Origin of the sequence: Flavobacterium sp. Root901 (assembly GCF_001429765.1) — a bacterium.
Classification (GTDB): domain Bacteria; phylum Bacteroidota; class Bacteroidia; order Flavobacteriales; family Flavobacteriaceae; genus Flavobacterium.
In genome coordinates this window covers 634,385-692,055 of the sequence record NZ_LMJB01000006.1, presented here as the reverse complement: position 1 = coordinate 692,055, position 57,671 = coordinate 634,385, and the positions used below count along the sequence as shown (strand labels likewise).

Below are 57,671 nucleotides of genomic sequence, written 5' to 3'. Positions count from 1 at the left end.
TACTCCGGAAATTAAAGCTAAATTTCTTTAAAATTTAAATTTATTTACAAATTGTCATTAACAAACTAGACCTAATAAACTGAAACATACATTACTAAAAAAACAAAATCCCAAATTCCGTTTTAAAATTGGAATTTGGGATTTTTTATTGAAATTTCAGATTTAATTATCTGATTAACTTTCTGTATTTCAAACGTTTTGGAGTTAAATCACCACCTAAACGTTTCTTTTTATTTTCTTCATAATCAGAGAAACTTCCTTCGAAGAAATAAACTTCAGAATCTCCTTCAAATGCTAAGATGTGCGTACAAATTCTGTCTAAGAACCATCTGTCGTGCGAAATAATTACGGCGCAACCAGCAAAATTCTCTAAACCTTCTTCAAGCGCGCGAAGTGTATTTACGTCAAGATCATTCGTAGGCTCATCCAGTAAAAGTACGTTTCCTTCTTCTTTCAAAGTCATGGCTAAGTGCAGACGGTTACGTTCTCCACCAGAAAGCATTGATACTTTTTTGTTCTGCTCGCCACCTCCAAAGTTGAAACGAGATAAATAAGCTCTGGAGTTAACCTGCTTTCCTCCCATCATAATTAATTCCTGACCGTCAGCAAAGTTTTCCCAAATCGATTTATTTGGATCTATATTAGAGTGAGACTGATCTACATAAGCGATTTTTACAGTTTCTCCAACTGTAAATTCTCCACTGTCTGTTGCCTGTTCTCCCATGATCATTTTGAAAATAGTAGATTTACCAGCACCATTTGGCCCAATAATTCCAACAATACCAGCTTGCGGCAAAGTAAAGTTCAAATTATCATATAATAATTTATCACCAAAAGCTTTCGCAACATTTTTAGCTTCAATAACATTCGTACCTAAACGCGGACCATTCGGAATATAGATTTCCAAATTTTCGTCTAATTGTTTTTGGTCTTCATTTAATAATTTATCGTAATTCTGTAAACGCGCTTTTTGTTTGGTCTGACGACCTTTTGCTCCCTGACGAACCCATTCTAACTCACGTTCTAAAGTTTTTCTGCGTTTAGAAGCTACTTTTTCTTCCTGAGCCATACGGTTTGATTTTTGATCTAACCAAGAAGAGTAGTTTCCTTTCCACGGAATACCTTCTCCTCTATCCAGCTCAAGAATCCAGCCTGCCACATTATCAAGGAAATAACGGTCGTGCGTTACCGCAATAACAGTTCCTGCATATTGTGCTAAATGCTGCTCTAACCAAAGTACCGACTCGGCATCTAAGTGGTTGGTAGGCTCATCCAAAAGCAATACATCCGGCTGCTGTAATAACAAACGGCATAAAGCTACACGACGGCGCTCACCTCCCGAAAGGTTTTTTATTGGTGTATCACCTTCAGGTGTACGCAATGCATCCATTGCGATTTCTAGTTTTGTATCGATTTCCCAGGCACCAAGTGCGTCAATTTTATCCTGAAGAGCTGCCTGACGATCCATCAGTTTATCCATTTTATCCTGATCTTCGTAATATTCAGGAAGACCGAATAAATCATTAATCTGGTTATATTCTTCAAGAACTGCCATAGTTTCTGCCGCACCTTCACGAACAATTTCAATAACTGTTTTAGAATCATCAAGAATTGGTTCCTGCTCTAAATAACCTACAGTGTAACCTGGCTGAAAAACCACATCTCCCTGATAATTTTTATCAACTCCTGCAATAATTTTTAAAAGTGAAGATTTTCCAGAACCGTTAAGACCTAAAATACCAATTTTAGCTCCGTAAAAGAAACTTAAATAAATGTTTTTAAGTACCGGTTTGTCTGCTCCCTGATAGGTTTTACTCAATTTTTGCATTGAGAAAATTACTTTCTTATCGTCTGACATTCTATTTATTTTTTATTTGAATTAATTATTTTTTACTGATCTTAATATTGCAATTGTTTTTTGCAATGTACTATTGAATCGAATTAAACTCTACCTTTTAATGCATTAAAAACCCAGGCATTAGCAAAAAAACCAACACCTACAGCCACAAATCCCCAGCCAGAAACATCACTGTATCTAAAAGCGCCAAGACCTATCAGCAACAATCCCATAAGTACCATTATAAAAGTAGCCCATCCTAAAACGGTATTTTTATTCATTCCCATAATTTTGTAATTATTATTTTTAAGTAGTAAAATTTTTAGAAAGGCAAATATCGTGAATTTTCACGGCTTAATTAAATATTTTATACAGCATTTCTTTAAGTAAATCTGATTGAGGTAAAGCATTGGCCCCTACTCCTTTACTTTTAATATCAATATCACGCAGAGCACCTACAATCTGGCTGACTTTTCGCATTGGATAATTTTTTACGGCTAAATCGTATTCTTTTAAAAAATAAGGATTTACGCCAATTGCAGCTGCAACATTTTTTGGATTTTTATCTTTAAGTCCATGGTATTTTAAAAGCTGCACAAAAAATCCGAAGACTAAACCTGTAGTCATTACCAAAGGATATTCTTTAGGATTGTGTGCAAAGTTTTCTGCTATTTTATAAGCTTTCAGCTGGTTGCGTTCTCCAATTGCTTTTCGAAGTTCGAATACATTATAATCTTTACTAAAACCAATATTTTCTTCGATATGCTGCGGCGTTATCATAGTTCCCTGAGGGAGAATAATCTGCAGCTTTTCTAATTCATTATTGATTTTGCTTAAATCGGTTCCTAAAAACTCAACAAGCATAGCATTTGCTTTTGGGTCGATTGTGTATTTTTTACCTGCCAAAACTCGCTTAATCCAATCACCAACCTGGTTTTCATATAGTTTTTTACTTTCGTAAACAACACCTTTTTGAGCCAAAAGCTTGGTCACTTTTTTACGTTTGTCGAGCGTTTTATATTTGTAGCAAAAAACTAAAACGGTCGATTGCATCGGATTATCGACATACGATTCGATTTTATCTATCGTTCTGGATAAATCCTGCGCTTCTTTTACAATAACAACCTGACGATCAGCCATCATTGGATAACGTTTGGCCGTAGAAACTATATCATCTACAGAAACATCCCTGCCATACAAAACCGTTTGATTAAATCCTTTTTCTTCTTCTGCCAGCACATTTTGTTCGATATATTCAGACAGTTTATCTATATAATAAGGTTCTTCGCCCATTAAAAAATAAATAGGTTTTATATCTCCTGCCTTAATATCATTAACAATTTTTACAACTTCGTCCATTCAAATTTAGTTTTCAGTGTAGAGTATCAGTTCTCAGTTTTACAAAATAAATAATTAACTAATTTTCAAATTGAGTAATTTTCAAATTATATTTGCTTTATGCTTAAACTAAATTTCCCGGTCTATACTTTCCGATTCAAAAATAGCGAAAATAAAGTGTCTATTTTTGATGAAATAAGGAAAAAATTTATCATTCTCACTCCCGAAGAATGGGTTCGCCAGCATGTGGTCCATCATTTAATTTATGAAAAAAAATACCCAAAATCGCTTATCAATGTTGAAAAAGTTCTAACTGTCAACGGATTACGAAAAAGGTACGATGTTGTGGTTTTTAATTCAGACGGCTCCATACATATATTGGTAGAATGCAAGGCTCCTGAAGTTAAAATTTCTCAGGCAGTTTTTGACCAAATTGCCCGTTATAACATGACCATGAAGGCACGGTTTTTGAATGTCACAAACGGGCTGAACCATTTTTATTGTCAGATGGATTTTGAAAATGAAAGATATCAGTTTTTGCAAAACTTACCCGATTATAATAATATTAAATAAAAGCACTTTTGGATAAAATAGCAGTTGTCATTTTAAATTGGAACGGAGTTAAATTGTTAGAGCAATTTCTGCCGTCTGTTTTACAATATTCAGCAGAAGCCGTAATTTATGTGGCCGATAATGCATCAACCGATTCTTCTGTAAATTTTGTCAAAGAAAATTTTCCATCTGTAAAAATTATTCAAAATAACGGGAATCATGGTTTTGCAAAAGGGTATAACGATGCGCTTCAAAATGTAGATGCTGAAATTTATGCTTTAGTAAATTCGGATATAGAGGTAACTCCAAATTGGCTCAGACCAATTATCGAAACTTTTGATAAAGAAAAACAAACTGCCGTTATTCAGCCTAAAATCCTTGATTTTAAAAATAAAGAATATTTTGAATATGCAGGTGCTGCCGGCGGATTTATAGATAAATATGGTTATCCGTTTTGCAGAGGCCGAATTTTTGATACCATTGAAAAAGATTATGGTCAATACAATGACAACTGCGAGTTGTTTTGGGCTTCCGGTGCCTGTTTTTTTATTCGAAAAGAAGTTTATCATCAGCTAAATGGTTTTGATGAAACGTTCTTTGCGCATCAGGAAGAAATTGATTTATGCTGGCGTGCTAAAAATGAAGGACATATTATAAAATACAATTCAGAATCAGTTGTTTATCATGTTGGAGGCGCAACATTACAGCAGGGAAATCCTAAAAAAACATATTTAAATTTTAGAAATTCGCTGTTAATGCTTGTTAAAAACCTTCCAAAAAAAGGACTGTTTTTTGTTATTTTCTTCCGAATGATTTTAGACGGAATTGCTGGTATCCGTTTTCTTACACAAGGAAAGTTTGGGCATACTTTTGCCATTTTAAAGGCACATTTTTCATTTTATTGCCTATCTTTAAAATATCTTAAAAAAAGAAAAGATTTTCAAACACAGCAATACTATACCTTAAAAAGTATCGTTTTCCTGTATTATATAAAGAAATTACTGGTTTTTAAAGAAATCTTTAACAGTAATCAAAATATTAAAAACTAAATTTGTAATCAACGTTTAATTAAATAGAATACTTATGAGAAAAATAGTTATCGCACTATCAGTATTAATGGCCTTAACTTCGTGTGTATCGAAAAAGCAATACGCTGCACTAGAAGCAAAGCAAAAAGAGACTCAGGATTTATTAAACTCTTGCACAGTTAAATTAAATTCTTGTCTGGAAGAAAAAGCAGGATTAGCAGCAACAGCTGAAAGCTATAAACAACACAATCAGGATTTAATTAACAGCTCAAAAGACTTAACAGTTTTAACTACTAAAGGTGCTGAAAACCTTGAAAAATCTCTTGAAAGTTTAAAAGAAAAAGATTTAAAAATCTCAAGACTTCAGGATGCTCTTACTAAAAAAGACAGTGTAACTTTAGCATTGGTTACAAGTTTAAAAGGTGCAGTTGGAATCAACGATCCGGATATCGAAATCAATGTTGAAAAAGGAGTTGTATTTATCTCTATTGCTGATAAATTACTTTTCAAAAGCGGAAGCTATGAAGTGAGTGACAAAGCAAAATCTGTTTTAGCTAAAGTTGCAAAAGTAGTAAACGACAAACCTGACTTTGAGTGTATGGTTGAAGGTCACACAGATGACGTTCCTTACAAAAGCAACGGTGTTTTGTTAGACAACTGGGATTTAAGTGTTAAACGTTCTACTTCAATCGTTCGTGTATTAACTAATGACTTAAATGTAAACCCTGCAAAATTAATTGCTGCCGGAAGAAGCTCTTATGTGCCTTTAGTTGCAAATGATACTCCGGAAAACAAAGCTCGTAACAGAAGAACCCGTATTGTTGTTATGCCGAAAATTGATCAGTTCTACGATATGATCGAAAAAGAAATGAAAAAACAAGCAAAATAATTAAAGTAATATACTTTATAAAACAGAAAAAGCAGGTCGTTGACCTGCTTTTTTTGTATTCTTAATTTTTAAATGACCAATTAAATCAAGAATAACATTATTTTTATTAACTAACTAAATTTTAACTATACTAAAGTTAGGCATAATTTTTTGAACTTTTATAAGATTTACGTTTTTATTTATAAAATATCAACATCGCCTTTTCCTTCTCTTATTACAACCGGTTCATGTTCAGATAAATCTATGATTGTTGAACCTATATTATCTCCATAACCTCCATCAATTACTACATCAACCAGATTCTGCCATTTTTCAAAAATCAATTCCGGATCTGTTGTATATTCAATTACATCATCTTCATCACGAATAGAAGTCGAAACAACAGGATTTCCTAACTGACGTACTATTTCTAATATGATATTATTATCAGGAACACGAATACCAACAGTAGTTTTCTTTTTAAACTCTTTTGGGAGATTATTATTTCCCGGTAAAATAAACGTATAAGGTCCGGGAAGTGCTCTTTTTAATATTTTAAAGGTAGAAGTATCTATTTGACGGACATAATCTGAAAGATTACTCAAATCATGACAGATAAAAGAGAAATTTGCTTTCTCTAACTTTACTCCTTTTATTTTTGCAATTTTTTCTAAAGCGCGTGAATTGGTAATATCACAGCCTAGACCGTAAACCGTATCGGTTGGATAAATTACCAAACCGCCATTTTGAAGCACTTTTACAACTTTTGCAATTGCGGCTTCACTAGGTTTATCCGGATATATTTTTATGAACTCAGCCATTTGATTTTTGTTTAAAGTTTAATTTGTTTCCGGTTTCACATTCAAATTGTAATTTGAATGTGAAACCGGAAACTTGAAACCAATATTTATCCTACCACATCTAATTTAGCAAATCTTAACAGAAGTTTTTTAATTCCACCAACTTCAAATTTAATTTCTGCTTTTTTATCAGCTCCCACTCCTTCTAAATTAATAACTTCTCCTTTTCCAAAACGTTCGTGCATTACAACATTTCCAACCGTTAATTTACTGTCAAACAAATTAGTATTTGAACTTGAAGGCGCATTTCCTGAAACTGGTTTTAATTTTCGAATATTGAGATCCGGTTTAGGATTATTATCTGTAATATGTTTGGGAGGCGTTCCTCCTACTGGTTTTGCTAATCGTAATTTCGATTTATCAATGTCTCCAAAAATATCACCGTCAATTGGCGATTTATAACGGTAATTACTTTCTGCCGGAGTTAGATATTCAAGATATTGACCATCAATTTCTTCGATAAAACGAGAAGGTTCGCTGTCTGTAAGTTTCCCCCAGCGGTAACGGGATTGTGCATAAGTTAAATAAGCCTGATGTTCTGCACGAGTTAAAGCTACGTAAAATAAACGACGTTCTTCTTCTAATTCACTTCTGGTACTCATACTCATGGCACTCGGAAACAAATCTTCTTCCATTCCCACAACAAAAACATGCGGGAATTCTAGTCCTTTTGCTAAGTGAATCGTCATCAGCGCTACACGATCTTCATCGGTCGTATCTTTATCTAAATCAGTTGCAAGTGCCACATCTTCCATAAATTCAGATAACGCACCTCTTGCTCCGTCAATTTCTTTTTGTCCTTCAGTAAAATCTTTTATACCGTTTAAGAGCTCTTCAATATTCTGGATTTTTGCCATTCCCTCAGGAGTTGCATCTTTTTTTAATTCCTGAACTAAACCGGTTTTCTTTGCCACATGATCCGTTACGTAAAAAGCATCCTGATTTTGATCAATCACCTGAAAGCTCTGAATCATGGTCACAAAATCTTTTAGCTTATTTTTTGTACCGGTATTCAGTTTCAGATCAATTTTATCAATATTTACCATTACTTCCCAAATCGAACGTTTGTAATGATTTGCTGCAATGGTTAATTTTTCAACAGTTGTATCCCCAATTCCACGAGCAGGATAATTGATAACACGAATCAACGCTTCTTCATCTTTCGGATTAATTACCAAACGCAAATAACACAAAACATCTTTAATTTCTTTACGCTGATAAAAAGATAATCCGCCATAAATTCTATACGGAATATCGCGTTTTCTCAATGCATCTTCCATTGCACGAGACTGTGCATTAGTACGATATAAAATTGCAAAAGCTCCATTATGAAGCTGATTCTGCATTTTTTGTTCAAAAATCGTACTGGCAACAAAACGCCCTTCTTCGGCATCGGTCAAACTTCTGTGAACTTTGATTTTGGGACCAAATTCATTCGCAGTCCAAACCACTTTATCCAGTTTGGTTTTATTATGCTCCATTATGGTATTTGCCGCTTCAACAATATTTCGGGTTGAACGGTAATTTTGCTCCAATCGATACATTACTACCCCTTCATAATCTTTCTGGAAATTCAAAATATTATTAATGTTCGCTCCACGAAATGCGTAAATACTCTGTGCATCATCACCAACAACACAAATATTCTGAAATCTGTCAGATAAAGCCCTTACTATCAAATACTGAGAGTGATTCGTATCCTGGTACTCATCAACCAGAATGTAGCGAAAACGATCTTGATATTTAGCTAAAACTTCTGGAAAACGAGTAAGTAATTCGTTGGTTTTCAACAATAAATCATCAAAATCCATTGCTCCTGCCTTAAAACAACGTTCTACATACTGCTGATAGATTTCTCCTAATCTCGGTCTTTTTGCCATTGCATCGGCTTCAATTAATTCCGGATTATTGAAATAAGCTTTTACAGTAATTAAACTGTTTTTATAACTGGATATGCGGCCTAAAATCTGCTTTGGTTTATAAATATCACGATCCAGCTGCATTTCTTTAATAATCGAAGAAATTAATCTCGCTGAATCCTGAGAATCATAAATTGTGAAATTGGAAGGATATCCTAAATGATCTGATTCCGAACGAAGTATACGCGCAAAGATCGAGTGAAAAGTTCCCATCCAAAGATTTTTTGCCTCAGACGCTCCCACAATATCAGAGATCCTGTGTTTCATTTCACGCGCTGCTTTATTGGTAAAAGTAAGCGACAAAATATTGAATGCATCAACACCCTGCGCCATCAAATAAGCAATTCTAATCGTTAAAACACGGGTTTTTCCCGAACCTGCACCAGCAATAATAATCATTGGCCCGTCTTTTTGCAAAACGGGTTGTCTTTGTGCTTCGTTGAGCTGGTCAATATATTTCTGCATGTAATTTTCTCCTTTTATGCAAAAATAAGAATTTATAAAGTAAGTTCCTAAGATGCTTTTTAAAGGTTCTGAGAGGCTAAGATGCTAAGGTTCTGAGATACTATTTTTTGAAGCCAGACAAAAGGCATTTTATTAAACATGGTTTCCCGCTTTCGGCTATATCTCTCCGTTTCACTGCGAGGATACCGCCTCAATCGGGGCTGGATATAAACAATGGGCTTCTTTTAAATATTTTGAAAGAATTTTAATTTTGATATCATACTTTATTCTCAATTTTTCTTTAAAATCGGAAAAAGAAATAAGTCTGCCAGCTTTTATATCATCATCACCTTTGTGAAGTAATTCAAGAATAACATCATCCTGCAAATCATTTAAAAGATCTTCAGAATTTTCCATAATTTCATTCATTATTGTAGTCTTTATAATTTTAAAATCTCTAATAAATACAAATTAAATTAAAATTTGAATAGCCATTGGTTTTAACCAACGGTTATTCAATAACTTAGAATCTCAGAACCTTAGCATCTTAGCCTCTCAGAACCTTATTTAAAAAACACATCATAAGCGAAGCGAATCAATGTTCCTACAACCACTATTAAAAAGAAAATCCGAATAAAACCATTTCCTTTATTAATTGCCAGTTTTGCGCCAAGCCAGCCGCCAAGACCATTACTTACAGCCATTGGAATTGCAATTGTCCAGATGATTTTCCCTTTTATGATAAACAGACAAATCGAACCGAAATTTGTGGCCAGATTTACCATTTTAGCATTCGCGGAAGCGTGCAGAAAATCGAAACCTAAAAGCGCTATAAAAGCAACCACAAAAAAGCTTCCGGTTCCGGGACCAATAAATCCATCATAAAAGCCAACAATTATACTGATTATAACTGCATATATTATTTGTGTAGTTTCGGAATGATCTTTAGCAACATGCTGTCCAAAGTTTTTCTTGGCGTAAGTATATATAAACAGCAAAGACAAAATCACCAGCAAAAGCGGTTTCATAAAATCATTGCTTACAAGGGTTAAAATAGTAGAACCCAGAAATGCCGAAGGGACTGCTAAACACATCATTATTAAAAGTAATTTCCACTGGATAACAACTTTTTTAAGATATTGAAAAGCTGCAAAAGCTGTTCCGCTGAAAGCCGGTATTTTTAAACTTCCAATAACCGTAGAAACCGGAAGATTTGGTAATAAAATTAAACCCATAGGAGTTTGAATTAATCCGCCGCCGCCAACAATTGCATCAATAAATCCTGCTGCAAAAGCCGCCAAACAAAGAAAAAATATAATATATGAATCCATTAAGAGAAATATTTCTGGTAGTTATAAAAACAAGTCGCAAAAGTAAAGTTTCTAATTTGCTTATTCGTATAAATTTAAAGTGGATTTCTCATCAAAAAGTATATTTTTGCTAAAAAATTAGCCCCAATGGATTTTACAAGAATTATAGAATTAGCCAGTTATACTTTACCTGCAATTGTTACTGGATTTGTAGCGTATAGTTTTTTTGAACTGCACATTAAAAATAACGATAAAAAACGTGCTTTTTTATTGAACAAACAAGCTCATAAAGAATCTCTTCCGATTCGTCTGCAGGCATACGAAAGAATGACTTTGTTTCTAGAACGTATTAATTTGACCAAATTACTAATTAGAGTTACTCCTATTTCGCATGAAAAACACGATTATGAGAACTTTGTAATAGATCAGATCGAACAAGAATTTGAACACAATTTAACGCAGCAAATTTACATGTCTGAAGAATGCTGGTCGATTATTACAACTGCCAAAAACTCTACAATTCAAATGATTCGTAAAGCGGCAATGAGCGACAGAGTTGACAGTGCTGATAAACTTCGCGAAGTTATCCTGAATGATTTATTAGAGAAACAATCCCCAAGCAATGTTGCTTTAAGTTATATTAAAAACGAAGTTGCTGAACTTTGGTAAAATTTAATTTTAGATTGCAGATTTTAGATTATGAGCTTATGAGCAGACAATCTAAAATCTGAAATCTAAAATCTTAAATAATCCTGTTATCGCTCATTACTTCAGATTTATTTTGGGCATACTCGTACCCTTGCTTCCACCATTCTTTCATTATTTCTTTATTAAAAATCAAGGCATTATCCGTTAATTTAGTCGGAGTGTAATATAAGTTAAGTTTAACATCTTTACTGTTTGCCATAAGTTTTCCTATAGCAATATCATGTTTTTCTACCTGATCCAAAGCAATTCTAAATAGATCAATCATTAAAGAAAACGGATTTTTACCAATAACCATTTTGCTTGTATTAACTTCTGTTTCGAGAATAATTACGTCTATTTCTGTTGCGCCGCGGTTGATGGCTTCGCGAATTGGAACCAGACTCGAAAATCCTCCATCGCCATATTCGTAATTGTTTTTTGAAACCAGACTCATAAACGGAACATAATTACTGGAAATCCACGACCATTCACAAAATTCTTCGTAACTGCAGTCTTTAACCGATTTATATTCTGATTCGTTTTTCGTGAAATTGGTCACTGTAATAATAACGTCATTATTCATTTTTTTTAGTTTATTGAAATCAGACAGCGAGAAATTATTCTGAATGTATTTCTTTAAACCTTTGCTTTCGCCAAATGTTCTTTTTCCTTTAAAAAACTGGCGCATAACATTAAAGTGATTAATAGTTACAATGTCTATTCCTTCTTTTACTTTTACCACAAAGGGGCAAATATTAAAGATACTTGACATCGTAACATTCGTATAAACCGAATGTATTTTTTTAATATGACCGAGAGCTAAATGCGGAATAAGTAAACTTCCTGTTGATGTTCCTAAAAACAAATCATATTCATGTTTTTTTTCTTCTATTAAGTACTGTGCAACACCGCCGGCAAATGCGCCTTTACTTCCTCCGCCAGAAATAACTAATGCTCTCATAAATTTTAAGTTGTGAATTATGAGTTATGAGTTTTAAAACTCCTACTCTCTAAACTCGATATTCTCTATAATGATTTTTAATTTTTAATGCCATTTAAGTCAACTCATAACTCAACACCCATAACTTTTTTAACTTTTCTCAGCTAATAAACGGTTTAACTGAAACTGTTCATCGGGGTTCAAATTAGGTAAAATTCTATTAAATGACGCACGCATTTCTGAATTTTTCAATAAACTTCTTATAGAGTCTCTCCCAAATTTGGAGAACTGCCACATGTGGTGTGTTGTAGCATTTACCAGACTGGTTAAAACATCATCATTTATAAATTTAAAAGCAAGGAGTTTTTCTAAAGCATTCTGACGGGTTGCCGCTTCATACCTGGTAGTTGAAAAAGCAGTTAACTCGTTAATAAGTGCCTGCGGATTCTCACTATAATCTGTTGTAGACAACGCAAGAGACAGCCATAAAGTCCTCAGGTTATAATCGTTAAAACCAATCCAGTTTTTGGATTTATCCAGATATTCTGTTCTATGATCCGGGAAATTTTTCCATAAATAAAACAATGCAATTTCTTGCGTCTGATAGGATTTATCATTGAGCAGCGTTTCATATTCTGTTCTAAAATCTTCCGGAATTTTAGATAACGATCCTGCTAATGTCTGGCGCAATTGAATATTATTTTGATGCAGGGCTTTTAAAAGTAATTCTTTTTTATCTTCATATTTCTCATTCTGCAATTGCGAAATAATGGCTTCTTTTACTGAATAATGAATATTTGAATCCAAGGTTTTAGTAAAAAAATTTATTTTTTCGTTTAAAGGTGTTTTCTTCAGTTTGTCGACTTCCAAACGTACTTTAACTGCTTGGTTTTTACTCAATAAAGCGTTAGCTGTCGGTGTATCAAAAACGGTAGATTCTAACCAGTTTTTTTGAAACTGAACCAAATCAAAGTCGGAAACCTGTTTGATTTCGTCGAAGAAATTCTGCGTATTTACATTTTTAAAAGCGTATTTATTCAAATAACTTTTTACGGCTTTTTTGAAAGCTTTATCGCCAATTGATTCATGCAAAACAAAAAGTGCCCATGCCCCTTTTTCATAAAAAGTTAACGAACTCGCTTTTGCATTTAAAACCGGAATTGTATCTGTTCTTGAAGCAAATTTTATCTGCTGTGCTGTATCGTAAAGTTTTGCATAAAAATAATCGTCTCCAAAAATATCTCTTTCGGCCAATAAAGCATAATAGGTTGCAAAACCTTCCTGAAGCCAGTGATGCGTGCTGCTTTCAGCTGTAATTAAATCCCCAAACCAGTGATGTGCCAGTTCATGTGCATCCACATTGGTATAATTTCGGTCGACAAAACCAATATTATCCACGACATAACGTGTTGTAAAAAGTGTTGTAGTTGTGTTTTCCATTCCGCCGTATAAGAAATCCCGAACCGGAATCTGCCTGAAAACTTTCCATGGATATTTTACGCCAATTTCTTTTTCCAAAAAATCAAAAATTCGTTTAGAATAACGATAGGTTGGTTCAAAACTGGACGCATCTTTGTGCTCAATATAATATTCTAACGGAATTTTAGATTTTGATGAAAATTGTTTTTTGTCATATTTGCCTACTGAAAGTACCAATAAATAAGAACTCATCGGATTTTCCATTTGATACTGCCAATGTACTACGTTGTTTTTTTCGGTTTTGCTTTTTAAAACTCCGTTTGAAACAACCTGATATTCTTTTTTATAAGTAATTCCGAGATTAAAAATCACTTTTTCGTTAACATCATCAAAGCTTGGAAACCAATTGCTTGTATATCGCCCTTGTCCCTGTGTCCAGATTTGAATATCATTATTTTCAACAGGAACGAAATATAAAGCCTGTTTTGGTTTTGCATTATATTTAAAAGTTAAATGATTATTTCCTTTCTGAAAATTATTAATAATTTGTAATTCCTTGCCTGTGTTAACAAAAACGACATCTTTACCATCAAGCTGAACATTGGTAAACTGCATGTTTTTGGCGTCGATTTTAATCGTATCGATTGGCTGCAAAACATCAAAATTGTAATCGACCTGTCCGTAAATTATTTTTTGGGAATCAATTATATTTAATTCTCCCGAAACAGATTTAAAATCAACATATTTAGTTTGTTGGGCAAAAACGAAGGTTGTTATAAAAAAGAGAATATATTTCATTACATTATTGTGTTTATAGAATCTGTTTCCCAAGATATTGGATTATTTTTAATGTAATCATAAATTGTTTCAAATGTTTTGTAATTTCTAACAATATGGTCGTGATAATTTTGCTGCCAAATTGATTCTAAACCGTTTATTTGTTTGGTTGTAACCGATTTAAAAATAGCAACAAAAGATGAAATAGAATTTGATTTACGAGAAAATTTCGGCAAAGATTGATTGTTTTGCGATTTAGATAACGATTCGTTCTGTAGAGACGTCTCCGCAACGTTTATCGACATGGTTTGTCCGTTTTTTGTTTTGTCAGTTATTGCGGATATGCTTGACGGAGACGCACTGCGGTGCGTCTCTACGATATTTGATGGATTAATATGCGATTGGTTAATATGGGGCGTAATAATATTTAACAATTCGATTTTAGACAACGATTGGTTCTGTAGAGACGCACCGCAGTGCGTCTCCGCAACGTTTATCGACATTGTTTGTGCATTTTGTGTTTTGTCAATTGTTGCGGATATGCTGGACGAAGACGCACTGCGGTGCGTCTCTACAATATTTGATGGATTAATATACGATGGGTTAATGTGCGATGGATTAATATGCAGCGTGGTAATATTTGATGATTCAATTTTTGAATCAATATTTTGCTGAATTTCAATTAATAAATGAACATGATTGGGCATAACAACCCAATTATGAAAAAACCAGTTTTTTCGAATTTTTATCGATTTTAAAAGTTCATTCTCTACAATTTTTCCATTTTCATTTAGGATCATTTTACCCTCATCAATGCTCCCAAAAATACATTCTCTGTTTTTTGTAACCATTGTGATAAAATAAAGAGCTTCACTAGAATAATCCCAGTTTCTTAATCGGTTAGATTCAACTTTTAATTTTTCTTTATATAATGTCATTTTTTGGCGTATAAGATTTCAAAGTTACAAAGGTTTCATTTACAAATCGAATGAAATTTGTAAGTTTACCAAACAAAAAAATACCAACGTGCCAACACCTAAAAAAGCCTTATTTAACTGGAGCAGCGGAAAAGATTCTGCTTTGACTTTATATAAAATCCTTCAAAATCCTGATTACAAAATTGAGTATTTGCTAACCAGTGTAAATCAGCAGTTTCAGCGGATTTCGATGCATGGCGTTCGCGTAGAACTTTTAAAAGCTCAGGCAGAAAGCATCAATATTCCGCTGAAAATCATGGAAATTCCGGAAATGCCAACAATGGAAGTCTATGAAAATGTGATGACCAAAACTTTGACAGAACTGAAAAATGAAGGCATTACTCATTCTGTTTTTGGTGATATTTTTCTGGAAGATTTACGAAAATACCGTGAAGAACAATTGGCAAAAATAGGTTTTCAGGGTGTTTTTCCCATTTGGAAAATTCCTTCCTTAGCGTTAATTCAGGAATTTATTTCTCTTGGATTTAAAACAATTGTGGTTTGTGTAAATGAAAAATATTTAGACAAAAGTTTTGTGGGCCGAATTATCGATCAGGATTTTATAAAAGATTTACCGGAAAATGTAGATGTCTGCGGTGAAAATGGTGAATTTCATACTTTTACTTTTGATGGGCCAATTTTTTCAAAACCCGTAAATTTTGAAATTGGCGAAATTGTTTATCGAAAATATCAAAACCCGGCAAATCAGGATTCATCGAATAAAGCCTGTGATACAAATGCTTCTGATGCTTTTGATTATGGATTCTGGTACTGCGATCTTATTTAATTATTTCGATTTAAAAAGTAATATGTCATTAAAAGAAACAGAAGAAGTTAATAAGGTTCTGCATTTTTTGGAACAAATTGGGATTGTTGTCATTGAAAAAGAATTAGGCCAGACTTTTTTACCGGGATTAGATTTAGGCCCCAACTGCATTTTTATTGATTACAATACATTAATCTATCCCGGAGATATTCTGCATGAAGCGGGACATTTAGCCGTAACAGCTTCTGTAGAAAGAAAATTGATAGGTACTGATGAAATTTCTGTCGACTGGCCAACACAAGGTGAAGAAATGGCAGCTATTTTATGGTCGTTTGCTGCATCGAAGTATTTGAATCTGCCATTGGATTTTGTATTTCATCCAGACGGATATAAAAATGATGCTGACTGGCTGATTTCAAATTTCAACAGCGAAAATTACATTGGATTGCCAATTCTGGAATGGATGGGTTTATGTCTTGGAAATGAACGTTCAGCCAAAGAAGGAAAACCTGCTTTTCCGGTAATGCTAAAATGGATGCGGGATTAATTGCTATTCTTCATACATTTTCAGTAAGTTGGTAATTGTATTCAGGTTTCGCATTGTTCCTGTAATATTTAGTTTTTTCTCAATATATTTTAGTTCCAGTCTTGTTTTTCCTGCTCCGATATCATATTTGATAAAAATCCTGTTTTCGTCTATACTTGCTTCGTCCGGTTTAAACTGACTGATTTTTAAATCGTGTATACTCTCTTTTTTCAAAGCCATTGAAACAAAAACAACATACAGTTTTTTAATATCGATGCCTTTTTCTTTCAAATAAGGATTGTTAGAAAAACACAATTCTAAATCTTTTTTTGAAATTACAATTGCCGGAACTTCATGACCAAAAACCTTAAAGATTTCCTGCTTAATCATAAAACCAACTTTTGCCGCATCTTCTTCGCTGTCTACAAAAACATTTCCGGACTGTAAATACGTGCGGACATTTTGAAAACCAATATTTTCAAGCATTGTTTTCAAAGCATCCATTTTTATCATGTTATGGCCGGATACATTAATACCGCGAAGAAGTGCTAAATGTGTTGTCATTGTTTAAATTTTATTCAAAGATAAATATTCATTTTATGATTGCAGAATTAATCTTCGTCATCCCCAATTTCAATATCAAATCTGGTTAAAAATTCATTTAATTGCTTTTTATATCTGGTTTTTGCTTCGTTTACGATCACTTCTGCTTCTTCATTAGACTCTATTGCATCCAGATTAAATTCTTTTTTAACCCATTTTGAAAATTCTTCCTTATTTTCATTTTCGTGATAATATTCCTCGTCTTTGTAGAAATAAGCGTTATCAAAATCAACAGAAATCTCTGTGTCTACTGTCAGGAGCTGGATTAATTTTCGTGTATTTTCTGCCACAACATGAATTCCGCCTTCGTCACCAAAAACTACTATCGGGCATTTATTCAAATCATTATCAATAAGCCAGTATGCATAAGAACTTCCTGAACCGTTTGCTCCCGCAAATTCAATAAAACTATTGTAAAATTCTTCTTCCTCAGACCAGGTTTTTATCCCTGTTTTTTCATTAATTAAAAGAAGTCCAAAACATTCAGAATATGTTTCTGATCCGTATTTTTGATCAAATTCGTATAATTTTATTAAATCTTCCGGTATTGCACTGCCATTAAACTGAACTGCAAATTCTTCTAATGAAAAATTATTATTGTATTCTTCATATTCATTGGCATTATCTTCATTTTCGTTTTCTTCTTCAGAAACATATGCAGTAAGGATTTCAAAAGTTTTTATCGCTGCGGCTTTGACACAGTAAAGTTCAATTCCGGGTGCAGTTTCATCATTCATCCATTGGTATTTAGGATCTCCGTCTTCATCAAGATATTCTAAAATGAGGGTAATTTCCTGATCGTCATGACACCATAAAGATCTTATTCTAATGCTAAATCCATTTGAAATTTCTTCAGAAATCTGACTGTATTTTTTTCCTTCGTAATCAAAAGGAATAAACGAATATGTAGTACCTGAAATATATTTAATGAGTCTGCCATTATCTTTTACATCTTCATGGTCAGATAAAACTTTAACCATCTCTATAAACTGATCCCGAAAATTAGTATACGAATACTTTTCTGTTTTATCATAATCAATGATGGAAAGCCCTTCTTTAAAAACATCATAATAATTATTCCCTAAAACTTCTGTTCCGCTGCCTGAATGTTCAATAAAAGAGTCATTAACAATATCTGATAATTTATGAGTCGACGGAAAATAGTTTTCGACTGTTATTACAGCTCCATCCGCGTCACTAACATTACTGCAAATCATCACATCAGGCCTGTTGATATTCACTATTGCCTGAACATCTGTAAAACGTTCAAAATGCATCAGCATATCATCACTATAAATCAACCAGGCTGTAATATCGCCTTTTACAAAAAGTTCTCCATGATTGTATTCTCCTAAGAGTGCATCACATTTTAAGCCGCCGCCTAAATAATGTACATTTCCAAATAATGTAATATTAAACGTAGTTGTTTCTCCTAAGACAATTAACGCAGGCGAATTATCCGTATCAAAAGAGGTGATAAATTTTGTAACATTGAGGTTTCCTTTAAAGATAAATCCTAAAATAAAGACATCAGGATGCTGCTCTGTACTGAATTCCATTTCAAATGATTCCAGTTCAACATCTTCTTCTGCTAAAAGGAAAACCGGATTTTCTTCATAATCCGGAAAACGCCAGGTATCTTCAAAAACATTGTAGATTTTTTCACCATTAAAATTGGTCAGATCGCCAATAATACTGTGGGCTTCGTGTCGGTTAATAACCTTAAATGTAATACCTGCAAACTCTAAAGTCTCAAATGGATTTTTTTCTTCTTTACTCATTTTTAAGTGGCCTATATTTCAACAAATCTAATAAATAAGTTTATTTATTAAAACAATACTGACTTTATAAAAACGTAAAAATGTTCAACGCCAATGTTATTTATAAGCTAAAAGTCTGATCATTCTTTTTTGCTGAATACTTTAGTTTGTATTGTGAATCAGATAAATTTTGTCTTGAAGCAATTTTAATTTGCGTATAATCAAGTCTATATTCTCTTAAACAACGTTTAATAGCACTAATACCTATTTCTTCATCAACGACGAGACAAAAAATATTCAGTACAAATTTTTTAGGATCTGCAGCTGACTGTCCCATATCAAAACCATCAACCGCTCCTAAGCCTTTCCATCCAAGTTCTTCATTTAAGTATTCTGTAACTTTATCTTTGAGCCAACAGTCGCGAGTATTTCCTTTTAAACTTTTCATTTTGTATTGAACAACTAACCAATATAATTTATCATCTAAAAATTCTGTAAATCCAACATTTTTAAATCGTTGACCAAAATAATCATCTGATTTTTTCAAATCGTCGGATAAAACAATGTTTAAAGTCTTACCTGTTTTGCCAACTATTCCTGTATGAATTATTGCTTTGTTGGAATCTATCCAATATTCAGCATATAATATTTTGCCGGATGAATCAATTTTATAAAGTTTCTTCATTTTAATTCAATAAAAATAATTATTTTTCTTACAAATATATTATAAAATAAAACATGATATTCATTAAAAAGTTGAAATAAAATAAGCTTTAATCAACATTAGAAATATTTTAATTTTGAAAAACTGATCTATTTTCAAAATACCTAACAAAAAACTATCTTCGCTTTCCAAAATTCATCAACATCAAAAATCTAAAATCAACAATCTAAAATTTCTCCATGTCTAATAATCTCCTAGAAACCCCAATCGAATACCTAAAAGGTGTTGGTCCCAGCCGTGGTCAGCTTCTTCGTAAGGAATTGGGAATTCATAAATATGGAGATTTAGTCAATTTTTTTCCCAATCGGTATATCGACAGAACCCGTTATTATAAGATTAACGAACTGCAAAATACAGGAACTGAGGTCCAGATTATTGGAAAAATTATTAATATAAAAACAGTCGAATTTGCCAAAAACAAAAAACGATTGGTTGCAAGTTTTGTTGATGATACTGGAATGATTGAACTGAACTGGTTTCAGGGACACAAGTGGATTCGCGAAAGTTTAAAATTAAATGAACCGCTTGTAATTTTTGGAAAATGTTCTTTGTATGGAAGCCAGTTTAGTATGGCGCATCCGGAAATTGAATTGCTGAGCGAACACGAAAAAAGTCTTCGATCTGCAATGCAGCCTGTTTATCCTTCGACGGAAACGCTCACCAACCGCGGCATTTCAAACAGAACGATCAATAAAATGATGGAACAATTATTTATTGAAACTCAGGCGTTGTTTACAGAAACTTTTCCGGCGTATTTAATTGAAGAATTAAAGCTGATTTCTAAAAGAGCCGCTTTATTCAATATACATTTTCCAAAAAGTGCTGATGCTTTGGCGAAAGCCCAATTTCGCTTAAAATTTGAAGAACTGTTCTTTATTCAGCTGCAGCTGATCACAAAAAATTTAATTCGGAAACATAAAATAAAAGGCCATCCGTTTACTAAAGTGGGTGAACTTTTTAATGAGTTTTATCAAAATCACCTTCCGTTTGATCTTACAAATGCCCAAAAAAGAGTGATTAAGGAAATCCGCTCAGATATGGGAAGCAACGCCCAAATGAACCGGTTACTTCAGGGAGATGTTGGTTCGGGAAAAACTATTGTGGGTTTTATGAGTATGCTTTTGGCTATCGATAACGGTTTTCAGGCGTGTTTAATGGCACCTACGGAAATTTTGGCCAATCAGCATTTTATAGGATTATCTGAATTTGCGAATACATTAAATATCAGTATAAAAATATTAACCGGCTCTACTAAAACTTCTGAAAGAAGAATTATTCATGAAGACCTGGAAAATGGAAACCTGCAGATATTAATCGGCACTCATGCTTTATTAGAAGATAAGGTGAAATTTCAGAATTTAGGTTTAGCCATTATTGATGAACAGCATCGTTTTGGTGTTGAACAAAGATCAAAATTGTGGAAAAAAAATGATATTCCGCCACATGTTTTAGTCATGACTGCAACGCCAATTCCGAGAACTTTGGCCATGAGTTTATATGGTGATTTAGATGTTTCTGTAATTGATGAATTGCCGCCGGGAAGAAAACCAATTGAAACCGCACACCGTTTTGACACTAACCGATTAAAAGTATGGAAATTCCTTCGCGATGAAATTGCAAAAGGAAGGCAGATTTATATCGTTTATCCTTTAATTCAGGAATCTGAAAAAATGGATTATAAGGATTTGATGGATGGTTACGAAAGTATTTCGAGAGATTTTCCGCTTCCGCAATATTCAATTTCTATTGTACATGGAAAAATGAAACCCGCTGATAAAGATGCCGAAATGAAACGTTTTTCTGAAGGCAAAACGAATATTATGGTTGCCACAACAGTAATTGAAGTTGGTGTAAATGTTCCAAATGCCAGTGTGATGATTATCGAAAGTGCTGAGCGTTTTGGTTTATCGCAGCTTCACCAGTTACGCGGCCGTGTAGGACGCGGTGCTGAACAGAGTTATTGCATTTTAATGACCAGTCACAAATTAAGTGCCGACAGTAAAACCCGAATGGAAACTATGGTACGAACCAATGACGGTTTTGAAATCGCCGAAGTGGACCTTAAACTCCGCGGTCCCGGAGATTTAATGGGTACTCAGCAAAGTGGTGTTTTAAATCTGCAGATTGCAGATATTGTACGCGATCGTGATATTTTATCCTTAGCCAGAAATTATGCCCTGAAAGTTTTAAAAGAAGATGCCTCTCTCCAAAAACCAGAACACGCAATTCTAAAAGCCGTTTTCATAGAATTAACCAAGAAGAAGAATATTTGGAATTATATATCTTAAAAAAGACTCTAAGAGGCTGAGATACTTTTTTAAAGTTCAAGATATTAAAAATTAAAAACTTAGAATCTAAGCAACTCAGAATCTCAGAATCTTAAAAAAAAAATACTTCACTGCATCTCTAACTTTTTTATGAGTTATAATATTCAGGCGATTAGATTTGTTGGGGGGCAAATTATGTAATGAATATTAGGCTGACGCAATGAAGCATAATTTATTTTTTAATTTTATTTTTTAGAAGGTGTTTTTTCAAACAAACCGCTGAATAAGCCTTTGCTTACTTTATTTTTGTCGTCTTTTCCGGTTGTAATTAAATGGTCGATGTATTCCATGTAAGTTTTTTTGCGTTCTTCTAAAAAACCGATAAGATATTCTTCTGAAGCAATGATTCCGCTGGCTTCTTCAATTTGCAAAAGCTTTTTATACAGGGGTTCTATAAATTTTGTAATAATAGGTTCCGGAACAGATTTTCTGGTTCCGAAATAGCCCACTATATCACCGTCGGTATCAGCAATTATTTTAAAATCGGTTACAACCCAGTAATAACGACCTGTTTTGGCCATATTTTTTATAATTACATGAATATTTTCACTTGATTTTATGCTATCCCACAAGAATTTAAAAATTACTTTAGGCATATCAGGATGCCTCACAATATTATGAGGCTGTCCTACAAGTTCAAATTCATCATATCCGGAAACGTCTATAAAGTCTTCGTTGGCATACAGAATGGTTCCATTTTTGTCTGTTTTGCTGAGTAAAATTTTATTTTTATTCCAGTCGACTTCTCTTTCTGACGGTGTTGGGCGATTAAATCTCGTATCCATATATTTTTGCTGCTAATTAATAAACGATGGGGTTCTGCGTTTAATTTTTTTGGAAGTTGGGTTTCATTCTGTTTAAGTTCTGGAATTAGTTGATTTTACATGAATATCATTCACCAAATCATCTATTTTTTTTGCACTTTCTCTCATCATGTCTAAATACGTCAGCAGTTTATCATTATCAGTATGTCCTTTAGAAACATCAATTAGTTTTAATACTGAATTTACCGGAAGTTTTAAATCTAAAGTTGTCCTGTGCACAAAGTCATTATACTCTTTTGTAGCCGACATTGAACTGTATTTTGCCGAGGCCAGTTTCATGTTTTCCAATTCGTATTCATCAGAAATTTTAGAAATATGATTGTGGCTGTGTTCTTTAAAATAATACGCCCAATAACCATTCATAAAAAATACAACTGCGGCTAATACAGTATGGATTATAAGGGTTTCCAAATCAAAATTTACCTGCGAAAAATATACCTGAAGTCCGTTTGCATCATTATATACAAAATTTTGGAGGTAAGCCAAACCAGCGTGATGTATTATAACCAAAAGAGTTAACGGAATCTGCAGTTTCCAGTTTTGATAAATGATAAGAATAGTACTGGCAATGAAAACTGTAAAATGCATTTCGAATAAACCATGCATCTGATAAATGTACTGCGCCATAAAAATAGCCAGAACGACTGATAAAACGTATTGGTAAAATTTAGAATTCTTAATAAAAAACTTTGCAGAATAATACGCCAAAAGATTCAGTGTTCCTACTCCTACTCCAATTTCGAAAGTATCATATTTAAACGATAATCCGATTCCGAGAAGAAAATAAACTGCAAGAACATAATTAATAATACTATCTGATTTTTGTGTCATAGTCGACATAAAACTGTGCAGGTAATCTTGCTCATTCAGGCTGGCTTTTGTTTTCATAGGTTAAAAATTTAAAGTTAGAGATAGATTTTATTTAGTGCAATTTGGTAATGAACATCCGTAAGCTCTGAGAGCTAAAGCATTAAATGAGGGCGAAAATTTTTGTTTTAACAGTGCTTCAATTGCCATTTGGGCATAATTACTGTCAGCATCTGTGCAATATCTTGTTTTATTGTAATTACCACGATAATATAAATTATGACCGGCGTCTAAAAGAACAGCCTGCGGAGTCGAGATGACACCGCATTTTTGAGCAATACCTTCGTCAAAATAAACAGGAACACTCGCTCCGAATTTCTGCTGAATTTCTGCTATGGAAAAAGTTTTCTTTTTGTTTAAAACCACAATTTTAAAATTTACTTTATCTCCATATTTTTTTATTAAAGTACTCACATGAGGAACATTAAATCTTGAGCATGGACAATCCGGATTAAAAAAATGGAAGAAAACAGGTTTGTTATCGAATGCACAGCATTGTGACAAATCGACTTTGGAGCCCATAGCGACTGCCTGATAATTTTTCGGGATTGGGGTTGGAAGACTATATTTAAATTCGTTCTGCCAGAACAGAAAACCTATTGAAAAAAGTAATAATGCAAACCATAAAGTTAAGAGTATCGTTTTCTTCATAATATATTTTTTAGTAATTAAGAACAAAAATCATAAACACTTGTTAATATAATTATTAATTATTTCTTTTAAAAAACCCAAAAAACTACACCTAAATTATTATTTTAACTATAAATCCTACACTATTTTATTGCAAATACTAGAAGATTGGTCATTTTGTTTAACATAGTAATGTTACAAATAAATTCGATAAACTGCAAAAAAAATCGGACAAAATGCAAAAATAATAAAATCGAAATGCAAATGATTTAAATTTAGATTTAGAAATTCGTTTCCTGAATTCCAAAATAAAATGTATTATGCTGATTTTTAACTATATACATTTACAATATTGATTTGTTAAAAAATATTAACTGCTCTTTAAACCTTTTATCAAATTCAAAGTCTAACCGCAAACTTTTTGCGACTATATACAGGATATTTGGCTTTTGAAATAATTGTAAGCCAAGTGTTAAATAAAAGCTAACGCCTTTTGGTTTCAGTACAAAAAGTTAAATTTGTCAGTTACAAAAACATACACCCAAAAAACATTCACCTAATTTTTTATGAAATTAAAACATCTAATCTACGCCTTGATAATCATCGTTTTAGGAGGTTTTATTACCTACAGGATAATATCCAATAAAAGTAAAAACGACGAATCGAAAAAATTTGGCGACAAAGACAAACCAACAACAGTAACCGGAATTGTAGTAAAAACTTCAACCTTTGATAATAATTTATCTTTATCAGGTTCTATCGAAGCAAATGAACAAATCGAAATTCATAGTGAAGTTTCCGGAATTGTTGAAGGAATTTATTTTAATGAAGGAACTTATGTGAATAAAGGTCAGGTGCTTTTTAAAGTAAATGACATTGAATTGAAAGCGCAATTAAGACAAGCGGTTACTAAAGAAAATTTAGCCGCGGAAAACGATAGAAGAGCAAAATTATTACTTCAAAAAGAAGCCATAAGCCAGGAAGAAGCAGATGTCGCAAAAGCAGATTATGCATCGGCGCAGGCTCAAAGCCAATTAATTAGAGCTCAAATATCTAAAACTTCTGTAAAAGCACCTTTTTCAGGAAAAGTAGGTTTACGTTCCATTTCACCGGGAACTTACATTACACCAACAGTTGTCGTAGCAAAATTGGTAAATACAGGAAAATTAAAAATTACATTTTCAATTCCTGAAAAATATGCTGCGCAGGTACAATCCGGTTCAATAATTGATTTTACAGTTTCAGGATCTGATAAAACATACAATGCCAAAATTTATGCAATCGAACCTGAAATCGCTGTAGCAACACGTACTTTACAGATTCGCGCTATAGCAGATAATACAGACGGGAAACTGTTTCCAGGAACTTTTGCCGATGTAAAATTACCATTAAACATTATTAAAGATGCAATCGTTGTGCCTTCAGAAGCAATTGTTCCGGTTCAGAGCGGTAAAAAAGTATATATCGCCAATATGGGCAAAGCCAAAGAAATAATGGTTGATGCAGCAACGAGAACAGATGCTTCTATTTTGATATTATCAGGATTAAAAGCCGGAGATACTTTAATTACAAGTGGCGTAATGTCATTAAAAGACGAAGCTCCAATTAAAGTTAAAGTTAAATAGTCATAAAGTCGAAAGTCCTAAAGTCCAAAGTCATAAGACTTGAATATAGATTTAAAGATGGCGGTAAGATTTAGCAATAAATCTTAAATCTAAAATCAACAATCTAAAATCTAAAATCACAAATGAGTTTATCAACCACAAGTATAAGAAGACCCGTTTTAACCATTGTACTGAATTTATTAATCATATTATTCGGTTTTATTGGTTATACATTTTTGGGTGTTCGGGAATTTCCTTCTATTGATCCGGCGCAGGTTTCCATCAGAACCAATTATACCGGAGCAAATGCTGATATTATCGAATCGCAGATTACAGAACCTCTTGAAAAAGCTGTAAATGCTATTGACGGAATACGAAATATCACTTCTTCCAGTAATCAGGGAAGCAGCAACATTACAATCGAGTTTAATCTTGATAAAGATTTAGAAGAAGCCGCAAATGACGTTCGTGACAAAGTTTCACAAGCTGTTAGAAATTTGCCGCAGGATATTGATGCACCACCGGTAGTATCTAAAGCAGATGCCGACAGCGAATCTATTATTTCGATGACGGTTCAGAGTGATACCAGAAGTTCTTTAGAATTAAGTGATTATGCCGAAAATGTTATTTCACAGCGTTTAGAAACTATTCCCGGAGTAAGCGGTGTCCAGATTTGGGGACAAAAACGCTATGCTATGCGTTTGTGGATTGATCCTGTAAAATTAAACGCTTATAATTGTACGGTTTCGGATGTGCGTAATGCTTTAAATGCACAAAATGTAGAGCTGCCTTCTGGAAAACTAACAGGAAACAACACCGAACTGACGGTAAAAACAATTGGAAACCTTTCTAAACCGGAGGAATTTAACAATATAATCATTCGTACCGACGGAGATAAAATTGTTCGCTTCAGCGATGTGGGCGGTGCTGAATTAGGGCCGGAAAATATAGAAACTTCGTTAATGTCTTCGGGACTTCCTATGATTGGTCTGGCAATTGTACCAATGCCGGGAGCCAATTATTTGGATATTTCATCAGAATTTTACAAAAAATACGATGCTTTAAAAAAGGATCTGCCAAAAGATATCAAACTTAATATTGCATTAGACAATACACAATTCGTAAAAAAATCAGTATTGGAAGTTGCCGAAACTTTAGGAATTTCAATTGTATTGGTTATTATCATTATTTACTTATTTTTCAGGGACTGGGCAATCGCATTCAGACCTTTAATTGACATTCCGGTATCTTTAATTGCTACATTTTTTATTATGTGGCTTTTTGGGTTCTCCATAAATGTATTGACTTTATTGGCAATTGTTTTGGCAACAGGTTTAGTTGTAGATGATGGAATCGTTGTAACAGAAAACATCTTTAAAAAAGTCGAAGAAGGAATGTCGCCAATCGAAGCTGCGATTAAAGGTTCTAATGAGATTTTCTATGCTGTAATTTCGATTTCCGTGACACTTGCTGCGGTATTTTTACCCGTAATCTTCTTAGAAGGTTTCGTCGGCCGTCTTTTTAGGGAATTTGGTGTTGTCATTGGTGCAGCCGTATTAATCTCTGCCTTTGTTTCACTGACGTTAACGCCAATGCTGAATGCTTATTTGATGAAAGGCGGTGAACAAAAAAAATCAAAATTCTACGAAAAAACAGAGCCGTTTTTTGAAAAATTAAACAGCGGTTATGCCGATGCCCTGAACAAGTTTATGGACAAAAAATGGATTAGTTTTCCTATTTTGATTGTCTGTTTTGGATTGATTTATTTATTCTTTACCATTCTTCCAAAAGAAACCGCACCTTATGACGACAGAAGTTCTGTAACTATGCGTATGACAACACCTGAAGGATCTTCATACGAATACACCAATCGTTTTATGCAGGAAATATCACAATTGGTAGATGATTCTATTCCGGAGAAAAAAGTGAGTTTAGTCATTACAGCCGGAGGTTCGGGAGGTTCTGCAACCAATTCCGGTTTTATCAGGCTTTCGTTAAAAGAACCGGATGAAAGAGAAAGATCTCAAAAGGATATTGCTGAAAAATTATCGAAGTGGACTAAAAAATACCCAAATGCCAAAACATCTGTAATTCAGCAGCCTACAATTGCAGTTAACAGACGTGGAGGTTTGCCAATTCAGTATATTATTCAGGCGCCTACTTTTGAAAAACTAAGAGAAAAAATTCCTGTTTTTATGGAAGAAGTGGGTAAAAGCGACGTTTTTTCTACAACCGATGTTAATTTAAAATTCAACAAACCTGAAATCAACGTAAGCATTGACCGTGCTAAGGCAGAAAGTTTAGGTATTTCTATTATTGACATTGCACAGACTTTACAGCTTTCGTTAAGCGGACAGCGTTTTGGATATTTTATTAAAAACGGAAAACAATATCAGGTTATTGGTCAGTTTGATCAAAAAGACAGATCGAAACCTTTGGATTTAACTTCGATGTTTGTGAAAAACAAAAATGGAGAATTAATTCAGATGGACAATGTTGTAAATGTCGTCGAGCAGAGTAATCCTCCGCAATTGTACCACAACAACCGTTATATGTCGGCAACTGTTTCTGCAGGTTTAGCGCCCGGAAAAAGTATCAGCGATGGTATTGAGGAAATGGACAGGATTAAAGCCAAAGTTTTAAATGAAAGTTTTACAACAGATTTAAGTGGAGAATCGCGAGATTTTGTCGAAAGCAGTTCGAATACTTCTTTCGCATTTGGATTGGCATTATTGCTGATTTTTCTGATACTTGCGGCTCAGTTTGAAAGTTTTATCGATCCGTTTATTATCATTTTAACGGTGCCAATGGCGGTTGCGGGAGCTTTATTTTCGCTTTGGCTGTTCAATCAGACATGGAATATTTTCAGTCAGATTGGTACGGTAATGCTTATTGGTCTGGTGACTAAAAACGGTATTTTGATTGTCGAATTTGCAAATCAGCTGCGAGAACAGGGCAAACCGAAAATGGAAGCCATTCTTGAAGCTTCAGAAGCACGTTTACGTCCAATTTTAATGACGAGTTTAGCCATAGCATTAGGTGCATTGCCAATTGCGCTGTCTCTTGGTGCGGCTTCTACCAGTAGAATTGGTATGGGAGTTGTAATTGTTGGAGGAACTATTTTCTCACTTGCTCTGACACTTTTTGTAATTCCGGCTATTTATTTTATGTGGTCAAAAGCCAGAAAACATTATCCTGAATTTGATCGTATTGACGAATACGAAAAAGAAAGTAAATAAAAATATCAGCCCCGAGTTCACAAATTCATTACTTTAATTCGTGAATTCCGGGCAAAAGAAATACAATATGAATATTAAAAATTTATACTGCACTTTAATAGTCCTCTTCTTCTGCATTATCAAAACAAATGCACAAGAAGTTTTAACTATTGAAGAAGCAATGAAAATTGCTTTAGAAAACAATTTTGAAATTAAAATTGCCAAAAACAACTCCGCAATAAGCGAAACAAATGTGAGTGTTGGAAATGCCGGCATTCTGCCAAAAGCCACAGCTTCTATTGTTGATAATAATAGTGTGACAAACTCAACACAGGTGCGTCAGGACGGAACATCGACGACTTTAAACAATGCCAAAAACAACAGTTTAAACTATGGAGTTAGTTTGGGTTGGACAGTTTTTGACGGAATGAGAATGTTCGCCAGATACGATCAGTTAAAAGAACTTCAAAAACTGGGCGATTCTGAATTAAAAAGAACAATTCTGGCAAAAATCGGTCAGGTCAATTCTGCTTATTACGATTTGGTACAGCAGCAGCAGCAATTGGCGGCTTTAGATACTACAATTGTCATTTCCAGACAAAGATTAGAATTGGCACAAAACCGTTTTACAATTGGTAAAGCATCAAAACTGGAAGTTTTAAATGCACAAGTCGATTTAAATTCAGATCAGGTTGCTTTGTTAAGACAAAAGGAATCTTATGCAAACTCTAAGATATTATTAAACCAATATTTGGCGCGCGATCCAAAAATAAATTTCACAGTAACAGATGTAGTTACGGTTGATGATAAACTGGTTTTAGCTGATTTATTAGATTTAGCTCAAAAACAAAATCCGGCGTTAGAATCTCAAATCATCAACAAACGTATTGCAGAATTACAGCTTAAACAAGTAAAAGCAAACCGATATCCAATTGTAAATTTAACTTCAGGTTATAATTTTGCAGAAAGCCAGTCGAGTTTAGGATTTACGAGCGAGAACTCATCAAAAGGATTTACTTATGGTTTTAATGCTTCTATGAACATTTTTGACGGCTTTAATCAGAATCGAAATGAAAAAGTAGCGAAACTCCAGATTGAGAATTCTCAAATCGCCATTGAACAGCAAAGTTTAATTTTAAACACACAGCTTAATACCGCTTTCCAAACCTATTTAACCAATTTAGAGTTAATTGATTTAGAAGAAAGTAACGAAGCAATTGCCAGACAAAATTTAGAAATCACTTTAGATAAATTCAGAATCGGGACTATCACCACTATTGATTTCAGAACGGCTCAGCTGAATTACGTAAACGCAAAAGTCCGTTACAGCAACGCGCAGTACGAAGCAAAATTGTCTGAAATTGCCTTAAAAGAATTAGCTGGAAATATTAATTTTTAAACTAAATTTGTTTTAAAACAAACTTAGATGATTTCGTACAATACCAAAGACTGGTTTACTTTTATATTTCATTTTCATAAATCCGATACTGTTAGACAGTTATTCCCAATAATGGTTGCTATTGGTATATACGCTGCAGCCCTTGGTTATCTGGAAGTTGAATATTTTAAATTTGAAAAAAATCATTACATCCACAACATTCCGATCATGCACGGAATGCTGGGTTTTGTCATTTCATTGTTACTTGTTTTTAGAACAAATACGGCTTATGACCGCTGGTGGGAAGGTCGAAAACTCTGGGGAGGTCTTGTAAACAGCAGCCGCAATCTTGCTATAAAACTTTCGGCTATTTTAAAAGATGAAAACGACAGAAGTTTTTTTAGAAAATATATTCCGCTTTATGCGGATATCCTGCACAAGCATTTAAAAGATGCCGATACAAGCAAGCAGCTTTTTGAAGATGTTGATCTAGAAATTGATCATCATAAACATAAACCAAATCAGTTAATGAAAATTATGTTTCATAAAATCAATGATTTGTATGATGCAAAAAAAATAACAGGCGATCAATTAATTATTTTAAATAACGAGCTGCAGTCTTTTACAGATATTTGCGGCGCTTGTGAAAGAATAAAAAACACCCCTATTCCCTACTCTTACAGCGCTTTTATTAAGAAGTTTATCTTCTTTTATACCATGACGCTTCCATTTGGTTATTCTATAAGCTTAGGCTATTTGGTCGCTCCGGTTGTTGTTTTTATATTCTACGTTTTGGCGAGTTTGGAATTAATTGCTGAAGAAATCGAAGATCCTTTTGGAGATGACGAAAATGATCTTCCAACCAAAAAAATTTCTGAAAATATTAAAAAACATCTGGAAGAGATAATTTAATTAACTTATAATTATTTTAAGGCCAAAAAGCTTTAAGAATATATCTTTCTAAAACTTTATTTGAGAACAAACGAATCCCGAAAAAACCAAATATTTTTTTTCTTTCTACAGTTCTCAATCCTTATATTTGTATCCTCATAAAAGAATAAAACTAAAATGAAAATATCTTATAACTGGTTAAAACAATTCATTAAAACTGATTGGACATCTGAACAAACTTCTGAACTATTGACAGATTTGGGTCTTGAAGTTGAAGTTGTTGAAAAATACCAGTCAATTAAAGGTGGATTAGAAGGTGTTGTTGTAGGACATGTACTAACCTGCGAAAAACATCCTGATGCTGACAGATTAAAAGTTACAACTGTAAATATTGGTTTAGAAGCTCCTGTGCAAATTGTGTGCGGCGCTGCAAATGTGGCTGCAGGACAAAAAGTACCGGTTGCGACTATTGGAACCGTTTTATACGATAAAGAAGACGTTGAATTTACTATTAAAAAAGGAAAAATTCGCGGACAGGAAAGCTACGGAATGATATGTGCCGAAGATGAGTTAGGTCTTGGATCAGGTCACGATGGAATTATGGTTCTTGATGAAAATCTGGTTCCGGGAACTAAAGCTTCTGAAGTTTTTCAAATTGCCGATGATGAAGTTTTCGAAATTGGATTAACGCCAAACCGCGCTGATGCCATGAGTCACTTTGGAACTGCAAGGGATTTAAGAGCCGGAATGCTTCAAAGAGGTGTAAACATTGAATTGATTACGCCTTCTGTTAGTAATTTCAGAGTAGACATGCGCACACTCAAAATTGATGTCAATGTTGAAGAACCTGCTTTGGCACCAAGATACTGCGGATTGACGATTTCAGGAATTACAGTTCATGAATCACCAAAATGGCTGCAAGATCGTTTAAAAGCGATTGGTTTAACTCCAAAAAATAATATTGTCGATGTTACTAATTATGTTTTGCATGAATTAGGACAGCCGCTGCATGCCTTTGATGCTGCAAAAATTACCGGAAAAGTAATTGTAAAAACATTACCGGAAGGGACAAAATTCACCACTTTAGACGATGTTGAAAGAACATTACATGCTGAAGATTTAATGATTTGTGATGAAAAAGGTCCGCTTTGTATTGCAGGTGTTTTTGGTGGAAAAAAATCAGGAGTTACAGACGGAACAACTTCTATTTTCTTAGAAAGTGCCTATTTTGATGCTGTCAGCATTCGTAAAACGGCTAAAAGACATCAATTAAATACCGATGCTTCTTTTAGATTTGAAAGAGGAATTGACCCAACCATTACAGAATATGCCTTAAAACGTGCAGCGCTTTTAATTCAGGAAGTGGCAGGCGGAAAAATTACTTCTGATGTTGTAGAAGTTTATCCTAAAAAAGTAGAAGATTTTTCAGTTTTATTGAATTTCAGCCACGTTTTTAAAATTATCGGACAGGAAATTCCAAAAGATACGATCAAGAAAATATTGGTTTCGCTGGACATTAAAGTAAACAGTGTTTCTGATACCGGTTTAGGATTAACAATTCCTGCATATCATGTTGACGTTCAGCGTGAAATTGATGTGATAGAAGAAATTTTAAGAGTGTATGGTTATAACAATATTGAGTTTTCTAAAAAATTCAATGCAACTGTGGCCAATTCTCCAAGAACAGAAGATTATAAAGTACAAAATGTTATCGCTTCACAATTAAATTCTCAGGGTTTTAATGAAATGATGGCCAATTCTTTAACAACAGCCGCTTACGCAAAATTATCGACTGTTTTAAAAGAAGAACATAATGTTACGATGCTGAATCCGTTGAGCAGTGATTTATCGACTATGCGTCAATCATTGTTATTTTCTGCTCTGGAAGCTATTTCTTATAACATTAACCGAAGAAATTCTGATTTAAAATTATTTGAATTCGGAAAATCATATCATAAATACCTTAACGGTTATGAAGAACACAAACATTTAACTTTGTCAATTTCCGGCAACAGAAATAAAGAAAGCTGGACAAATCCGCAAAAAGGAACTGACTTCTTTTTATTAAAAGGTTATGCAAAAGGTGTTTTGGCCCGTTTAGGAATTGAGAAAATTTCGAATGCTCCTGTACAATCAGATGTTTTCTCTGAGGGAACTTCTATTTGCTACAACAACGATACATTGGTTGAAATGGGAGTTGTAAAGAAATCTATTTTAAAGTATTTTGGCATTAAACAAGACGTTTATTACGCTGATTTTAACTGGGATTTGATTTTAAAAATTATTACCGGAAAAATTAAATATACTGAAATTCCTAAATATCCTGAAGTACGCAGGGATCTTGCTTTGCTTATCGATGAAAAAACTACTTATGAAAGTATTTTTAATTTGGCAAGACAGACTGAAAAAGTACTTTTAAAAGACATTAATTTATTTGATGTTTATCAGGGTGACAAACTTCCGGAAGGAAAAAAATCGTATGCTTTAAGCTTTACAATTCAGGACAGTACAAAAACATTAACAGATGCTCAAATCGATAAAATTATGTCGAAATTACAGCAGACTTTTGAAACTGAACTTGGTGCAAGCTTAAGATAAATCATAAAATAATGAAATGACAAACCCGACAGATTTAATTTGTCGGGTTTTGTTTTTTATCTCAGTTTTAAAGTTTCAGGTTTCTTTAGATTTCAGGTTTCAGGTGGTTTGGAACGTCATTTTTACCGTAAAACTCGCAAAGAATTTCACAAAGTTATTGAAAGTTTTGGGACTTAAAATTCGCAAATCTCTGCGTCCTTCGCGTAATCCTTTGCGGATTTTGCGGTTCAATAACGATCCATAAACCTGAAACCTAAACTAAAAAAACAAAAAAACACTAACTAATTAAATATCTATTCCATATCTGGTCTCCAAGTTTTTGAATTCCTGTTCCGAGATTTTCAGTTTCTAATTTTTGACGGGAATTATTATTAAAAATAATTTCCAGATATATCTTTCCATTTTCTTCACATACATTCCAGTTTCCAATCTCTTTTTGAGAAGATTGATGCGGAAGAGACAATCCTCCGCCGGAAACACTTCTGAAAGATTCTTTTAAATAAATTGCACTAAAATCTGAATACAGATATATAGCATATTTTATTTCTTCATACCATCCTCCGCCGGAATAATCCCTGTCGCTGTTAGCTCTTTCTATTCGCAAAACCTTATTTGATAAAGTGTTTATCATTTGATTAACTAAATAACTCATAACCTTTACTATTAATGATTTACGAATCTCATTTAGAATATTTTATATACGCACGATTTAATTTTTCATCGTATTTGTTTGTTTTATAAGCCGGTCCGTTATATCCTAAAGCAAATTTTACCCAGTTTTTATCTCGCAAAGTTTGAATTAGATTATTCTTTTTGAGAAACAAACCAAAAGCTTTTAAATGTTCTCCTTCATTCTCTTTCATTTTGGTTACAAATTCATCAACACTTTGATAGCCAATTGATACTGCATTGAATCCCATAATTTGAAAAAGCCCCCATGAAGCTGATGAATTTGCGGCATCTCTAAAATTTTTATCTGTGCCTAAATTCGCCGCTTTTTCCAAACGATTGTATTCTTCGGTTCCGCCCACATAATATTTTTTGTTATAATTTTCAAACAAAACATTTTGGCTGGAACTGTTGGCATATTTTTTTGGATCGATATTTCTTTTCTTTAATTCTTTCCAAAAAATATGGCCTTCAAATAAAATCTTCGGTCTTCCGTCGACCAAAAAACCTTTTCCATTGCTTTCCACTTCATTTACTGCCTTTACAACCGCCAGTTCTAAATTAAACTGCTTAGAAAAATCAATAAGATTTTGCTCTGAAAGCAATTTTGAATTGGGAGAAACCACGTTTTTGCTTTTTTCTAAAAGTATCGACCATGTCTTTAATCCCACCACTCCATCGACAACTAAATTGTTCTTTAACTGGAAATCCTTTATTGCCTTGTCCGTCGCTGTTCCAAAATTATCTGAAACCACAACACTATACCCTAATTTTACAAGAAGTTCATTTAAATAATAAACCTCACTGGATTTTACACCTAGTTTGATCGTTCTCATGCCTTTTATTTTAAAATTATTCTTTTAGATTTTTAAAAATATAGAGAGGCTTTTAGATTAAGAGCTGTAAAATTTAAAGTCCGGGGTTAGCTGCCGACAAGCTCTTGGTTTTCATGTCATTAAAAAAATAGTTATCATTTACTCGACGATTGTTTTTACTGCTTAAAATTGATGGTGTAAAATTATTTAATTACAATTTACTATAAAACAGCATTTTAACCCGTTTTTTTAGATAATTTTACCTGAAGAAAAAAGGGTATTTTTCCCCTTGACACGCTTTTATGCAAAAAATAATTTTGTCCTTTTAAATTCTCAAAAAAACTGTAAACTCAACCATTAACCAATTAAATTTTAAAAATCATGAAAAATCCACCCGCAAAACCTAGTCAGTTGATAACTAAAGAATTTGCAAAACAGTTAAATGTTAATTATAACAATAAAACGACGGCTTCTTTGACAGGAAAGAAATCTAAAAAGGAAGATGCAAATGCGATTTGGTACTCTTTAGAAGCATTAGAAAGCTACATACACTATATTAAAACCCATGGTGCACAAGATGGATATGACGTAGATGGCATACGTTTCTATTTTGGCGTATATCCAGACGATGAGCAGCATGGTGAAAAAGCCGGATTAACAACCTTATTCTTGGTTCCTACTGGAAAAAAAGTCGAAAATAATACCGCAAAAATTCAGAGTTTTGCTTTAGTTCAGGAAGCTGCTTCAGCTGATATTCAAAGCCTGGACCCTATGAATTACGGAAATATCGGCAGACCGCCAAGTTTAGTATATTAAAAAAATTATGTTTGAATTTTTAAGATCTTATATCATTTATTTAGCTTTGTTATCAGGAAGCATCGGATTATTTTCAATGCATAAATTACCTGGTAAGAAAGCTAAATTTTTAGTAATTTTAATCTGGTTTTCTGTACTAATAGAATTTATCGGATATTATTTCACGTATTGGACGGGCTTACTAAATTATTATGTCTATAATTTTTATATGCTCGTTAGTTTCTCCGCCTTTATACTCCTTTTGCGAAGTCTTTTGTTAAAAATCAGCGACAGAATGACCGCAGTTTTCTTTTTGATAGTATTTGTGTTTTCTTTCTTTTTAAATATTATTTATTTTAAAGAAGACACGAATCGTTCGTTTACATATAGTTTTGCTATAGGGGTAGTACTGGTTTTAATATTATCCTGTTTATATTTGGTAGAGATTTTTAATTCAGACAAAATTTTAAATTTTAAACGATCTGTTTTTTTCTGGTATATTTTAGGAATTTTGGCTTTCCATGTTCCTTTTACGCCTTTTATGCTGGCTATCAATTGGTTTCTTATCAAACAAGACGATTCCGTATTTAGCCTCGTATTATTTATCTTAAATTTGTTAGCGCACAGCTGCTATATCATAGGATTTTTATGGAGCGAAAAGAAATACAATTATTAGTAATTTCATTAGGTATTGTTTTTTTTACTTTACTGATCATTGTACTTGTTCTTTTCTTTTATTTTTTAAAAAAGAAGAACAACTACCTGGTCGAAAAAATGGAATCAGAAATGTATTTCCAGTCAGAATTGGTAAAAACCAGAATTGAAATTAAAGATCAGACGCTTTCTGAAATTAGTAAAGAACTCCATGATAATATTGGCCAGATTATTTCTGTTGGAATTATGCAGCTTAATATGTCTATCAGCAGTAAAAGTATTGAGATTAAAGAATTGAAAGATCTTAAAGATGTGCTGGCAAAAGCACTGGATGAACTCAGAATTTTATCGCGAATTATAAATAAAGACAATTTACTGCAAAGTAACTTTATAAAAGCCATAAAACAGGATTTAGAGCGTGTCAAAAAGCTTAAAAAAATTCAATATCGTTATAATTTAATTGGAGAAGTTCCAAAAATCAGTGAAGAACACGATTTATTTATTTATCGGATTTTTCAGGAAGCGCTGCACAATAGTTTAAAACATTCTCATAGTGATTTATATGAGCTTAATATTATAACAACTGAAGATCTTTTTCAGTTAAAATTAAAAGATTTTGGAATTGGCTATGATCCTCTTAAAGCAAATTCCGGATTAGGATTAAACAACATGAAATTAAGGGCCAAACTTATTGGAGCTCAATTAATCATGGAATCAGACTCATCAGGAACAACTGTAACTTTAGAATACCCTTTAACCACAACCAATGAAACCGAAAACTAAAAGTAAAATTATTATTGTCGACGATCATCAGCTTTTTTCTCAGTCATTAGAACTTTTAATTAAAAGTTTTGGTGATTATGAAGTCATAGAAAGATTTGAAAACGGAAAACTATTTATTACCTATTTGCAGGAAAATCCGGAAGCCGATATAGATTTGGTATTATTAGACGTAAATATGCCTGTTTTAGATGGTTTAAGCACAATGAAATGGGTTAAAGAAAACCGCTCTGATTTAAAAGTAATTGCACTTTCTGTAAATGACGATGAAGAGATAATCATAAAAATGATCACAAACGGAGCAAAAGGTTATTTACTTAAAGACACCTCACCGGAAATCTTTAAAGAAGCGATTCAGTGTGTGGTAGAAAAAGGGTTTTATTTTACCGAATTAGTTTCAGGAATGCTCGTAAACAAAGTCAATAGTGATAATAAAAAAATCAGCTTAAAAGAAAAAGAGCTGGTCTTTATAAAACATGCCTGCACAGAAATGACTTATAAAGAAATCGCCTCTGAAATGTGTTTAAGTCCCAAAACGATAGACGGTTACAGAGAATGCCTGTTTGATAAATTAGAGATAAAAACGAGAATCGGTTTAGTTTTGTACGCTGTTAAACATAAAATTGTTTTTGTTTAATATGTTATTGCTGCAAAAACCGGAAACTCTTTAATTTTATCTCTTCCGTTTAAAAAAGAGAGTTCCATTAAAAAATTGCATTGTACAATTTCACCGCCTAGTTTTTGTACTAATTCACAAACGGCTTTTGCAGTTCCGCCAGTTGCCAGAACATCGTCGTGAACTAAAATACGGTCTCCTTTTTTGATTGCATCAGTATGCATTTCGAGACTGTCTGTTCCGTATTCCAATTCGTATGAGGCTGAAATGATTTCGTAAGGCAGCTTTTTAGGTTTTCTTACCGGAATAAATCCTGCGTTAAGTTCATTTGCCAATAGCATCCCGAAGAAAAAACCGCGGCTTTCTGCTCCTACTACCTTATCAATTTGCTGTCCTTTTAGAGAATTTACTAAAAGTGTTAAGCATTCCTGCCTTGCTTGGACATCATTTAACAGCGGAGTGATATCTTTAAATAAAATTCCTTCTTTAGGAAAGTCCTGAATATCACGTATATAATTTTCAATGTTCATTTTTTTTTATTTTTCTGTAATTTTTTGCTTGTTTATCTCGCATTTATCTCTATATTTGCACCCGCAAACAGCGTTCAACAAAGCTACGAAAATTAGCTCAATGAAACAAAAGGCCTCGTGGCGCAACTGAATAGCGCATCTGATTACGGCTCAGAAGGTTACTGGTTTGAATCCAGTCGAGGTCACTTAAGGAGACAACTAGCAAATAGTTGTCTCTTTTTTTATGCACTAATGTGTAGATTTTTCAATCCTTTACATCCTAAAATTTCCGGTTCGAATTTTTCACAAGGAATTCATCGCCTACTAAAAAAACACCGTCCAATTCACACAAACTTCGGAACCATTTACTCATTACCAGCCAAAATCATACTTAATAACAAATTTTAAAATTTGTATTTTTATCCATCATTGAATATAAAGAAATTGTAAAAAATTAGTTCCATTCCCAAAATTAAAGCCTATCATTTTCTACCCTGTAAATATGAAATCTTATTAGATATCGGGCGCATTGAAACATTAAAAATTATGTGTTAGACAGTACATTGCATCAGCCAAGTTTTTACGAAATAAAGTATCATAAAAAAAATTGGAAATAAAAACGAATCTGTCGGAGAAATTGTTTTACAAAATACCTGGTAAAAATCATCAATCTATCCTTTCTGTTTTTATCGAATCAGTACAATTTACCGATAAGGCTTACATTCGTCATTTTTTGGCACTAAAAAATAGTAAATACAAAAATTGTGTTAAAGAGACAATAGTCCTATAAATGAAGTATTATATCCTATAAATATACCTCCAAGTGCTGCTTATTTTGCAAAAAATAAATCTATTGAATACAATACGGCTAAATAATGCAAAAAATATAAAAATATATCTTTTCTGTTACATCATTACTTTGAGATATTGGGATCATAAAAAATTCCAATATCATTTTCAATTTCTTTAGAAGAGAACTGCCCTATGCTATTGACGTATTATGTACAACAATATAGTAACGTTAAATTTTGATGATTTAATTGAATCTGTATTATAATTTAAATAGCTGAATGTCTAAATAACGGGCAATTTGAACACTTATACTCTTATTTGTTCATTTATTACTTTTCGACAAATCCAATAACCAAATTGTAAAAGTTGTACTAAATGTTTCTGTAATTTATCTTTAAAAATATGATGCCGCCTGTATCAGTAAACAATTGACAATCAAAAACATTTAGATCTAGTTTAAGAACTAAATTTTTGAATTGATAAATAAAGCAAAAAAAACGATGACCCCTATTAATGCCATAATCATATCTGAAGAACAAGAAACTTCTCAAATCTTAAAAAAATTTGAGGAAGAAAATGCTATGATTATTGAGATAATTGGTAACGCAGATTCTATTAAAGACGGAATGATTTTAATAAAAGAGAAAAAGCCAGACCTGATCTTGTTGGATATTTATCTTACAGATAATCTATTTTTTGAAATGCTCGAACAATTAGAGTTTTGTATTCCCAAACTTGTATTTATATCTGCAAAAAAGGATTATGCTGTCAAAGCTTTTAAACACGATGCCGTTGATTTTTTACTAAAACCAATTGATTTTAATTCCATAATAGTAGCTATTTATAAAGTAATTAAAAGAAGGGAAATGGAGCGCTCGTATCAACATCAAAAAATTAACAATATAAATATTTCAAATACTATTAATCAAAAAAATGATTATGTTGCCGTTGCATCTTTAGAGAAAATAGAACTCATACCCATGGCAGAAATTACTTTTTGCAAAGCTGATGGAAAATATACCGTTTTTATTTTAAGCAGCGGAGCCAAGATAATGTCAAGCAGAAATCTAGGCGAATACAGTGCCATTCTTGACAACAGTTATTTTTTCAGAATACACCATTCTTATATTATCAATCTTCGTCATATCGCTAAAATTTCAAAAAAAGACGGGTATTTCTGCGAACTTTCTAATGGAGTGATTTTGCCTGTTGCCAAAAGACGACAAGATGATTTTAATAAATTTATAAAACTTAAAGATTAAAAAACGACTTAAGTAAACTTCAATTACAAGCAAAATGGCTACTCATAATATTTCAGAAAGTAAACAGGCATTAAAAAATAACAATGTTCCTTATTATTTCAAAGAACCGTTAACTGATCTTGGTAAAATTTTAGATTTTTCTATGGATCTAATTTGTTCTTGTGATGAAGAAGGAAGATTTGTGTGGGTAAATAAAGCTTCTGAACATATTTTAGGCTATAAACCTGAAGAATTAATTGGTAAAAAATGCAGTGAGTTTATATTTCGTGAGGATTCTGGTGTACTTATAAATCAAAACATCGATTTTAGAAGTGAGACACACCTGCCAATATTTGAAAAAAAGTTCATACACAAAAACACAAATATTATCTATTTGCAATGTTCTGCTGTACGGGATGATGTTAAAAAATTATGCTATTGCATAGGCAGGGATATTACTGAGAAAAAAAATATAGAAAAAGCATTTGAAATTGAAAGACTGCAATTCTTCAATATATATTCACAGGCGCCTTCCTATATGGCAATTTTAGGCAGTCCGGATCATGTTTATGAATTGGCAAATGAACTTTACCTGCAATTAATTGATAAGAGTGACATTATTGGGAAGGCTGTAAAAGAAGTTTTACCGGAACTTGAAACACAGGGAATTTTTGAAATTTTAGATAATGTATACAAAACCGGTGAAAGTTTTTCTGCTAATGAAATGCCCATAACATTTGACCGCTACAGCGACGGAAAACTAAAAGACGTTTACTTAAACTTTATTTTTCAGGCACGCAGGGATGCTAATAATAATATTGATGGAATATTTATTTTTGGCAATGACGTAACAGAGCAGGTTCTATCGCGAAAAAAAATTGAAGAAAGCGAAAAAATGTATAAAGATCTAATTCATAAACTGCCGGTTGCCACCTACTCTTGCGATGCTGAAGGACGAATAGTACTTTATAATAAAGCTGCCGCGGCATTATGGGGCAGAGAGCCTGAGCTGGGAAAAGATTTATGGCATACTTCATGGAATAATAATGATAATAAAAGAAAGCAGCCTGCATCTCTGAATTTATGTTCGCTGGCTGCAGCACTAAAAGAAGGAGATCCAATCCTTAGCAAGGAAATAATTATAGAACGCCCCAATGGAGATAAGCGCAATGTATTGCCACACCCTGTTCCGTTTCACAATGCTGATGGCGAAATAACAGGAGCAGTTATTGTACTTTCTGATATTACAGAAATGAAACTGGCACAAAAAGAACTGAGAAAAAGTGAAAAAAAATACCGGTATCTTTTTGACAATAATCCAATGCCAATGTGGATTATTGATTTAGCATCTTTTAAATTTCTGGATGTAAATAAAATGGCAATGCTGCAATACGGATATAGCCGTGAAGAATTCCTTTCTATGACTGCTTTGGACATTCGGCCAAATGATGATAAAATTCATTTCATAAAGTTGAGTGATATTTCAATTATTAATGAATCGAATTATAACAGGGGAATATGGAATCATATAAAAAAAGATGGAAGTATTGTTCCTGTCGAAATTATTGCCCATAATATTGTGTATGAAGGAACTGCTGCAAGATTAATTCTTTCTAATGACATCTCTGATCGTAAAAAAGCAGAAACAAATCTGGAAAAAAGAAACCAGGAACTCATTAAAACCAATGCAGAACTGGATCGATTTGTGTATAGTGTATCACACGATCTGCGTTCTCCCCTTACTTCTATTCTTGGTCTGATTTCTTTTATTGAAACAGAAAGCAAGGAAATTGATACCCTTAAACATGCCGAACTGATAAGGATCAGTATCAATCGTCTGGATGACTTTATAAAAAATATTTTAAGCTATTCGCGGAATAACCGTACAGGGCTTGAAGTGGTACATATACCCATAAACGAAATGATGCTTGACATAGTAGATTCGCTTCAGAGAATGAAAGAAGCAAAAGGAATTCGTTTTGAAATTGAAATAAAGGAACAAAAGCCTTTTTATACAGATAAGCTTCGATTTACAACTATTTTAAAAAATCTAATTTCCAATGCCATAAAATACCATAAAATAAACGAAGCCGACCAATTTGTAAAAATATTTGGATATTCAGATCATGACAATCTCCATTTTTCAATAGAGGATAACGGGATAGGAATTGATCCTGCATATCATAAAAAAATATTTGAAATGTTTTTTCGTCTTTCGGGCAAAGATGGCTCAGGTATTGGCTTATATATCGTTAAAGATGCCGTAGAAATATTACAGGGCTCTATAGAAGTACAGTCGGAAAAAGGGACTGGAACCAAATTTAATATCACGCTAAAAAATTTGAAACCATGTTAAAAGAACTAGACCCAAAATTTGAAACAGTTATGATTATTGATGATAATCTGGTAGATTTATATATTATCTCACGTATGGTCACTAAGAATAATTTTGGAAAAAATGTGCTGCATTATACAGAAGCACAAGAAGCCATGAAATATTTGCAGGAGAATCAGGATAATATTTCTAAATTACCTCAAATAATTTTTATAGACATCTATATGCCTTTAATGTCCGGATTTGAATTTCTAAAAGCATATGATAAATTATCCATTACTCTAAAAAATTATTGCAGAACCTATATCATATCCTCCACAATCGATAGTGAAGATATCGCCCGATCAAGCAGTAATGAAAATGTGGTTTCTTTTCATGTTAAACCGATTAACAAAGAATTTCTCGACCGAATTATTAAGGAATAATTACTAGAGTATTAATTCCTAATAATAAATTAAACCAATCAAGATTTTATCCCTCACCACTCAGCCGGCATATCGCAGTGATTTTAAGAATTACTAAAAATTGCTGTTTTTTACCTTTGATCAAATTATCACAAAGTCAGAGTTCTTCTTACAAACTTCGTTCAAAAATTTAGCCGGATTTTTAAATTCCATTTATTCTATTTTGTCTTCTTTTAATACTATTAGCCGCACTTTTGGCCCTTTTAAAAATTCAAAATAATTCAACTTCATCTGGAGCGTTAGCTTAGCTCCGTTAATATTCATCATTATCGATTTCCTCAATAAACGGTTATACTATATAGCTGTCAGTTATTACTTCTCTCTTTTAATTTAAAATGTATTCCTTTTAATTTGTTCAAGGTGTTAAAAAATATTGTTTTGTAAATCTGTTAAATTTATAATTAAACCAAAATAAATATGAAAAAATCTTTACTCTTACTATCTATTTTGCTTTCTTTTCAAAGTTTTTCCCAAATAAATATTGGTACTAATTGTGATGGGCCACCACCCCCGCCGCCTCTAACACCTTATTTTAAACTCAATACTATAATAAATGATGAGTTTACACGACAGCTTAAATTAGTTTTTACTTCTGAAGCAACAGACGGCGTTGATAACGGCATTGATGTAAAAAATATGGATACAGATTTTCCTCAGGACATTTCTTTCTGGATTGAAAATGAAGACTATATAATTCAGGGACTTAATTTCAATTTATCCAAAAAAATTATGCTTTCTGCAAAAGCAGCTGTAAGTACAAAATTTAAATTTTATATCTCTGAAACTGACGGTTTTGATGATACACAGCCAATTTATCTATACGATGCAGTTGACATGTCTTACCATGATATTAGAAACGCGCCATATGAAGTTGTCGTTTCGCCCGGAAAAGATACAGGACGATTTAAAATTAGTTTTACCAATAATGGAATACTGAGAACAAATAATATAGTCAGAAATAATAATTTTTTTATTAGTCAGGACAATAAAAATCAGGTTTTAAATGCTACAAATCAAAATAATGAAATAATGAAATCATTTGGACTTTATGATATTCTTGGAAAATCTGTTATTTCAAAAGATAATTTAGGTGCCGAACAAAACTTTAGTTTTTCAACTTCAGGATTAAGTGCCGGAGTATACATTGCAATATTTATGACAGCCGATAGTGCAAAAATTACTCAGAAAATCATTATCTCTCATTCTGGCAATTAAAATTTATTATCAATTGAAGTATTGAATTTCCTGCAGAATAAGCTTTAATTTTTGTCTGAACATCACAAATATTAATCTGGCACTTTCAATTCAAAAAAAGCATTTTTAATGCTGCATCAGTTAAACAGCATTTTAATATAAACTATGTTTTATATTGTTTATAAAATTACCTGTCAGGGCTACAATGAATGATGAAAAAGAAAAATGCATTCATAACTATCAGGTGAATTATCTGCTAATTTCAAATCGAAAAGTGCCGATTAAAATCTTAAATAGGTTATATCAGAAAGAAAACGTACTTAAAACTTTGGCTTGGTAAAAAACTGTTATTTCATTTTAATAACTACTTTTCCCTTTGCCCTTCCGCCTTCAACATAAGATAAAGCGTCATTTGTTTCTTCGAAAGAAAAAACTTTATCCACAACAGGTTTGATTATACCCGACTCGATAAGTTTGGTAATTTCACTTAATTGTTCCCCATCTCCTCTCATAAATAAAAATGAATAGTCTGCATTTTTACGTTTTGCTTTTTTACGAATACCTAAACTTAATAATGACAGAACGATTTTTAAAAACCACGGCGCTTTAATTTCTTTAGCAAAAACAGGTGTTGGCGGTCCGGAAATAGAAATCAGTTTTCCACCTGATTTTAATATGCGCAGAGATTTTTCGAGTGTTTTCTGATCCTGACTGTTTAATACTGCATCGTAATTATGCAGCATCTTTTCGAAATCACTGTTTTTGTAATCAATAACGATATCAGCTCCAAGGTTTTTTAATAAGCCAGCACTTTGGGCACCTGCCGTAGTAGCAACTACAGTACCTAAATGTTTGGCCAGCTGAACAGCAAAAGTCCCAACACCTCCGGAACCAGCCTGTATGAATACTTTTTCTCCGGGTTTAATTTTTGCTCTTTCAACCAAAGCCTGCCAGGCTGTGAGCCCCACTAAAGGAATAGATGCAGCTTCTTCCATCGAAAGATTTTTAGGTTTGAGCGCAGCATCTTTTTCATCAATGGCAATAAACTGGGCAAACGTACCTATGCGATAATCTGAAACTCTCGCATAAATTTGGTCTCCAATTTTAAACTTCTTAACATTCTTTCCTGTTTTAACAACTACTCCTGCTGCATCATGACCTAAAATGAGCGGAAGTTTATAAGGCAAAATGAATTTAAATTCTCCTGCTTTTATTTTCGAATCCAAAAGATTGACTCCTGCCGCATGGATTTCTACCAGTATATCATTCTCTCTTACGTCTGGTAAAGAAAGTTCTGTAAGCTGCAGACTTTGCTTTTTGCTATACTTATTAATTACAAATGCTTTCATTTTAGAGATCTTTAAAGTTTAATTTCTATTTTGGATTTACTGTTTATTCCTTTTTTATTGATAAAAACCATTTAATTCTTACTATTTAGATTTTTTAACTTGTTTTAAAATAGACTTTTTAGTCTATTTTATTTCAAAAAAAATTTAGATGATATATTGTTCTAATTCCAACTTAAGACTTTTTATCAATCCCTGCATTGGTTTTGCCGTCTGCATAACCCTGCACATTACAATTCCGCCTTCAACCGAAGCCACCAGCTTAAACGCAAAAACTACCGGATCAAGTTTACTTGAAAACTCACCATTATTAATTCCTTCCTGAAGCAGAGCAGCTAATTCCTGCTGTCCTTTTTTGAATACTTTGGCCACTTTTTCTTTTATAAAAGGATAATTATCATCAGCTTCTACGGCAGTATTAAAAATTGGGCATCCGCCGGAAATATACGTATCAATGGGGTTTTTATAAAAATCCAAAAAGGCATGTATTTTACCTTTCATGGTCTTAGAGGTGTAGACAGCAGCTCTGATTTTATCAGAAACCATCTTAAGAGATAAGTCAATTACCTGTTCTGACAAATCTTCTTTATTTTCAAAATGACCGTATAAACATCCTTTGGTAAGCTTGGTCGCCTCCAGTACATCATCAATATTGACTCCTGAAATACCCTTTTCATTATAAAGCGGTACCGCAGTTTCTAATATAAATTGTTTTGTTTTTTCGGCTTTCGTCAGCATTTTTTAAATAAATCAGAAAACAAATATACTAAAAAGTATATTTTATAAACAAAGATTATGATGATTTTATGCTTTTGAATTTTAGTTTCTCTGTCCAAAATAGATTTTTGGCCACTCCTTTTCACTTATAATTCTCAGAATTTTACATTCCTTTATATAAATAATTTCATGACAGTAAATTCCTGTTTTATGACATATTTTCGATTTAAGCGGTACTGCATTATTATTTTTAATGGACCAAATAACAAACCCTGCAGCCAAAAACAATCTAACCTGAAAATGCTTGAAAAAAAATCTATATTGATTGGATGTGATGATACTATGGTATTAACGAGAGTCCTGAATATTTTAGCGACTATGTCTGACTTTGCATTCTCTTCAGTATCCGTTTCACGGGCAGTAGATTTAAACAGCACTATTATTTCTTTAAATCCGGATCTAATTATTTTATGTTTTCGAAACAACCAACATATATTAAGAGACAATCTGTTTAGTTCTAAAAAATTAGACATCCCTATTTTATGTTTAACTCAAAGTAATGAATGTGAATCATTATGCTGGTCTACAAACTGTATTGTATTTACGTATTCTTATAACCATATCAACAATGCCGAATTTTTAGTGTACAGAATACGTTCTATATTCCTCTTAAAAAAAGCAGCACTTAAAAACAATACTACCTCATCGTTTGCAGAAACTGCTTTAAAAAATAACAATATTCATTACACCAAAGAATTAAGTCATTATGTAATGGAACTTGATCAAAAAGTTGAAGTACTTAAAAAAGTAAAAGAACGTATTTCGTATCTATTTCCAAATGTAAATGATGCCATCCGGCAGGAACTTATGTCTATCGTAAATTCTATAAAAGCGGCAGCCGGAGATAATAAACTGTGGGACGATTTTAAAATTTATTTTGAACAGTCTAACCCTGATTTTTTACTGGCACTGGCACAAAAACATCCATCACTTAGTCCTAAGGATTTAAAATATTGCTGTTATATTAAAATGAACATGAGCAATAACGATATTACCAATCTTCTTGGTATTAATCAGGACAGTGTACGCACGCACAAATACCGTCTCAAAAAGAAACTAACCCTTAAAAAAGATCAGGATATTATTTCTTATCTCAGAACTGTTTCTTAACATCTCTTCCTAAAAAATATTCTTTGCATAAGTATTCTAAGCATATTAACAAGCTTGAGAATTACTTATTCTATTTTATAAAATAGTAAAAATAAATCACTTTATTTAACTCTATTATTACAAAATAAGCACTCTTTTAGCTTTAAGTTAGAAATGTCTACAATTTGTCTACAGAAAAAACAGAATTTTAAAAAATGTATACGAAAAGTGCATGCTTAATTTCTTACACAAATCAAGTTGTAAAGTAATTTTACCCTAACAATCAGAAGGATATCTATATGATGTGTCCCAAAACAGATTAACCATGATAAATGATTCATTACAATTTACGAAAAATTTACTCGGACAGTTTTTAAAAAACCGTTTTGCATTAGATGATGATAAAATTGTCCTGAATTATATTGTTGATACCAGCGGTGTATTTCCAAAGGGTAATCAGAATAAAGTTGTATTGTCATTAATCAATATAGAAAAGGAAACCAACCAGCCTTTTTATGTACAGAACAAAAAACTTGAAAGTGGTAATTATTCTCATTTTAATCCCGTAGAACGTTATAATATAGACTTATTAATCAGTTGTAATTTTGAAGATTACAGTGAGTCACTTAAGTTTTTAGATGCAGTAATTAATTTTTTTCAGATCAACAATTATCTGGATGCGTCTTCCTCCTCTTCTATTCCGTCAGATTTGTCCCGGCTGGAATTTGAATATGAAAAAATCTCTTACCACCAGATGCATAGTTTATGGACCGCAATGGCAGCCAAATATCAGCCTTCTATAATTTACAAAATGAAACTGATTAAAGTTCAGGCTAACCAAATGACTCAGGTTATTCCGTCTGTAACACAAACCACAAACAGCCAAACATTATGAAGAAGAGCATTTACATAAAAATGTTTTCGCTTATGGCGTATCATACTTTTTTTGATAATCAGAAATGTAACTGCCTTCACTTTAAGCCAAATAAAATAACAGAAAACATACTGCTCAAATTCGGTTTTAAAATTGATTCGGTTTCCAATGGATTTGAGCTTTTTGGCAGCACTCAGACTTCACTTCCTGATTTACTGGACTATATTTCCAAAACAACTTTCCAGGATTATTTTGAATTTGAAATCAAATGCAGTAATCCCAGTTTCAATCTCTTTACAGAGATGCCTATACAATGGCTTGGCCAGATTACATATAGCAGCCAGGATTCTAAAAACCAATCTGCAAATGGAATAATATCCCTTAATCAGACATTGGAAACCAAAACAATATCACCTCATTTTGGCAGCGTAAAAATCTATTTTGACGATCTTCAAAAAAATCTGTACAGCAATACTCCAATACAATATAAAATAAACTTTGAAGCCAGGGCTACCCAATGGCAGTATTATTTTATCAACAGAAATGCTGTTCCGCTTAATAATCCTTCGATTACAGAAAAAGGAGCAATCCAGTTTGAAGGACCGCAGCAGGTAACAATTCAGACAGGTGAAGAAGCTTTGCTTTTTACCTCAAGTTCAGCCAATATTCCGCTCAGTGAAAAACCAAAATACAAGTTTGATTTAATCAACAAGAGTGATACCTCTGAATTAAATCAAAACAGCTCAAAAGGAAAAATCATATTTAAAGGTTTACCTGTTCCCGATGTTTCCAGAATTGGAATCTTAAATACCGATGAGAAAAGTCAGGTTACATCACCCATATATATTTACTTATAACAAAAATTTAAAATGAACACTAAAATTAAAAATCAATGAATTTATCTACCATCCAAACTCCTGGTGTTTATATTCAAGAATTAAATGCCTTCCCAAATTCGGTTGTAGCAGTTGCTACGGCAGTTCCGGCATTTATTGGGTATACACCACAAGCCTCATACGAGGGAAAGTCGTACACTAATGTACCGGTAAGAATTACATCATTCTCTGATTTTCAAGCCTTTTTTTGTTTACCGGATCCACCGCTTCCAGCAAGTCCGGCTAAACAGTACAGCCCTGAATATTATTTAGTTCAGCAAAAAAGCCAGCCTGTAAAAGGAGATTATATGTTGATCAACGGATCGTATTATTCGATAGTGCCAGATCCTAACACGATTTATTATTTGTATAACAGCGTGAGACTTTTCTACGAAAACGGAGGCGGAGACGCTTATATCGTATCTGTAGGAAGTTATGGCCCGGCATCGCAGAAGCCTGCCGCTCCCGGAACACCAATTGTAAATCCAAACGTACAATTAAATGATCTGACCCACGGTTTGTCTCTGTTGTTAAATGAACCGGAGCCAACAATGTATATCTGTCCGGAGGCTACTTTATTAAGTCTTGCCGACAATGGTACACTTATGCAGTCAATGCTGCTTCAATGTACTCAAATGCAGACTGCTATGAGCTTATTTGACATTATTGGCGGCGACGCGCCAGATCCTATTTTGTATACTCAGGATATTGAGAATTTCAGAATGAACACGGGTTCTCAGGGATTAAACTACGGAATGGCTTATTATCCTTTTATCGGGACAACAATTATGCAGAATTCTGATATTGACTACACCAATCTTTTTGGCGGCGACGTTACCCAGCTGGCAGCAATCCTAAACCCTCCAAGTGCACCAAACCCTAGTATTGCTACTATTATTTCCAATATTCAGAATACCAACAGCGGTTTAACAGTAACACAAAACAACAATGCCTTGTTAATTGCATCTCCTACTTATAGCTTAATTGTAAAACATGTTTTAAGCGATGCTAATATCCTGCCTCCAAGTGGCGCTATGGCTGGTGTTATTACTACTACAGATAATGCAGTGGGTCCTTGGCAGGCTCCGGCCAATACTTCTATCGTAGGGGCAGCTGCTTTACCAATTGCAATTTCTGAAAGCCAGCAGGCTAACTTAAACGTTGATGCTGTGTCGGGTAAATCGATTAATGCAATCCGCATATTTAATGGTTTAGGTATACTAATCTGGGGTTCCAGAACACTTGACGGGAATAGCCAGGACTGGAGATATATTCCGGTAAGAAGAACCATGATCTTTTTAGAACAGTCTTGTAAACTGGCAACTCAGGCTTATGTATTCCAGCCAAACGACAAAAACACCTGGGAAGCCGTTATTGCTATGATCAGCAGTTTCCTTACTTCCATCTGGAAACAAGGAGGTTTACAGGGCGCCAGTGCTTCTGATGCTTTTTCTGTAGCCTGTGGTTTAGGCTCTACCATGACAGCAGATGACATCTTAAACGGATTCATGAATGTTACCGTAAAAGTAGCAGTAGTACATCCTGCCGAGTTTATCGTTCTGACCTTTCAACAACAGATGGCAACTTCTAGTTAAGAAGGTTCAGTATCTGCTAAATTTAATAAGTCTTTAATTTAAAACTAAAATATCATGCCAACAGATGACGGAAGCGTACAAGGCGCAACGTGGCCCATGCCAAAGTTCAGGTTTGAAGTAGACCTGGGAACAGAATTAACAAAAGTGGCTTTTCAGGAAGTTACAGGAATGGATGTCGAAAACCAAATTATAGAATACCGCAAAAGTAACAGTCCGCTTTTTTCTGTAGAAAAAATGCCCGGCATTACCAAATATGGAAATGTGACTATGAAACGCGGTGTATTTGTAAACGATAATACGTTTTGGGACTGGCATCAGCAGGTCGTAATGAATACGATTAAAAGAAGAACTGTAATTATTAAACTCTTAGATGAAAAAGGCGGTGTAACTATGCAGTGGACACTTAACAATGCCTGGCCTACCAAAATTACCAGTACAGATTTAAAATCTGATGGAAATGAGGTTGCTGTTGATACTATTGAGATTGCACACGAACAGTTAATTATAAAAAATGGCGGAAAATAGTAATTATCCGGTTAGTTTTTATTTTACACTTTCATTTTCTGGTGTAGATGCGGCTTTTAAGGAAGTATCCGGAATTTCTAAAGAATTGAGTACAGAAGAAATTGTAAGCGGAGGCGAAAACAGGTTTAAATACCGCCTCCCAACAGTTTCTAACAGTCCTAATTTAGTTCTCAAAAGAGCCATAGTACCTGTAGGATCAGCATTAGTAAACTGGTGTGCCAACTGCATCGATCAGGGATTAGCCAATCCTATTCAGCCTCATAATGTTATACTGAGGCTGCTGAATGCAAATGGTGTTGTCTGCATGCAATGGACTTTTAATAATGCCTATCCCGTGAAATATGCTGTTTCTGATTTAAACTCTCAGGAAAGCAATATTGCCATCGAGTCTATCGAACTGGCCTATACTTATTTTAATATTTCTTCGAATACTCAATATGATAACTTATTTAATTAAAACATTATGCCGATCGAAATAAGGGAATTAGTAATCAAAACAGAAATTGTAAGCTCCAATTCCAGAACAGGGAATGCCGTAAAAGAAAAAGAGTTTTTACTTCTAAAAAAACAAGTTCTCGAAGAATGCAGGAGACTGATATCTGAGAAAAATCAGGAAAATAGATACAAACGTTAAAAAACAACAAAATGGCAAGTCTGGAACTGATGAAAATAACGGGATATACTGATGAGGAGTTTCAAAACAAATTCCCGGGTAATCCATATACATTTATGATCAATCCTGATACTGTTAAATTGCAAAAATCGATTGATTACAACGAACAGCAGGCTCCGGCCACAAGTTCGACTTCGCAAAAGTATAAAAGCACACCCAGCGACAAACTTAATTTTGATATCGTAATTGACTGTACAGGTGTTGTCGATGCCAAACGTGTAGACATGGCACAGGAAATTAAAGCTTTAGAAACCATTATTTACACTTATAATGGTAAAATACACCGTCCAAACTTTGTTAAAATACAATGGGGTCAGGATATCACTTTCAGCGGCGTTTTGAACTCGATTGACATTTCTTATACTTTGTTTAAACCCGATGGAAGCCCTTTAAGAGCAAAAATCTCACTGGCATTTAGTCAATATATTTCACCCGAAACGGTAACTATGACAGATGCCCCTGAGTCACCAGACCTTACTCATATTGTTACAGTTACAGAAGGAATGTCACTACCTCAGCTATGTTTAAAAACCTGGAACGATGATTCATTCTATGTGCAGGTCGCAGCATATAACAAGCTAAATAAATTCAGAAACTTAAGTGGAATCGATAAATTAATCTTTCCACCCATAATATCCAATTCATGAGCAGCTCCAACAACATACAAAACGGCGGGATAGCAACTTTTAATGTAAAAGCAGGCGGTTCGGTTATACCGGATGAACTTAGCGTTTATGCTGTTCATATTGAAAAAAAAATAAACCGTATCCCTGTTGCCAGAATTACAATTCTGGATGGAGACCCTGCCACAGGTACCTTTCCTGCCAGTTCATCGGCCACATTTGTTCCTGGATCTTCTATCATTATAGAAGCCGGATATGACAACAATATGCAGATTATTTTTCAGGGTATCATAACTGGACAATCTATCCGTGTAGACCCGTCAATAGGTTCTGCTTTGGAAGTCGAATGCCGCGATGAAGCTATCAAAATGATTGTTGGCAGAAAAAGCCTTACCTATAGCAATCAAAAAGACAGTGACATTATCACCTCTATTATTGGGACATATTCCGGATTGAGTGCTGATGTAACCGCTACTTCAACTACCTGGCCGGAACAAGTGCAGTATTATGCAACCGACTGGGATTATATTTTATCGCTGGCCGAGGCAAACGGATTCGTGGTAACTACCATAAATGGTAAAGTATCTGTAAAAGCACCTGACAGCAGTACAACTTCTGTTCTAACTGTGGCTTATGGAGATAATTTATTTGAATTTAATGCTAAACTAGATTCATTGACACAATTAGGCAGTGTTACTTCTAATTCCTGGGATTATAAAACGCAGTCCATGATTAATAGCCCTTCTTCACCAAATGTAGCAGGAAGTGGAAATCTTTCGACCAAAAAACTGTCTGATGTGGTTGGGCTTTCTTCCTTTCAGCTGCAGACTTCGGCACCATTAGACAATACTGATTTAACTAACTGGTCAAAAGCACAGATTGTAAAAAGTGAGTTTGCCAAAATAATAGGTACTGCAAAATTTCAGGGTACCAGTAAAATTGAACCTGCCCAATATATGACTTTTGGAGGCCTCGGGGACCGTTTTAACGGCGATTACCTCATTACAGGAGTGGTACACGATCTCTCTGAAGGAAATTGGTTTACAGAAGTAGATCTCGGACTTTCACCTCTTTGGTTTACCGAAGAACCAGATGTAATGTCGCCATCTGCATCAGGGCTTATTCCGGGGGCAAGAGGACTTTTTAATGCTACCGTAAAACAAATGTACAACGACCCGGATTCTCAATACCGGATTTTAGTAGAGATTCCTCTTTTTGATATCAATGGAGCCGGAATTTGGGCAAGACTTTCTAATTTTTATTCTACAAGCGGAGCCGGAGCATTTTTCCTTCCCGAAGTTGGAGACGAAGTTGTTGTAGCCTTTTTGAATGAGGATCCCCGCTTTCCTGTTATTTTAGGAAGTCTTTACAGCAGTTCCAGCAATAAACCCTATAACGGTTTAGATCCTAATGAAAAAAATACCACCAAAGCTATTGTTTCCAAATCAGGAATTTCGGTCGAATTTGACGATGAAAATAAAGTCTGGACAGTAGCCACGCCCAATAAAAATACCATCATACTAAGTGACAAAGACAAAAAAATTACGATTCAGGATCAAAACAATAACAGTATCGTGATGTCTGACAGCGGTATCGATTTAACAAGCCAGAAAAATATCAATATATCTGCCGATCAAACTGTAAGTATTAAAGGAAACCAGGGAATTACAATCCAGTCCAGTACAGGAGATGTACAAACAAAAGCAATGAATATTAAAGAAAATGCCGATATGCAGTATTCTGCTGAAGGTTCGCAGATGGCACAGGTACAGGGCGGAATGCAGCTGACCCTGAAAGGTGCTATGGTAATGATCAATTAAAATAACAATTAAAAAAGAGAAATATGCCTCCAGCAGCAAGACTTACCGATTTTCATGAATGCCCAATGGTAACACCGGGAGTTCCTCCTGTTCCGCATGTTGGCGGACCTGTAATAGGACCTGGTGAACCTACCGTTTTAATTGTGGGATTACCAGCCGCCAGAGTTGGCGATATGCTGGTTTGTGTAGGACCGCCTGATTCTATTATTAAAGGATCGGCGACTGTAATGATTGGCGGAATGCCCGCCGCAAGAATGGGAGATTCAACTGCTCACGGAGGCACTATTGTACTCGGGGCATTTAATGTAATGATAGGTGGATAATACAACAAATAAAGAGAGTCATTTTTTGGGCACGGGCTGGTCATTTCCCGTTTCATTTTCTGTGGGCAATCATCAGCTCAATATGTCTGCAAATGAATTAAATATTAATGAATCTATCAGTGTTATTCTTAATACGCGTAAAGGTGAACGCACGCTGGAATCTGATTTTGGTTCAGGATTACAGCAGTTTATGTTTAGAAAAATTGACAACAGCCTCAAAGGTGAAATTGTAGAAACCATCCGTTATGCCTTATTGCGATTTGAACCCAGGATTGTAGTTCAGGATGTAAAAATAGCTTCAACGGATATTGTGAACGGACTTATTGAAATCCTGATTATTTACGTCTATTCCCAAACCAATACAAGACATAATTATGTTTATCCTTTCCATTTAAAAGAAGGAACCAATTTATCTAAAAAATAATGATTACAGTTGATCAAAATAGTGCTATACAGTCGCTGAACGAAGCTCTCGTTCCGTCTTCTCATTTAATAGATGGAAGAAAGGAACAAGACTGGCTTTATTTTATAGCCGAGTTTAGCAAATTGATCAATTTTTATAATGATACTAACACCATTGAGGGAAACTGGAATCCGTTTTTATTAAAAGATCCGGTATTCTTAACAGCTTCCATTTCCAAAATTAATTATAAAAACCTGCATACCAACTATAAAAATAGCTGTACCGAAATTGCTAAACTAGCATCCGACCAAAATAAAAAATACCTGTCTGTTAAAGCCTTAAACAAGCTTTTTGATCATCTCGATGCAATCTACAAAATGATAGAAAACTGGACGTATTACATGCAGATGACGGATCAGACATACGACCTTAAAAAATATATACTGCACGAAGTACAGACAAAACTGAGTGTAGATTTCTGGGCCTTACAGTCTTTTAAACAATACTTACACACTTTACCTTTAAACGGGATTATACCTCCAAATAATATTTTAGATTCAGTAGCTTTTAAGGAATTAATCTGGAATATCAACAAAGGAAAACAGCCTTTCTGGGAAGTTTTCGGGATTGACAGCCCGGAAACACTTGTAAATACCGCAGAGCAGCAGACAGCTGTTTTTTCTTTAAATGCGGTTGCTTCAACTGGAGACCGATTATTTAGTTTTTTGGAAACCGTTATCCATCATTCAAATAATGAATTTAAAAAATTAAGCCGTAAAAAAAGCCGCTATCCTGATACTACATTACTGCGTTCTTTTGTTGATGTACTCAAAATACAGCAAAAAGAATTAAACAGTATTTCCCAAAGACATCTTGATTTTTATTACTCAGATATTTTAAAACAATCCAGCCTTCCGGCAGCTGCAGATACGGCCTTTGTGTCTGCAGTGCTTGCCAAAAATGATTCGGTATTAAATTTACCGGCCGGAACACTGTTTAATGCCGGCACAGATGTCAATAAAAACCCAATAGTATTTGAATCCCAAAAAAATACAGTTTTAAATCCGGCCGCAATTGCCAGTGTACAAACACTGCATTATCAAAAAAGCAATAATACCTATAATTTACAAAACATAACAAAACCAACTGCTGTTCAGAAAAACCAGAACGGTAAAATAGTAAGCTGGCCAACATTCGGCAATACTGGAGCAGAAATACAGGTACAGCCTTTAGGTGCTGCTTTTGCTTCTCCTATGCTCCTGCTAAGAGAAGGCAGCAGAACAATTACCCTAAACCTTGGATTTAGTGCTGCCGTAGATTTAAGTCTTTTACAAAATGCAGACTATTTTTTAAGTACCCAGGCTGACTGGCTGAAACTGCAGTTAACACCATCCAGTTTTCAGTTAAACACAACACAGCCTGGCAACAATACGATAACCATTACGATCAGCCTTTTGCCAACAGAAGCACCAATCGAACCTTTTAATGTGAATCCCGACGGAATACAAACCAGCTGGCCTATGTTTAAGGTTTTATTCCCGTCTGTTACAAATCCGGCAGATTCCCCAAAAATAAAAAGCATTTCTATTGCCGTTAAGGTTACTGATATAACTACTTTTCAGCTTTATAATGATTTTGGGGAATTAAACGCCAAAACTCCTTTTCCCCCATTTGGACCCATTCCGCTTGAGAATTCCAATTTTATAATCGGGAACAATGAAATTTTCAGCAAACCGCTGGACAATTTCAGGATTAAAATAAACTGGGACAAACGTCCTTCTGATTTTTCGGTGTATTATTCGGCCTACAATGATTATCTGGATCAGCCGGCTCCATCGCCTAAAAATAATTTTATCAGCAGGTGGTTCTTTCCTCCTGTACTCGAATCTTTAGAAGATAACGATTATTACAAAAACTCAAGTTTCACAGTAAGCTTTAGTGTTTTACAGGAAAAGTCATGGAATAATTTTACTATGTATAAAATTGATGACACCGGAACCGACTATGTATTTGTGCCTTCAGAAGCCAATAACAATCCTGTATTTTTGTTTGATCCGGAACCGGCCAACACTATAAGTCCTTTTATTACCGATTCAAGTACATATTATACTTATAACAAACCAGCTGCTGCCGACTCAAAAACATCTCAGGGAACTATTTTGCAGCCGTATCCCTACATTCAGAACCAGCCTTTAAAATTTACGGATGCCAG

The 57,671-nt window shown here is 33.8% G+C and carries 53 protein-coding genes and 1 tRNA gene (2 of these 54 running past the window's edge); 33 read left to right on the top strand and 21 right to left on the bottom strand.

From position 1 onward, the window contains the following. Positions 1-31: the final stretch of a thiol-disulfide oxidoreductase DCC family protein gene (locus ASE21_RS12440; protein WP_057122982.1), read on the top strand. It extends 383 nt beyond the left edge of the window; the window shows 31 of its 414 coding nt (coding positions 384-414); its start codon lies off the left edge, out of view; it ends in the stop codon at positions 29-31. A gap of 135 nt (positions 32-166) precedes the next feature. Here the strand turns inward: ASE21_RS12440 and ettA are convergent, their stop codons facing one another. From ettA to holA, 3 genes are all read right to left on the bottom strand, one after another. Beyond that, a complete protein-coding gene (gene ettA, locus ASE21_RS12435; RefSeq protein ID WP_057122981.1) occupies positions 167-1,858 on the bottom strand; it encodes an energy-dependent translational throttle protein EttA in 1,692 nt (563 codons plus the stop codon). Between the two features lie 83 nt (positions 1,859-1,941). Continuing rightward, on the bottom strand, positions 1,942-2,124 hold the full coding sequence (locus ASE21_RS12430; protein ID WP_057122980.1) for a CAL67264 family membrane protein: 183 nt from the start codon (positions 2,122-2,124) through the stop codon (positions 1,942-1,944). A gap of 67 nt (positions 2,125-2,191) precedes the next feature. After that, complete coding sequence (holA, locus tag ASE21_RS12425; protein WP_057122979.1) at positions 2,192-3,196, bottom strand: DNA polymerase III subunit delta; 1,005 nt, start codon at positions 3,194-3,196, stop codon at positions 2,192-2,194. 99 nt (positions 3,197-3,295) lie between these two features. Between holA and ASE21_RS12420 the strand changes: the two genes are divergently transcribed. The 3 genes from ASE21_RS12420 to ASE21_RS12410 are packed head-to-tail and all read left to right on the top strand — an operon-like array spanning position 3,296 to position 5,644. Then, positions 3,296-3,748, top strand: coding sequence for a type I restriction enzyme HsdR N-terminal domain-containing protein (locus ASE21_RS12420; RefSeq protein ID WP_057122978.1), 453 nt, complete (start codon positions 3,296-3,298; stop codon positions 3,746-3,748). A gap of 8 nt (positions 3,749-3,756) precedes the next feature. Next, positions 3,757-4,776 (top strand): glycosyltransferase family 2 protein, encoded by a 1,020-nt coding sequence (locus tag ASE21_RS12415; protein ID WP_057122977.1) that lies wholly within the window; start codon positions 3,757-3,759, stop codon positions 4,774-4,776. 34 nt (positions 4,777-4,810) lie between these two features. Next, complete coding sequence (locus ASE21_RS12410; RefSeq protein ID WP_057122976.1) at positions 4,811-5,644, top strand: flagellar motor protein MotB; 834 nt, start codon at positions 4,811-4,813, stop codon at positions 5,642-5,644. Positions 5,645-5,823: 179 nt separating this feature from the next. Here ASE21_RS12410 and ASE21_RS12405 read toward each other — a convergent pair whose 3' ends face one another. The 4 genes from ASE21_RS12405 to ASE21_RS12390 form a co-directional block, all read right to left on the bottom strand. Then, entirely contained in the window at positions 5,824-6,444 is a 621-nt protein-coding gene (locus ASE21_RS12405; RefSeq protein WP_057122975.1) for an L-threonylcarbamoyladenylate synthase, read from the bottom strand. A gap of 86 nt (positions 6,445-6,530) precedes the next feature. After that, positions 6,531-8,867, bottom strand: coding sequence for an ATP-dependent helicase (locus ASE21_RS12400; protein ID WP_057122974.1), 2,337 nt, complete (start codon positions 8,865-8,867; stop codon positions 6,531-6,533). A 171-nt stretch (positions 8,868-9,038) separates the two neighbouring features. After that, positions 9,039-9,275, bottom strand: coding sequence for a hypothetical protein (locus tag ASE21_RS12395; RefSeq protein ID WP_057122973.1), 237 nt, complete (start codon positions 9,273-9,275; stop codon positions 9,039-9,041). Between the two features lie 134 nt (positions 9,276-9,409). Then, the gene (locus ASE21_RS12390; protein WP_057122972.1) at positions 9,410-10,177 is read right to left on the bottom strand and encodes a sulfite exporter TauE/SafE family protein; all 768 of its coding nucleotides are present in this window, start codon (positions 10,175-10,177) and stop codon (positions 9,410-9,412) included. Between the two features lie 126 nt (positions 10,178-10,303). Between ASE21_RS12390 and ASE21_RS12385 the strand changes: the two genes are divergently transcribed. Further along, on the top strand, positions 10,304-10,825 hold the full coding sequence (locus ASE21_RS12385) for a hypothetical protein (protein ID WP_057122971.1): 522 nt from the start codon (positions 10,304-10,306) through the stop codon (positions 10,823-10,825). A gap of 73 nt (positions 10,826-10,898) precedes the next feature. Here ASE21_RS12385 and ASE21_RS12380 read toward each other — a convergent pair whose 3' ends face one another. The 3 genes from ASE21_RS12380 to ASE21_RS12370 all read right to left on the bottom strand — a co-directional run bounded on the left by ASE21_RS12380 (position 10,899) and on the right by ASE21_RS12370 (position 14,917). After that, a complete protein-coding gene (locus ASE21_RS12380) occupies positions 10,899-11,804 on the bottom strand; it encodes a patatin family protein (protein ID WP_057122970.1) in 906 nt (301 codons plus the stop codon). Positions 11,805-11,933: 129 nt separating this feature from the next. Then, positions 11,934-14,000 carry a M1 family metallopeptidase gene (locus ASE21_RS12375; protein ID WP_057122969.1) on the bottom strand — a complete coding sequence of 689 codons (2,067 nt, stop codon included), beginning with the start codon at positions 13,998-14,000 and terminating at the stop codon, positions 11,934-11,936. Continuing rightward, on the bottom strand, positions 14,000-14,917 hold the full coding sequence (locus tag ASE21_RS12370) for a transposase (protein WP_057122968.1): 918 nt from the start codon (positions 14,915-14,917) through the stop codon (positions 14,000-14,002). Before ASE21_RS12370 ends, ASE21_RS12375 begins: the two co-directional genes overlap by 1 nt. An 88-nt stretch (positions 14,918-15,005) precedes the next feature. Here ASE21_RS12370 and ASE21_RS12365 point away from each other — a divergent pair, with 88 nt between their 5' ends. Beyond that, the gene (locus ASE21_RS12365) at positions 15,006-15,743 is read left to right on the top strand and encodes a diphthine--ammonia ligase (RefSeq protein WP_057122967.1); all 738 of its coding nucleotides are present in this window, start codon (positions 15,006-15,008) and stop codon (positions 15,741-15,743) included. Positions 15,744-15,765: 22 nt separating this feature from the next. After that, complete coding sequence (locus tag ASE21_RS12360; protein WP_057123194.1) at positions 15,766-16,269, top strand: hypothetical protein; 504 nt, start codon at positions 15,766-15,768, stop codon at positions 16,267-16,269. A 3-nt stretch (positions 16,270-16,272) separates the two neighbouring features. Here ASE21_RS12360 and ASE21_RS12355 read toward each other — a convergent pair whose 3' ends face one another. The 3 genes from ASE21_RS12355 to ASE21_RS21760 form a co-directional block, all read right to left on the bottom strand. Continuing rightward, the gene (locus tag ASE21_RS12355) at positions 16,273-16,812 is read right to left on the bottom strand and encodes a DUF1697 domain-containing protein (RefSeq protein ID WP_057122966.1); all 540 of its coding nucleotides are present in this window, start codon (positions 16,810-16,812) and stop codon (positions 16,273-16,275) included. Between the two features lie 47 nt (positions 16,813-16,859). Further along, positions 16,860-18,632: a hypothetical protein gene (locus tag ASE21_RS12350; RefSeq protein WP_057122965.1), complete on the bottom strand. Its 1,773-nt coding sequence runs from the start codon at positions 18,630-18,632 to the stop codon at positions 16,860-16,862. 100 nt (positions 18,633-18,732) lie between these two features. Further along, on the bottom strand, positions 18,733-19,296 hold the full coding sequence (locus ASE21_RS21760) for a hypothetical protein (protein WP_128414693.1): 564 nt from the start codon (positions 19,294-19,296) through the stop codon (positions 18,733-18,735). Between the two features lie 218 nt (positions 19,297-19,514). On the opposite strand from ASE21_RS21760, the gene recG reads away from it, so the two are divergent. After that, on the top strand, positions 19,515-21,623 hold the full coding sequence (gene recG / locus ASE21_RS12340) for an ATP-dependent DNA helicase RecG (protein WP_057122964.1): 2,109 nt from the start codon (positions 19,515-19,517) through the stop codon (positions 21,621-21,623). A gap of 224 nt (positions 21,624-21,847) precedes the next feature. Here the strand turns inward: recG and ASE21_RS12335 are convergent, their stop codons facing one another. From ASE21_RS12335 to ASE21_RS12325, 3 genes are all read right to left on the bottom strand, one after another. Further along, the gene (locus ASE21_RS12335; RefSeq protein ID WP_057122963.1) at positions 21,848-22,447 is read right to left on the bottom strand and encodes a PAS domain-containing protein; all 600 of its coding nucleotides are present in this window, start codon (positions 22,445-22,447) and stop codon (positions 21,848-21,850) included. Between the two features lie 72 nt (positions 22,448-22,519). Next, the gene (locus tag ASE21_RS12330) at positions 22,520-23,374 is read right to left on the bottom strand and encodes a hypothetical protein (protein ID WP_057122962.1); all 855 of its coding nucleotides are present in this window, start codon (positions 23,372-23,374) and stop codon (positions 22,520-22,522) included. A gap of 30 nt (positions 23,375-23,404) precedes the next feature. After that, a complete protein-coding gene (locus ASE21_RS12325; protein WP_057122961.1) occupies positions 23,405-24,004 on the bottom strand; it encodes a TlpA family protein disulfide reductase in 600 nt (199 codons plus the stop codon). A 545-nt stretch (positions 24,005-24,549) separates the two neighbouring features. Here ASE21_RS12325 and ASE21_RS12320 point away from each other — a divergent pair. From ASE21_RS12320 to pheT, 5 genes are all read left to right on the top strand, one after another. Then, on the top strand, positions 24,550-25,608 hold the full coding sequence (locus ASE21_RS12320) for an efflux RND transporter periplasmic adaptor subunit (RefSeq protein ID WP_057122960.1): 1,059 nt from the start codon (positions 24,550-24,552) through the stop codon (positions 25,606-25,608). A gap of 122 nt (positions 25,609-25,730) precedes the next feature. Beyond that, entirely contained in the window at positions 25,731-28,826 is a 3,096-nt protein-coding gene (locus ASE21_RS12315; RefSeq protein WP_057122959.1) for an efflux RND transporter permease subunit, read from the top strand. A gap of 67 nt (positions 28,827-28,893) precedes the next feature. Continuing rightward, entirely contained in the window at positions 28,894-30,204 is a 1,311-nt protein-coding gene (locus tag ASE21_RS12310; protein WP_057122958.1) for a TolC family protein, read from the top strand. Between the two features lie 27 nt (positions 30,205-30,231). Beyond that, positions 30,232-31,095, top strand: a complete 864-nt coding sequence (locus ASE21_RS12305; protein WP_057122957.1) for a bestrophin family protein — start codon at positions 30,232-30,234, stop codon at positions 31,093-31,095. A gap of 156 nt (positions 31,096-31,251) precedes the next feature. Then, positions 31,252-33,672, top strand: a complete 2,421-nt coding sequence (gene pheT, locus ASE21_RS12300; RefSeq protein ID WP_057122956.1) for a phenylalanine--tRNA ligase subunit beta — start codon at positions 31,252-31,254, stop codon at positions 33,670-33,672. 277 nt (positions 33,673-33,949) lie between these two features. Here the strand turns inward: pheT and ASE21_RS12295 are convergent, their stop codons facing one another. Further along, complete coding sequence (locus tag ASE21_RS12295) at positions 33,950-34,324, bottom strand: hypothetical protein (protein ID WP_057122955.1); 375 nt, start codon at positions 34,322-34,324, stop codon at positions 33,950-33,952. Between the two features lie 28 nt (positions 34,325-34,352). Next, complete coding sequence (locus ASE21_RS12290; protein WP_057122954.1) at positions 34,353-35,177, bottom strand: N-acetylmuramidase domain-containing protein; 825 nt, start codon at positions 35,175-35,177, stop codon at positions 34,353-34,355. Positions 35,178-35,537: 360 nt separating this feature from the next. On the opposite strand from ASE21_RS12290, the gene ASE21_RS12285 reads away from it, so the two are divergent. The 3 genes from ASE21_RS12285 to ASE21_RS12270 all read left to right on the top strand — a co-directional run bounded on the left by ASE21_RS12285 (position 35,538) and on the right by ASE21_RS12270 (position 38,022). Continuing rightward, positions 35,538-35,972, top strand: coding sequence for a hypothetical protein (locus tag ASE21_RS12285; protein WP_057122953.1), 435 nt, complete (start codon positions 35,538-35,540; stop codon positions 35,970-35,972). A 753-nt stretch (positions 35,973-36,725) separates the two neighbouring features. Further along, a complete protein-coding gene (locus ASE21_RS12275) occupies positions 36,726-37,388 on the top strand; it encodes a sensor histidine kinase (RefSeq protein WP_242410268.1) in 663 nt (220 codons plus the stop codon). Continuing rightward, the gene (locus ASE21_RS12270; RefSeq protein ID WP_057122950.1) at positions 37,372-38,022 is read left to right on the top strand and encodes a response regulator transcription factor; all 651 of its coding nucleotides are present in this window, start codon (positions 37,372-37,374) and stop codon (positions 38,020-38,022) included. Before ASE21_RS12275 ends, ASE21_RS12270 begins: the two co-directional genes overlap by 17 nt. Here the strand turns inward: ASE21_RS12270 and ASE21_RS12265 are convergent. Continuing rightward, positions 38,019-38,531, bottom strand: coding sequence for an adenine phosphoribosyltransferase (locus ASE21_RS12265; protein WP_057122949.1), 513 nt, complete (start codon positions 38,529-38,531; stop codon positions 38,019-38,021). The genes ASE21_RS12270 and ASE21_RS12265 overlap by 4 nt on opposite strands. A 111-nt stretch (positions 38,532-38,642) precedes the next feature. Here ASE21_RS12265 and ASE21_RS12260 point away from each other — a divergent pair. The 5 genes from ASE21_RS12260 to ASE21_RS12240 all read left to right on the top strand — a co-directional run bounded on the left by ASE21_RS12260 (position 38,643) and on the right by ASE21_RS12240 (position 44,557). Then, positions 38,643-38,716, top strand: a tRNA-Arg gene (locus tag ASE21_RS12260). 1,062 nt (positions 38,717-39,778) lie between these two features. Beyond that, positions 39,779-40,564 carry a LytR/AlgR family response regulator transcription factor gene (locus ASE21_RS12255; RefSeq protein ID WP_242410267.1) on the top strand — a complete coding sequence of 262 codons (786 nt, stop codon included), beginning with the start codon at positions 39,779-39,781 and terminating at the stop codon, positions 40,562-40,564. A 34-nt stretch (positions 40,565-40,598) separates the two neighbouring features. Beyond that, entirely contained in the window at positions 40,599-42,899 is a 2,301-nt protein-coding gene (locus ASE21_RS12250) for a PAS domain S-box protein (RefSeq protein ID WP_057122947.1), read from the top strand. Continuing rightward, the gene (locus tag ASE21_RS12245) at positions 42,893-43,303 is read left to right on the top strand and encodes a response regulator (RefSeq protein ID WP_057122946.1); all 411 of its coding nucleotides are present in this window, start codon (positions 42,893-42,895) and stop codon (positions 43,301-43,303) included. Before ASE21_RS12250 ends, ASE21_RS12245 begins: the two co-directional genes overlap by 7 nt. Positions 43,304-43,759: 456 nt before the next feature. Continuing rightward, positions 43,760-44,557 carry a T9SS type A sorting domain-containing protein gene (locus tag ASE21_RS12240; RefSeq protein ID WP_057122945.1) on the top strand — a complete coding sequence of 266 codons (798 nt, stop codon included), beginning with the start codon at positions 43,760-43,762 and terminating at the stop codon, positions 44,555-44,557. A 326-nt stretch (positions 44,558-44,883) separates the two neighbouring features. Here the strand turns inward: ASE21_RS12240 and ASE21_RS12235 are convergent, their stop codons facing one another. Both ASE21_RS12235 and ASE21_RS12230 read right to left on the bottom strand, forming a co-directional pair. Beyond that, positions 44,884-45,885, bottom strand: coding sequence for an NADP-dependent oxidoreductase (locus ASE21_RS12235; protein ID WP_057122944.1), 1,002 nt, complete (start codon positions 45,883-45,885; stop codon positions 44,884-44,886). 144 nt (positions 45,886-46,029) lie between these two features. Further along, positions 46,030-46,620, bottom strand: coding sequence for a TetR/AcrR family transcriptional regulator (locus tag ASE21_RS12230; RefSeq protein WP_057122943.1), 591 nt, complete (start codon positions 46,618-46,620; stop codon positions 46,030-46,032). A 279-nt stretch (positions 46,621-46,899) separates the two neighbouring features. Between ASE21_RS12230 and ASE21_RS12225 the strand changes: the two genes are divergently transcribed. The 12 genes from ASE21_RS12225 to ASE21_RS12175 all read left to right on the top strand — a co-directional run. Further along, positions 46,900-47,769: a helix-turn-helix transcriptional regulator gene (locus tag ASE21_RS12225; RefSeq protein ID WP_157848779.1), complete on the top strand. Its 870-nt coding sequence runs from the start codon at positions 46,900-46,902 to the stop codon at positions 47,767-47,769. 304 nt (positions 47,770-48,073) lie between these two features. Then, entirely contained in the window at positions 48,074-48,643 is a 570-nt protein-coding gene (locus ASE21_RS12220; protein WP_057122941.1) for a Pvc16 family protein, read from the top strand. Beyond that, positions 48,640-49,479: a hypothetical protein gene (locus tag ASE21_RS12215; RefSeq protein ID WP_128414692.1), complete on the top strand. Its 840-nt coding sequence runs from the start codon at positions 48,640-48,642 to the stop codon at positions 49,477-49,479. Before ASE21_RS12220 ends, ASE21_RS12215 begins: the two co-directional genes overlap by 4 nt. Before the next feature lie 35 nt (positions 49,480-49,514). Continuing rightward, positions 49,515-51,092: a phage tail sheath family protein gene (locus ASE21_RS12210; protein WP_057122939.1), complete on the top strand. Its 1,578-nt coding sequence runs from the start codon at positions 49,515-49,517 to the stop codon at positions 51,090-51,092. 54 nt (positions 51,093-51,146) lie between these two features. After that, positions 51,147-51,617 carry a phage tail protein gene (locus ASE21_RS12205; protein WP_057122938.1) on the top strand — a complete coding sequence of 157 codons (471 nt, stop codon included), beginning with the start codon at positions 51,147-51,149 and terminating at the stop codon, positions 51,615-51,617. Further along, positions 51,604-52,074, top strand: a complete 471-nt coding sequence (locus ASE21_RS12200; RefSeq protein ID WP_057122937.1) for a phage tail protein — start codon at positions 51,604-51,606, stop codon at positions 52,072-52,074. Before ASE21_RS12205 ends, ASE21_RS12200 begins: the two co-directional genes overlap by 14 nt. Positions 52,075-52,080: 6 nt before the next feature. Continuing rightward, positions 52,081-52,251 carry a DUF5908 family protein gene (locus ASE21_RS21845; RefSeq protein WP_157848778.1) on the top strand — a complete coding sequence of 57 codons (171 nt, stop codon included), beginning with the start codon at positions 52,081-52,083 and terminating at the stop codon, positions 52,249-52,251. A gap of 11 nt (positions 52,252-52,262) precedes the next feature. Continuing rightward, a complete protein-coding gene (locus ASE21_RS12195; protein WP_082603472.1) occupies positions 52,263-52,937 on the top strand; it encodes a hypothetical protein in 675 nt (224 codons plus the stop codon). After that, positions 52,934-54,733, top strand: coding sequence for a type VI secretion system tip protein VgrG (gene vgrG, locus ASE21_RS12190; RefSeq protein WP_057122936.1), 1,800 nt, complete (start codon positions 52,934-52,936; stop codon positions 54,731-54,733). The genes ASE21_RS12195 and vgrG overlap by 4 nt, the downstream gene beginning before the upstream one ends. Positions 54,734-54,756: 23 nt before the next feature. Continuing rightward, positions 54,757-55,056, top strand: a complete 300-nt coding sequence (locus ASE21_RS12185; RefSeq protein ID WP_057122935.1) for a PAAR domain-containing protein — start codon at positions 54,757-54,759, stop codon at positions 55,054-55,056. After that, on the top strand, positions 55,049-55,480 hold the full coding sequence (locus ASE21_RS12180) for a GPW/gp25 family protein (protein WP_057122934.1): 432 nt from the start codon (positions 55,049-55,051) through the stop codon (positions 55,478-55,480). Before ASE21_RS12185 ends, ASE21_RS12180 begins: the two co-directional genes overlap by 8 nt. Continuing rightward, positions 55,480-57,671, top strand: the 5' portion of a protein-coding gene (locus ASE21_RS12175; protein ID WP_057122933.1) for a baseplate J/gp47 family protein. The gene runs 1,510 nt beyond the window's last position; the window shows 2,192 of its 3,702 coding nt (coding positions 1-2,192); the start codon lies at positions 55,480-55,482; the stop codon falls past the right edge of the window. The genes ASE21_RS12180 and ASE21_RS12175 overlap by 1 nt, the downstream gene beginning before the upstream one ends.

Excerpts from the sequence above, each read along its gene's own strand:
- ettA (WP_057122981.1), bottom strand. The coding sequence starts at position 1,858 with ATGTCAGACGATAAGAAAGTAATTTTCTCAATGCAAAAATTGAGTAAA.
- ASE21_RS12430 (WP_057122980.1), bottom strand. The coding sequence starts at position 2,124 with ATGGGAATGAATAAAAATACCGTTTTAGGATGGGCTACTTTTATAATG.
- holA (WP_057122979.1), bottom strand. The coding sequence starts at position 3,196 with ATGGACGAAGTTGTAAAAATTGTTAATGATATTAAGGCAGGAGATATA.
- ASE21_RS12420 (WP_057122978.1), top strand. The coding sequence starts at position 3,296 with ATGCTTAAACTAAATTTCCCGGTCTATACTTTCCGATTCAAAAATAGC.
- ASE21_RS12410 (WP_057122976.1), top strand. The coding sequence starts at position 4,811 with ATGAGAAAAATAGTTATCGCACTATCAGTATTAATGGCCTTAACTTCG.
- ASE21_RS12405 (WP_057122975.1), bottom strand. The coding sequence starts at position 6,444 with ATGGCTGAGTTCATAAAAATATATCCGGATAAACCTAGTGAAGCCGCA.
- ASE21_RS12400 (WP_057122974.1), bottom strand. The coding sequence starts at position 8,867 with ATGCAGAAATATATTGACCAGCTCAACGAAGCACAAAGACAACCCGTT.
- ASE21_RS12395 (WP_057122973.1), bottom strand. The coding sequence starts at position 9,275 with ATGAATGAAATTATGGAAAATTCTGAAGATCTTTTAAATGATTTGCAG.
- ASE21_RS12390 (WP_057122972.1), bottom strand. The coding sequence starts at position 10,177 with ATGGATTCATATATTATATTTTTTCTTTGTTTGGCGGCTTTTGCAGCA.
- ASE21_RS12385 (WP_057122971.1), top strand. The coding sequence starts at position 10,304 with ATGGATTTTACAAGAATTATAGAATTAGCCAGTTATACTTTACCTGCA.
- ASE21_RS12380 (WP_057122970.1), bottom strand. The coding sequence starts at position 11,804 with ATGAGAGCATTAGTTATTTCTGGCGGAGGAAGTAAAGGCGCATTTGCC.
- ASE21_RS12375 (WP_057122969.1), bottom strand. The coding sequence starts at position 14,000 with ATGAAATATATTCTCTTTTTTATAACAACCTTCGTTTTTGCCCAACAA.
- ASE21_RS12370 (WP_057122968.1), bottom strand. The coding sequence starts at position 14,917 with ATGACATTATATAAAGAAAAATTAAAAGTTGAATCTAACCGATTAAGA.
- ASE21_RS12360 (WP_057123194.1), top strand. The coding sequence starts at position 15,766 with ATGTCATTAAAAGAAACAGAAGAAGTTAATAAGGTTCTGCATTTTTTG.
- ASE21_RS12355 (WP_057122966.1), bottom strand. The coding sequence starts at position 16,812 with ATGACAACACATTTAGCACTTCTTCGCGGTATTAATGTATCCGGCCAT.
- ASE21_RS12350 (WP_057122965.1), bottom strand. The coding sequence starts at position 18,632 with ATGAGTAAAGAAGAAAAAAATCCATTTGAGACTTTAGAGTTTGCAGGT.
- ASE21_RS21760 (WP_128414693.1), bottom strand. The coding sequence starts at position 19,296 with ATGAAGAAACTTTATAAAATTGATTCATCCGGCAAAATATTATATGCT.
- recG (WP_057122964.1), top strand. The coding sequence starts at position 19,515 with ATGTCTAATAATCTCCTAGAAACCCCAATCGAATACCTAAAAGGTGTT.
- ASE21_RS12335 (WP_057122963.1), bottom strand. The coding sequence starts at position 22,447 with ATGGATACGAGATTTAATCGCCCAACACCGTCAGAAAGAGAAGTCGAC.
- ASE21_RS12330 (WP_057122962.1), bottom strand. The coding sequence starts at position 23,374 with ATGAAAACAAAAGCCAGCCTGAATGAGCAAGATTACCTGCACAGTTTT.
- ASE21_RS12325 (WP_057122961.1), bottom strand. The coding sequence starts at position 24,004 with ATGAAGAAAACGATACTCTTAACTTTATGGTTTGCATTATTACTTTTT.
- ASE21_RS12320 (WP_057122960.1), top strand. The coding sequence starts at position 24,550 with ATGAAATTAAAACATCTAATCTACGCCTTGATAATCATCGTTTTAGGA.
- ASE21_RS12315 (WP_057122959.1), top strand. The coding sequence starts at position 25,731 with ATGAGTTTATCAACCACAAGTATAAGAAGACCCGTTTTAACCATTGTA.
- ASE21_RS12310 (WP_057122958.1), top strand. The coding sequence starts at position 28,894 with ATGAATATTAAAAATTTATACTGCACTTTAATAGTCCTCTTCTTCTGC.
- ASE21_RS12305 (WP_057122957.1), top strand. The coding sequence starts at position 30,232 with ATGATTTCGTACAATACCAAAGACTGGTTTACTTTTATATTTCATTTT.
- pheT (WP_057122956.1), top strand. The coding sequence starts at position 31,252 with ATGAAAATATCTTATAACTGGTTAAAACAATTCATTAAAACTGATTGG.
- ASE21_RS12295 (WP_057122955.1), bottom strand. The coding sequence starts at position 34,324 with ATGAGTTATTTAGTTAATCAAATGATAAACACTTTATCAAATAAGGTT.
- ASE21_RS12290 (WP_057122954.1), bottom strand. The coding sequence starts at position 35,177 with ATGAGAACGATCAAACTAGGTGTAAAATCCAGTGAGGTTTATTATTTA.
- ASE21_RS12285 (WP_057122953.1), top strand. The coding sequence starts at position 35,538 with ATGAAAAATCCACCCGCAAAACCTAGTCAGTTGATAACTAAAGAATTT.
- ASE21_RS12275 (WP_242410268.1), top strand. The coding sequence starts at position 36,726 with ATGGAATCAGAAATGTATTTCCAGTCAGAATTGGTAAAAACCAGAATT.
- ASE21_RS12270 (WP_057122950.1), top strand. The coding sequence starts at position 37,372 with ATGAAACCGAAAACTAAAAGTAAAATTATTATTGTCGACGATCATCAG.
- ASE21_RS12265 (WP_057122949.1), bottom strand. The coding sequence starts at position 38,531 with ATGAACATTGAAAATTATATACGTGATATTCAGGACTTTCCTAAAGAA.
- ASE21_RS12250 (WP_057122947.1), top strand. The coding sequence starts at position 40,599 with ATGGCTACTCATAATATTTCAGAAAGTAAACAGGCATTAAAAAATAAC.
- ASE21_RS12245 (WP_057122946.1), top strand. The coding sequence starts at position 42,893 with ATGTTAAAAGAACTAGACCCAAAATTTGAAACAGTTATGATTATTGAT.
- ASE21_RS12240 (WP_057122945.1), top strand. The coding sequence starts at position 43,760 with ATGAAAAAATCTTTACTCTTACTATCTATTTTGCTTTCTTTTCAAAGT.
- ASE21_RS12235 (WP_057122944.1), bottom strand. The coding sequence starts at position 45,885 with ATGAAAGCATTTGTAATTAATAAGTATAGCAAAAAGCAAAGTCTGCAG.
- ASE21_RS12230 (WP_057122943.1), bottom strand. The coding sequence starts at position 46,620 with ATGCTGACGAAAGCCGAAAAAACAAAACAATTTATATTAGAAACTGCG.
- ASE21_RS12225 (WP_157848779.1), top strand. The coding sequence starts at position 46,900 with ATGCTTGAAAAAAAATCTATATTGATTGGATGTGATGATACTATGGTA.
- ASE21_RS12220 (WP_057122941.1), top strand. The coding sequence starts at position 48,074 with ATGATAAATGATTCATTACAATTTACGAAAAATTTACTCGGACAGTTT.
- ASE21_RS12215 (WP_128414692.1), top strand. The coding sequence starts at position 48,640 with ATGAAGAAGAGCATTTACATAAAAATGTTTTCGCTTATGGCGTATCAT.
- ASE21_RS12210 (WP_057122939.1), top strand. The coding sequence starts at position 49,515 with ATGAATTTATCTACCATCCAAACTCCTGGTGTTTATATTCAAGAATTA.
- ASE21_RS12205 (WP_057122938.1), top strand. The coding sequence starts at position 51,147 with ATGCCAACAGATGACGGAAGCGTACAAGGCGCAACGTGGCCCATGCCA.
- ASE21_RS12200 (WP_057122937.1), top strand. The coding sequence starts at position 51,604 with ATGGCGGAAAATAGTAATTATCCGGTTAGTTTTTATTTTACACTTTCA.
- ASE21_RS21845 (WP_157848778.1), top strand. The coding sequence starts at position 52,081 with ATGCCGATCGAAATAAGGGAATTAGTAATCAAAACAGAAATTGTAAGC.
- ASE21_RS12195 (WP_082603472.1), top strand. The coding sequence starts at position 52,263 with ATGGCAAGTCTGGAACTGATGAAAATAACGGGATATACTGATGAGGAG.
- vgrG (WP_057122936.1), top strand. The coding sequence starts at position 52,934 with ATGAGCAGCTCCAACAACATACAAAACGGCGGGATAGCAACTTTTAAT.
- ASE21_RS12185 (WP_057122935.1), top strand. The coding sequence starts at position 54,757 with ATGCCTCCAGCAGCAAGACTTACCGATTTTCATGAATGCCCAATGGTA.